The 54920-nt window shown below is 72.2% G+C and carries 53 protein-coding genes and 3 tRNA genes (2 of these 56 cut by a window edge); 21 read left to right on the top strand and 35 right to left on the bottom strand.

Annotated features, from left to right (window positions below):
* From BIV25_RS11815 to BIV25_RS11805, 3 genes are all read left to right on the top strand, one after another.
* Nucleotides 1-106: the 3' end of an SPFH domain-containing protein gene (locus BIV25_RS11815; protein WP_071372194.1), read on the top strand. 983 nt of this gene lie to the left of the window's left edge; 106 of the gene's 1089 nt are visible here — the last part of the coding sequence; its start codon lies beyond the left edge, outside the window; its stop codon occupies nucleotides 104-106.
* A 121-nt stretch (nucleotides 107-227) separates the two neighbouring features.
* Nucleotides 228-842: a lytic polysaccharide monooxygenase gene (locus BIV25_RS11810; RefSeq protein ID WP_071372193.1), complete on the top strand. Its 615-nt coding sequence runs from the start codon at nucleotides 228-230 to the stop codon at nucleotides 840-842.
* Between the two features lie 89 nt (nucleotides 843-931).
* Nucleotides 932-1393, top strand: coding sequence for a DUF3592 domain-containing protein (locus BIV25_RS11805; RefSeq protein ID WP_071372192.1), 462 nt, complete (start codon nucleotides 932-934; stop codon nucleotides 1391-1393).
* A 76-nt stretch (nucleotides 1394-1469) separates the two neighbouring features.
* Here the strand turns inward: BIV25_RS11805 and BIV25_RS11800 are convergent.
* The 6 genes from BIV25_RS11800 to ehuB form a co-directional block, all read right to left on the bottom strand.
* Nucleotides 1470-1543: transfer RNA gene (locus BIV25_RS11800), tRNA-Lys, on the bottom strand.
* A 98-nt stretch (nucleotides 1544-1641) separates the two neighbouring features.
* Nucleotides 1642-2400 (bottom strand): IclR family transcriptional regulator, encoded by a 759-nt coding sequence (locus BIV25_RS11795; RefSeq protein WP_071372191.1) that lies wholly within the window; start codon nucleotides 2398-2400, stop codon nucleotides 1642-1644.
* Nucleotides 2401-2577: 177 nt separating this feature from the next.
* Nucleotides 2578-3360, bottom strand: coding sequence for an ectoine/hydroxyectoine ABC transporter ATP-binding protein EhuA (ehuA, locus tag BIV25_RS11790; protein ID WP_071372190.1), 783 nt, complete (start codon nucleotides 3358-3360; stop codon nucleotides 2578-2580).
* Complete coding sequence (gene ehuD, locus BIV25_RS11785) at nucleotides 3350-4000, bottom strand: ectoine/hydroxyectoine ABC transporter permease subunit EhuD (RefSeq protein WP_071372189.1); 651 nt, start codon at nucleotides 3998-4000, stop codon at nucleotides 3350-3352. The genes ehuA and ehuD overlap by 11 nt, the downstream gene beginning before the upstream one ends.
* Nucleotides 3997-4716 (bottom strand): ectoine/hydroxyectoine ABC transporter permease subunit EhuC, encoded by a 720-nt coding sequence (gene ehuC, locus BIV25_RS11780; protein ID WP_071372188.1) that lies wholly within the window; start codon nucleotides 4714-4716, stop codon nucleotides 3997-3999. The genes ehuD and ehuC overlap by 4 nt, the downstream gene beginning before the upstream one ends.
* Nucleotides 4713-5639: an ectoine/hydroxyectoine ABC transporter substrate-binding protein EhuB gene (gene ehuB / locus BIV25_RS11775; protein WP_071372187.1), complete on the bottom strand. Its 927-nt coding sequence runs from the start codon at nucleotides 5637-5639 to the stop codon at nucleotides 4713-4715. Before ehuB ends, ehuC begins: the two co-directional genes overlap by 4 nt.
* 46 nt (nucleotides 5640-5685) lie before the next feature.
* Here ehuB and BIV25_RS11770 point away from each other — a divergent pair, with 46 nt between their 5' ends.
* Entirely contained in the window at nucleotides 5686-6180 is a 495-nt protein-coding gene (locus tag BIV25_RS11770; RefSeq protein ID WP_071372186.1) for a DUF3830 family protein, read from the top strand.
* A 123-nt stretch (nucleotides 6181-6303) separates the two neighbouring features.
* On the opposite strand, the gene BIV25_RS11765 is transcribed toward BIV25_RS11770, so the two are convergent.
* Complete coding sequence (locus BIV25_RS11765; protein WP_071372185.1) at nucleotides 6304-7710, bottom strand: amidase; 1407 nt, start codon at nucleotides 7708-7710, stop codon at nucleotides 6304-6306.
* A gap of 16 nt (nucleotides 7711-7726) precedes the next feature.
* A complete protein-coding gene (locus BIV25_RS11760; RefSeq protein WP_071372184.1) occupies nucleotides 7727-8686 on the bottom strand; it encodes a D-2-hydroxyacid dehydrogenase in 960 nt (319 codons plus the stop codon).
* A gap of 174 nt (nucleotides 8687-8860) precedes the next feature.
* On the opposite strand from BIV25_RS11760, the gene BIV25_RS11755 reads away from it, so the two are divergent.
* The 3 genes from BIV25_RS11755 (at nucleotide 8861) to BIV25_RS11745 (ending at nucleotide 11616) form a co-directional block, all read left to right on the top strand.
* Entirely contained in the window at nucleotides 8861-9655 is a 795-nt protein-coding gene (locus BIV25_RS11755; RefSeq protein WP_071372183.1) for an aspartate/glutamate racemase family protein, read from the top strand.
* Nucleotides 9656-9687: 32 nt separating this feature from the next.
* Nucleotides 9688-10419, top strand: coding sequence for an aspartate/glutamate racemase family protein (locus BIV25_RS11750; protein ID WP_071372182.1), 732 nt, complete (start codon nucleotides 9688-9690; stop codon nucleotides 10417-10419).
* 99 nt (nucleotides 10420-10518) lie between these two features.
* Entirely contained in the window at nucleotides 10519-11616 is a 1098-nt protein-coding gene (locus BIV25_RS11745; protein WP_071372181.1) for an LLM class flavin-dependent oxidoreductase, read from the top strand.
* Nucleotides 11617-11661: 45 nt separating this feature from the next.
* On the opposite strand, the gene BIV25_RS11740 is transcribed toward BIV25_RS11745, so the two are convergent.
* Entirely contained in the window at nucleotides 11662-13473 is a 1812-nt protein-coding gene (locus tag BIV25_RS11740) for a bifunctional diguanylate cyclase/phosphodiesterase (protein ID WP_071372180.1), read from the bottom strand.
* A 326-nt stretch (nucleotides 13474-13799) separates the two neighbouring features.
* Here BIV25_RS11740 and BIV25_RS11735 point away from each other — a divergent pair, with 326 nt between their 5' ends.
* Complete coding sequence (locus tag BIV25_RS11735) at nucleotides 13800-15059, top strand: M6 family metalloprotease domain-containing protein (RefSeq protein WP_071372179.1); 1260 nt, start codon at nucleotides 13800-13802, stop codon at nucleotides 15057-15059.
* A gap of 98 nt (nucleotides 15060-15157) precedes the next feature.
* On the opposite strand, the gene BIV25_RS11730 is transcribed toward BIV25_RS11735, so the two are convergent.
* The 7 genes from BIV25_RS11730 to BIV25_RS11700 form a co-directional block, all read right to left on the bottom strand.
* Nucleotides 15158-15231 (bottom strand) — tRNA-Lys (locus BIV25_RS11730).
* On the bottom strand, nucleotides 15222-15794 hold the full coding sequence (locus tag BIV25_RS11725; RefSeq protein WP_071372178.1) for a bifunctional DNA primase/polymerase: 573 nt from the start codon (nucleotides 15792-15794) through the stop codon (nucleotides 15222-15224). The genes BIV25_RS11730 and BIV25_RS11725 overlap by 10 nt, the downstream gene beginning before the upstream one ends.
* Nucleotides 15795-15962: 168 nt before the next feature.
* Nucleotides 15963-16331, bottom strand: coding sequence for a hypothetical protein (locus tag BIV25_RS11720; RefSeq protein WP_071372177.1), 369 nt, complete (start codon nucleotides 16329-16331; stop codon nucleotides 15963-15965).
* A gap of 438 nt (nucleotides 16332-16769) precedes the next feature.
* Nucleotides 16770-18125 carry an AAA domain-containing protein gene (locus tag BIV25_RS11715; RefSeq protein WP_071372176.1) on the bottom strand — a complete coding sequence of 452 codons (1356 nt, stop codon included), beginning with the start codon at nucleotides 18123-18125 and terminating at the stop codon, nucleotides 16770-16772.
* On the bottom strand, nucleotides 18122-19711 hold the full coding sequence (locus BIV25_RS11710; RefSeq protein WP_071372175.1) for a hypothetical protein: 1590 nt from the start codon (nucleotides 19709-19711) through the stop codon (nucleotides 18122-18124). The genes BIV25_RS11715 and BIV25_RS11710 overlap by 4 nt, the downstream gene beginning before the upstream one ends.
* Complete coding sequence (locus BIV25_RS11705; protein WP_371273014.1) at nucleotides 19702-20961, bottom strand: hypothetical protein; 1260 nt, start codon at nucleotides 20959-20961, stop codon at nucleotides 19702-19704. The genes BIV25_RS11710 and BIV25_RS11705 overlap by 10 nt, the downstream gene beginning before the upstream one ends.
* A complete protein-coding gene (locus tag BIV25_RS11700; RefSeq protein ID WP_071372173.1) occupies nucleotides 20858-21799 on the bottom strand; it encodes a phosphatase PAP2 family protein in 942 nt (313 codons plus the stop codon). The genes BIV25_RS11705 and BIV25_RS11700 overlap by 104 nt, the downstream gene beginning before the upstream one ends.
* A 246-nt stretch (nucleotides 21800-22045) precedes the next feature.
* Here BIV25_RS11700 and BIV25_RS11695 point away from each other — a divergent pair, with 246 nt between their 5' ends.
* Nucleotides 22046-22642 carry a histidine phosphatase family protein gene (locus BIV25_RS11695; RefSeq protein WP_071372172.1) on the top strand — a complete coding sequence of 199 codons (597 nt, stop codon included), beginning with the start codon at nucleotides 22046-22048 and terminating at the stop codon, nucleotides 22640-22642.
* Between the two features lie 16 nt (nucleotides 22643-22658).
* On the opposite strand, the gene BIV25_RS11690 is transcribed toward BIV25_RS11695, so the two are convergent.
* On the bottom strand, nucleotides 22659-24203 hold the full coding sequence (locus BIV25_RS11690) for a hypothetical protein (protein ID WP_107486070.1): 1545 nt from the start codon (nucleotides 24201-24203) through the stop codon (nucleotides 22659-22661).
* 209 nt (nucleotides 24204-24412) lie between these two features.
* Here BIV25_RS11690 and BIV25_RS11685 point away from each other — a divergent pair, with 209 nt between their 5' ends.
* Together BIV25_RS11685 and BIV25_RS11680 are read left to right on the top strand one after the other, a co-directional pair.
* Entirely contained in the window at nucleotides 24413-24817 is a 405-nt protein-coding gene (locus BIV25_RS11685; protein WP_071372171.1) for a hypothetical protein, read from the top strand.
* Between the two features lie 34 nt (nucleotides 24818-24851).
* Nucleotides 24852-25742, top strand: a complete 891-nt coding sequence (locus BIV25_RS11680) for a spermidine synthase (protein WP_071372170.1) — start codon at nucleotides 24852-24854, stop codon at nucleotides 25740-25742.
* Between the two features lie 154 nt (nucleotides 25743-25896).
* Here BIV25_RS11680 and BIV25_RS11675 read toward each other — a convergent pair whose 3' ends face one another.
* Nucleotides 25897-26406 (bottom strand): hypothetical protein, encoded by a 510-nt coding sequence (locus BIV25_RS11675; RefSeq protein ID WP_071372169.1) that lies wholly within the window; start codon nucleotides 26404-26406, stop codon nucleotides 25897-25899.
* Between the two features lie 100 nt (nucleotides 26407-26506).
* Between BIV25_RS11675 and BIV25_RS11670 the strand changes: the two genes are divergently transcribed.
* The 3 genes from BIV25_RS11670 (at nucleotide 26507) to BIV25_RS11660 (ending at nucleotide 30207) form a co-directional block, all read left to right on the top strand.
* Entirely contained in the window at nucleotides 26507-27226 is a 720-nt protein-coding gene (locus tag BIV25_RS11670; RefSeq protein ID WP_071372168.1) for a response regulator transcription factor, read from the top strand.
* The gene (locus BIV25_RS11665; protein WP_071372167.1) at nucleotides 27223-28608 is read left to right on the top strand and encodes a HAMP domain-containing sensor histidine kinase; all 1386 of its coding nucleotides are present in this window, start codon (nucleotides 27223-27225) and stop codon (nucleotides 28606-28608) included. Before BIV25_RS11670 ends, BIV25_RS11665 begins: the two co-directional genes overlap by 4 nt.
* A 132-nt stretch (nucleotides 28609-28740) precedes the next feature.
* The gene (locus BIV25_RS11660) at nucleotides 28741-30207 is read left to right on the top strand and encodes a cellulose binding domain-containing protein (RefSeq protein WP_071372305.1); all 1467 of its coding nucleotides are present in this window, start codon (nucleotides 28741-28743) and stop codon (nucleotides 30205-30207) included.
* Nucleotides 30208-30278: 71 nt separating this feature from the next.
* On the opposite strand, the gene BIV25_RS11655 is transcribed toward BIV25_RS11660, so the two are convergent.
* From BIV25_RS11655 to BIV25_RS11640, 4 genes are all read right to left on the bottom strand, one after another.
* Nucleotides 30279-31736, bottom strand: coding sequence for a GH1 family beta-glucosidase (locus BIV25_RS11655; protein WP_071372166.1), 1458 nt, complete (start codon nucleotides 31734-31736; stop codon nucleotides 30279-30281).
* A gap of 106 nt (nucleotides 31737-31842) precedes the next feature.
* On the bottom strand, nucleotides 31843-32739 hold the full coding sequence (locus tag BIV25_RS11650) for a carbohydrate ABC transporter permease (protein WP_071372165.1): 897 nt from the start codon (nucleotides 32737-32739) through the stop codon (nucleotides 31843-31845).
* 10 nt (nucleotides 32740-32749) lie between these two features.
* The gene (locus BIV25_RS11645; protein ID WP_071372304.1) at nucleotides 32750-33766 is read right to left on the bottom strand and encodes a carbohydrate ABC transporter permease; all 1017 of its coding nucleotides are present in this window, start codon (nucleotides 33764-33766) and stop codon (nucleotides 32750-32752) included.
* Between the two features lie 5 nt (nucleotides 33767-33771).
* The gene (locus tag BIV25_RS11640) at nucleotides 33772-35097 is read right to left on the bottom strand and encodes an extracellular solute-binding protein (protein WP_071372164.1); all 1326 of its coding nucleotides are present in this window, start codon (nucleotides 35095-35097) and stop codon (nucleotides 33772-33774) included.
* Between the two features lie 326 nt (nucleotides 35098-35423).
* On the opposite strand from BIV25_RS11640, the gene BIV25_RS11635 reads away from it, so the two are divergent.
* Complete coding sequence (locus tag BIV25_RS11635) at nucleotides 35424-36479, top strand: LacI family DNA-binding transcriptional regulator (protein WP_071372163.1); 1056 nt, start codon at nucleotides 35424-35426, stop codon at nucleotides 36477-36479.
* Between the two features lie 29 nt (nucleotides 36480-36508).
* On the opposite strand, the gene BIV25_RS11630 is transcribed toward BIV25_RS11635, so the two are convergent.
* Nucleotides 36509-36874 (bottom strand): DoxX family protein, encoded by a 366-nt coding sequence (locus tag BIV25_RS11630; protein ID WP_071372162.1) that lies wholly within the window; start codon nucleotides 36872-36874, stop codon nucleotides 36509-36511.
* Between the two features lie 89 nt (nucleotides 36875-36963).
* On the opposite strand from BIV25_RS11630, the gene sigJ reads away from it, so the two are divergent.
* Nucleotides 36964-37905, top strand: a complete 942-nt coding sequence (gene sigJ / locus BIV25_RS11625) for an RNA polymerase sigma factor SigJ (RefSeq protein WP_071372161.1) — start codon at nucleotides 36964-36966, stop codon at nucleotides 37903-37905.
* A 10-nt stretch (nucleotides 37906-37915) separates the two neighbouring features.
* On the opposite strand, the gene BIV25_RS11620 is transcribed toward sigJ, so the two are convergent.
* Together BIV25_RS11620 and BIV25_RS11615 are read right to left on the bottom strand one after the other, a co-directional pair.
* Complete coding sequence (locus BIV25_RS11620; RefSeq protein ID WP_071372160.1) at nucleotides 37916-38929, bottom strand: SDR family NAD(P)-dependent oxidoreductase; 1014 nt, start codon at nucleotides 38927-38929, stop codon at nucleotides 37916-37918.
* A gap of 22 nt (nucleotides 38930-38951) precedes the next feature.
* Complete coding sequence (locus tag BIV25_RS11615; protein WP_071372159.1) at nucleotides 38952-40118, bottom strand: glycosyltransferase; 1167 nt, start codon at nucleotides 40116-40118, stop codon at nucleotides 38952-38954.
* A 63-nt stretch (nucleotides 40119-40181) separates the two neighbouring features.
* Between BIV25_RS11615 and BIV25_RS11610 the strand changes: the two genes are divergently transcribed.
* Together BIV25_RS11610 and BIV25_RS11605 are read left to right on the top strand one after the other, a co-directional pair.
* Nucleotides 40182-40901 (top strand): response regulator transcription factor, encoded by a 720-nt coding sequence (locus BIV25_RS11610; protein WP_071372158.1) that lies wholly within the window; start codon nucleotides 40182-40184, stop codon nucleotides 40899-40901.
* Nucleotides 40898-42319, top strand: coding sequence for a HAMP domain-containing sensor histidine kinase (locus BIV25_RS11605; RefSeq protein ID WP_071372157.1), 1422 nt, complete (start codon nucleotides 40898-40900; stop codon nucleotides 42317-42319). Before BIV25_RS11610 ends, BIV25_RS11605 begins: the two co-directional genes overlap by 4 nt.
* A gap of 36 nt (nucleotides 42320-42355) precedes the next feature.
* Here BIV25_RS11605 and BIV25_RS11600 read toward each other — a convergent pair.
* The 4 genes from BIV25_RS11600 to BIV25_RS11585 all read right to left on the bottom strand — a co-directional run bounded on the left by BIV25_RS11600 (nucleotide 42356) and on the right by BIV25_RS11585 (nucleotide 45209).
* Nucleotides 42356-42428: transfer RNA gene (locus BIV25_RS11600), tRNA-His, on the bottom strand.
* 106 nt (nucleotides 42429-42534) lie between these two features.
* Nucleotides 42535-43137, bottom strand: a complete 603-nt coding sequence (gene orn / locus BIV25_RS11595; RefSeq protein ID WP_071372156.1) for an oligoribonuclease — start codon at nucleotides 43135-43137, stop codon at nucleotides 42535-42537.
* 127 nt (nucleotides 43138-43264) lie between these two features.
* Nucleotides 43265-44473 (bottom strand): helix-turn-helix domain-containing protein, encoded by a 1209-nt coding sequence (locus BIV25_RS11590; RefSeq protein WP_071372155.1) that lies wholly within the window; start codon nucleotides 44471-44473, stop codon nucleotides 43265-43267.
* 379 nt (nucleotides 44474-44852) lie between these two features.
* Entirely contained in the window at nucleotides 44853-45209 is a 357-nt protein-coding gene (locus tag BIV25_RS11585) for a hypothetical protein (RefSeq protein WP_071372154.1), read from the bottom strand.
* Between the two features lie 376 nt (nucleotides 45210-45585).
* Here BIV25_RS11585 and BIV25_RS11580 point away from each other — a divergent pair, with 376 nt between their 5' ends.
* Nucleotides 45586-46113, top strand: coding sequence for a universal stress protein (locus BIV25_RS11580; protein WP_071372153.1), 528 nt, complete (start codon nucleotides 45586-45588; stop codon nucleotides 46111-46113).
* Between the two features lie 115 nt (nucleotides 46114-46228).
* Complete coding sequence (locus BIV25_RS11575) at nucleotides 46229-46771, top strand: GPR1/FUN34/YaaH family transporter (RefSeq protein WP_218158457.1); 543 nt, start codon at nucleotides 46229-46231, stop codon at nucleotides 46769-46771.
* A 68-nt stretch (nucleotides 46772-46839) separates the two neighbouring features.
* On the opposite strand, the gene glmS is transcribed toward BIV25_RS11575, so the two are convergent.
* The 3 genes from glmS to BIV25_RS11560 form a co-directional block, all read right to left on the bottom strand.
* On the bottom strand, nucleotides 46840-48657 hold the full coding sequence (glmS, locus tag BIV25_RS11570) for a glutamine--fructose-6-phosphate transaminase (isomerizing) (protein WP_071372152.1): 1818 nt from the start codon (nucleotides 48655-48657) through the stop codon (nucleotides 46840-46842).
* A 12-nt stretch (nucleotides 48658-48669) separates the two neighbouring features.
* Nucleotides 48670-48927: a hypothetical protein gene (locus BIV25_RS11565; protein ID WP_071372151.1), complete on the bottom strand. Its 258-nt coding sequence runs from the start codon at nucleotides 48925-48927 to the stop codon at nucleotides 48670-48672.
* A gap of 109 nt (nucleotides 48928-49036) precedes the next feature.
* Nucleotides 49037-49915, bottom strand: a complete 879-nt coding sequence (locus BIV25_RS11560; RefSeq protein ID WP_071372150.1) for a DUF4429 domain-containing protein — start codon at nucleotides 49913-49915, stop codon at nucleotides 49037-49039.
* 63 nt (nucleotides 49916-49978) lie between these two features.
* Between BIV25_RS11560 and BIV25_RS11555 the strand changes: the two genes are divergently transcribed.
* Nucleotides 49979-51601, top strand: coding sequence for a beta-N-acetylhexosaminidase (locus tag BIV25_RS11555; protein WP_071372149.1), 1623 nt, complete (start codon nucleotides 49979-49981; stop codon nucleotides 51599-51601).
* 65 nt (nucleotides 51602-51666) lie between these two features.
* Here BIV25_RS11555 and BIV25_RS11550 read toward each other — a convergent pair whose 3' ends face one another.
* The 3 genes in view from BIV25_RS11550 to BIV25_RS11540 are tightly spaced (each overlapping or abutting the next) and all read right to left on the bottom strand, a layout consistent with a single transcriptional unit that may run on beyond the window.
* A complete protein-coding gene (locus BIV25_RS11550) occupies nucleotides 51667-53436 on the bottom strand; it encodes an IucA/IucC family siderophore biosynthesis protein (protein WP_071372148.1) in 1770 nt (589 codons plus the stop codon).
* The gene (locus tag BIV25_RS11545) at nucleotides 53433-53978 is read right to left on the bottom strand and encodes a GNAT family N-acetyltransferase (RefSeq protein ID WP_071372147.1); all 546 of its coding nucleotides are present in this window, start codon (nucleotides 53976-53978) and stop codon (nucleotides 53433-53435) included. The genes BIV25_RS11550 and BIV25_RS11545 overlap by 4 nt, the downstream gene beginning before the upstream one ends.
* Nucleotides 53975-54920: the 3' portion of a lysine N(6)-hydroxylase/L-ornithine N(5)-oxygenase family protein gene (locus BIV25_RS11540; RefSeq protein WP_071372146.1), read on the bottom strand. The gene runs 353 nt beyond the window's last position; the window shows 946 of its 1299 coding nt (coding positions 354-1299); the start codon falls outside the window, past its right edge — the gene reads right to left on this strand; it ends in the stop codon at nucleotides 53975-53977. Before BIV25_RS11540 ends, BIV25_RS11545 begins: the two co-directional genes overlap by 4 nt.

Here is a 54920-nt window from a genome sequence, read left to right as displayed (position 1 = left end):
CCGGCTGACCGGGCGCGGCCTGGTCGAACTCGACGACCACGAGCGCAAGGTGCTGGTGCGGGATCTGACGGTCGCCTTCTGTTCGGGGCGCGGAGAGCCGGCGTAGCGCACGCTGCGATTGGTATGGACATGTTCAAAGGGCGGCAATAACCTGACACTTGGTCTAGACCTAACCGCACCACCTGCACAGCTCACCCGAACTCCCCACGTTCTCGAGGAGCGGCAGCATGCGCACCAAGACCAAGTTCCCGGCGTTGTCCGCGGTCGTGCTCGGGGTGGTGACCGCCGTCGCGTTCGCGCTCTCCACCGGCGGCGCCAGCGGGCACGGCTACACCGACCTCCCCGTCAGCAGGCAGAAGCTCTGCGCCAACGGCACCGTGACGAACTGCGGCGACATCCAGTACGAGCCGCAGAGCGTCGAGGGCCCCAAGGGCTTCCCGGCCGCCGGGCCCGCCGACGGCCAGATCTGCAACGGCGGCCTCGACCGGTTCGCCCAGCTCAGCTCACCGACCACGCCCTCCGGCGGGGCCTGGCCCACCACCCGGGTGACGGGCGGCCAGACGTACACCTTCCGCTGGCAGTTCACCGCCATGCACGCCACGACCGACTTCACGTACTACGTCACCAAGCAGGGCTGGGACCAGAACCACGCCCTGTCCCGCTCGGACCTGGATCTCACCCCGTTCCTGACAGTGCCGTACAACGGCCAGCGCCCGCCGGCCACCCTCAGCCACAGCGGCACCCTGCCGAGCGGGCTGAGCGGGCACCACGTCATCCTCGCGGTGTGGACGATCGCCGACACGGGCAACGCGTTCTACGCCTGCTCGGACGTCACGTTCTGAGGTTCCCCTGAGCCCATGGCGCGGCCGGCGTGGGTAGGTTCCTGCCACGCCGGCCGACCGGGGCCGGTGCACACCGTGCGGGGGGACTCATGGAGGCGATGTTCTACGTCGCACCGGCGCTCATGATCGCCATGGCGGTCCGCGCCCTGGTCAGGCTGCTCGGCCGGGCCCGGGAGGTGCGCGCCGCCTGGATCGGCGGACTGACGGCCGAGGCGCGCTGCCTGCGGACGTACACGACGGCCAGCGGCGGCGGGGAGAGCTCCGTCAGCACGACGCTGCATCACGTGTACGAGTTCACCACCGGCGGGGGCCGCGCCGTCCGCTTCGAGGAGAGCAACGGGCCGGGGACGGTCGTCGAGGGCGACGTCGTCACCGTGCACTACACGGCCGAGCGCCCCGAGCGGGCGACCGCGCACGCCCCGGCGCCCGGCAGACTCGTGGCCGAGTCGGGCTGCCTGCTGGCGTTCCTCGGGGTCTTCATCGCGGGCTGCGTCGCCTTCATGGTCAGCGCCCACCTGATGTTCTCGGCCGCGGACGGCTTCTTTCCCTAGTCTCCCGAACTGACGCAGTGTCGACGTGGAAGACGCCGAAGGGCCCCTCGCTCTCGCGAGGGGCCCTTCATCCGTGTGCGCCGCCAGGGACTCGAACCCCGGACCCGCTGATTAAGAGTCAGCTGCTCTAACCAACTGAGCTAGCGGCGCATGACTCCCGCCCTCCGCCGGATTTTGTCTCCCGCGGCTGGCGACGAAGAAAATACTACCTGGTCCCGAGGGGTGCTCGTGACCAGCTCCGGGCCGCCCTAGAGCGTGAGCGACAGCAGCAGTGGCGCCGCGTTGCGGTTGAGCGCGTCCGCGGCCTGCTTCAGCCGGTGGGCGTGCTCCACCGGGAGGGACAGGGCGAGGCAGCCCACCGAGGAGCCCGCGGTGATCGGGACGGCCGCGCAGACCGTGCCGACCGCGTACTCCTGGAGGTCGAGCACCGGCACCGTCGGCGGCTGCGACTCCAGGCGGGAGAGCAGCAGCTTGTCGCTGGTGATGGTGCGCGAGGTGAGGCGGGCCATCCGGTGCCGGGAGAGATGGTCGCGCCGGCCGTTGTGGTCGAGCTGGGTCAGCAGGCTCTTGCCGACGGCGGTGGCGTGCGCGGAGTAACGGAAGTCCACCCATTCGTTCACCGCCGGGGTGGCCGGGCCGGCGGCGTACTGGGTGACCCTGACCTCGCCGTCGACGTACCGGCTCATGTAGACCGCCGCGCCGACCGAGTCGCGCAGCCGGTCCAGGGTGTGCTGGAGCTTCTCGCCCAGGGCCTGCTCATGGTCGTGCGCCGAGGTGAGGCGGCGCAGGGTGTCGCCCGTGACGTACGCCCCGTCGCCGATCTGCTCGACGTAGCCCTCGCGGCGCAGCATGCGCAGCAGCGCGGAGAGCCGCTCGGAGCCGAGGCCGGTGCCGCGGGCCAGCTCGGTGTCGGTGACCCCGGCGGAGTGGCGCGCCACGGTCTCCAGTACGCGCAGCGCGTCCTGGGCCGAATGGTACGGGGCGGTCGGCTCGTGCGTCAGTGCCACGGTGTTCCCCCCTGGCTCGCCTGTCTGGCCGCGAAATCCGGTCGGCGGATCGGTACCACGATATCGGGCAAAGGGTCCCTGGGGAGAGGGTGTTGGCGAGATTGTGGTGTTCACCGTCCTCGCCCCAGCCCTCTCCCAACTGCGGTACCAACCCCCTGGCATATGCCAAGGGCACCGTCATAGGACCGCGCTGAGGAATTCCCGGGTGCGCTCCTGCTCCGGGTCGCTGAAGATCCGCTCCGGCGGGCCCGACTCGATGACCCGGCCGCCGTCGAACATCAGGACCTGGTCGGAGATGTCCCGGGCGAAACCCATCTCGTGGGTCACGCAGAGCATCGTGATGTCGGTGGTGCGGGCGATGTCCCGGAGCAGGTCGAGGACGCCCGCGACCAGCTCCGGGTCGAGCGCGGAGGTCACCTCGTCGAGCAGCAGCACCCGCGGCCGCATCGCCAGTGCGCGGGCGATCGCCACCCGCTGCTGCTGCCCGCCGGACAGCCGGGTCGGCTTCGCGTCGCACTTGTCGGCGAGCCCCACCAGCTCCAGCAGCTCCCGGGCCCGCGCCTCGGCCTCGTCCGGGGACAGGCCGAGGACCTGCACCGGCGCCTCGGTGATGTTGCGCAGCACGCTCATGTTCGGGAAGAGGTTGAAGTGCTGGAAGACCATCCCGATCTTCTTGCGGACCTCGCGGATCTCCTTCTCCGGGGCCGGGAACAGCGGCTGTCCGTCGACGGTGATCGTGCCCTCGTCCGGCTTGGTGAGGGTCATCAGCAGCCGCAGGATCGTGGTCTTGCCGGAGCCGGAGGGGCCGATCAGCGTCACGTGCTTACCGGGCTGGACGGAGAAGTCCAGCTGGTCGAGGACGGTGTTCGAGCCGAAGCGCTTGGTGACCTTCTCCAGCCGGACCAGCTCGCCCGGCACGCCCTCGGCGACGGTGGACTTCGTACGGGGTTCAACGGACAAGGCGTCGCTCCAGAGCTCGCAGCAGCAGGGAGGCCGGGAAGGAGATGAGGATGAAGGCCACACCGATCACGGTGAGGGGCTCGGTGAACTGGAAGTGCTGCTGGGAGAAGAGCCGGGCCCGGCCGAGCATCTCCAGCACGGTGATCACCATCAGCATCGGGGTGTCCTTCAGCATGGCGATCACGTAGTTGCCGAGCGCGGGGATCACCCGGCGGATCGCCTGCGGCAGGATCACCGCGGTCCAGGTCCGCCGCCGGGGCAGGTTCAGCGCCGTCGCGGCCTCCCACTGGCCGACCGGCACGGCCTCGATGCCGGCCCGGTAGACCTGCATCGTGTACGTCGAGTAGTGCAGGCCGATCGCGAACACGCCGGTGGCCAGCGCCGAGAAGGTCAGGCCCCACTCGGGCAGTACGTAGAACAGGAAGAACAGCTGCACCAGCAGCGGGGTGTTGCGCACGAACTCCGTGACGATCCCGACCGGCCAGCGCACCCACCGGGTCGGCGTCCGCATCAGCAGCGTCCACACCAGGCCGAGCGTGAACGACAGCAGCGAGCCGAGGGCCAGGATCTGGAGGGTGACGAGCAGCCCGTGCCAGAACTCCGGCATGAAATCGCGTACGGCGTTCCAGTCCCACTTCATGCGACGCCACCCCCCACTCCGGTCGTCTGCGCCCGCTTGAGCGCACGCGCCGCCGGCTCGCTCCCCGCGTCCCTGCCGATCCCGGCCTTCAGCCTCTTCTCCAGCACCCGCATCAGCCGCGTCAGCACGAAGGCGATCGCGAAGTAGATCAGCAGCACGTACGTGTAGATCTCCGCGCTCTGCTGCAGCGCGAGCCGCACCAGGTTCGCGCTGAACGTCAGATCGCCCATGCCCATGACCGACACCAGCGCGGTGCCCTTGAGCAGCTCGATCAGCAGATTGCAGAAGGACGGGATCATCTCCGGCACCGCCTGCGGCAGCTCGATCAGCCGAAGGCGCTGCCAGGGCGTGAAGCTGAGGGCCACTCCGCCCTCCTTCTGCGCCGGGTCGACCGCGTTCAGCGCGCCGCGCACGATCTCCGAGCCGTACGCGCCGTACGTCATCCCTAGCGCCAGCGTGCCCGCCCACATCGGCACCAGCTGCCAGCCGAACGCGATGGGCAGCACGAAGAACACCCAGAAGATCATCACCAGCGCCGAGGTGCCGCGGAACACCTCGGTGTAGAAGCCGGCGACGAAGCGCACGAGCCGGCTGCGGTGCGTGCGCGCGACGCCGACGACGAAGGACACGGCGGTGGCCAGCAGGGCGCTGAACACCAGCAGCTGGATCGTGGTCCAGACGCCCTTCAGTACGAGTTCCCACAGTCCCGAGGTCATCCGCCGCACAGCTCCTTCGCGGTGAGGTCGGTCATCTCGGCCTCGGTGAAGCCGAAGGGTTTCAGGATCCGGAACAGCTCCCCGCTCGTCTTCAGCTTGTGCAGCTCGACGTTGAACGCGTCCCGCAGCGCCGTCTCGGCGGACCGGAACGCGAAGGCGCCGCCGTCGACGTGCGGCTTGCCCTTGACGAGCGGTGCGAACGGCGCGGTGGCCTCCGCCTTGCTCGACTTCTTCACGACCGCGCGGACGGTGAGCGCCGTACCGGCGAAGACGTCGACGCGGCCCGCCTCCACCGCGTTCAGCCCGGCGACCTGGTCCGGCACGATGAGGATGTCGCCCTGTTGGTACCCGGCCCCGACGGCGTACTCGATCTCGGCGTACCCGGTGCCGGTGGCGAACTTGGCCTTCTTCGCGACGACGTCCTTGTAGCTGTGCAGCCCGAGCGGGTTGCCCTTGCGCACGATGAAGGAGTCCAGCATCTGGTAGTCGGGGTCGGCGAAGATCACCTGCTGGCAGCGCTCCGGGTTGACGTACATCCCGGCCGCGACGACGTCGAACTGCTGGGAGTTGAGCCCCGGGATCAGCGAGCCGAACTCCGTCGGCACCGGCTGCACCCTGCCGACCCCGAGCCGCCTGAAGACGACCTTCGCCAACTCCGGTGCCTCGCCCGTGAGATGGCCGTTCTTGTCGATGTACCCGAAGGGGATCTCCCCGGCGATCCCGAGCCGGACGACCCCCTGCGCGCGGAGCCGTTCGAGCAGGTCACCTCCCGGCTTGTCCGACGCCGAGGCCACCCGCGTGCACCCGGCGGCCCCCAGCGCCCCGAGGGCGGCGAGCCCGCCGAGACCGCCGAGCACGGACCGCCGGCTGTGTCTGTGTACCGACCGGAATGTGTGTACGTCGTTCCCAAGTGGTGGAGCCATGGCGGCGCGGCTACCCAAGCGCACCCGGGCTATGCACCCTGGTTACATGGCCGATCGATTCGTCACCGTCTCACTCGACACGCGGGACGTGCACTGCACGGCCCGCCTCCTGACCGACCGCGCGCCCCTGACCTGCGAGGCCGTCTGGCAGGCCCTGCCCCTGTCCGGAGACGTCTACCACGCCAAGTACGCGCGCAACGAGATCTACGCCCTCTTCCCGCCGTTCGCCTCCACGGAACCCCCACTGGAGAACCCGACGGTCACCCCGATTCCCGGCGACCTCTGTTACTTCTCCTTCGCGGGCGCCGAGCTGGGCACCAAGGCCTACGGCTACGACCGCGAGGTCCGCCCCGGCAGCACCGTCGTCGACCTGGCCCTGTTCTACGAGCGCAACAACCTGCTGCTCAACGGGGACGTGGGCTGGGTGCCCGGGATCGTCTGGGGCCAGGTGACCGACGGCCTCGACCGGATGGCCGAGGCCTGCAACGACCTGTGGCGGACCGGCGCGGCGGGGGAGACGCTCAGCTTCCGGCGGGCGTGACGGTCGCGAGCCGGGCGATCCGCGCCTCGTACAGCGCGTGCGCGGCGCGTAGCACCAGGTCGTCGTGGTGTCGGGCCGTCACGGGTTGTATCCCCGCCGGGACGGTCGTGGTGGGGGAGATGTTCAGCTTTCGGCGGGTGTGATGGTCGTGGGCGAGGGGATCCCTGCCTCGTACAGTGCGTGTGCGGCGCGTAGCACCAGGTCGTCCCGGTGGCGGGCCGCGACGAGTTGCATCCCCACCGGCAGTCCGGCCCCGTCCGTGCCCACCGGGACGGTCGCGGCGGGCTGCTGGGTGAGGTTGAAGGGGTAGGTGAAGGGGGTCCAGCCGGTCCAGCGGCGGTGCGCCGACCCCTTCGGCACCTCCTCGCCCGCCTCGAACGCCGTGACCGGCAGCGTCGGCGTCACCAGCAGGTCGTACGTCTCGTGGAAGCGCCCCATGCGCCGCCCGAGGTCCATGCGGACGTCCACCGCGGCCAGGTAGTCCAGCGCGCTGTACCGGGCGCCCTGGACGCAGACCTCCCGCAGGCCGGGGTCCAGCAGCTGCCGCTTGTACGGCGAGAAGCGCTCGGTGAGCCGGGCCGCGCCGCTGAACCACAGGGTGTGGTACGCCTCCACCGGGTCGCTGAAGTCGGGGTCGGTCTCCTCGACGTACGCGCCGAGCTCGGCGAGCCGGGCCACCGCCCGCCGGACCGCCGCCGCGACCTGCGGATCCACCGCCACCTGGCCGCCCAGCGACGGCGAGTACGCCACTCGCAGGCCGTGCACCCCGCCCGCCAGGCCTTCCGTGAAGGAACCCGGTGCGGGCGGCAGGGCCGACCAGTCGCGCGGGTCGGGGACGCCGATCACGTCCAGCATCAGCGCCGCGTCCGCCGCGTCCCGGGTCATCGGGCCCACGTGCGACAGCGTGCCGTACGCGCTCGCCGGGTACAGCGGCACCCTGCCGTAGGTCGGCTTCAGGCCGAAGATCCCGCAGAACGCGGCCGGGATCCGGATGCTGCCGCCGCCGTCCGTGCCCAGCGACAGCGGGCCCGCGCCGAGCGCGACGGCGGCCGCGCTGCCACCGCTGGAGCCGCCGCTGGTCCGGGACGGGTCGTGCGGGTTGCGGGTGATCCCCGACAGCGGGGAGTCCGTCACGCCCTTCCAGCCGAACTCGGGGGTCGTGGTCTTGCCGAGGAACACCGCGCCGTGCTCGCGCAGCCGGGCCACCGAGGGGGCGTCCTCGGTCCAGCTCCCTTGATCAGAGACAGTCCTGGAGCCGCGCAGGGTCGGCCACCCGCGCGTCAGCAGGATGTCCTTCACCGTGACCGGCACCCCGTCGAGCAGCCCCGCCGGCGCACCGCGCCGCCAGCGCGCCTGCGCCTCCCGGGCCCGCGTGAGCGCGTCCTCCTCGGTGAGCCGGACGAACGCGTTCACCTCCGGCTGGATCCGCCGGGCCCGTTCCAGCGCCTGTTCGGTCGCCTCCACGGGACTGAACTCGCCCTTGCGGTATCCGTCGAGGAGCTGGACGGCGGTCAGGTCGGTGAGCTGCATGCACCCTCCTGGAGGTTCAGTGACCGGGGACGTAGCCGCGCTTCTTGTCGACCACGTTCACCAGTGATCTGCCCGCGGCCCACCGCTCGTACAACTCCACGAACTGCCGGCCCAGTTCATCGCGCCAGCCGACCGTGTCACCGCTCATGTGCGGCGAGACGATCAGCCCGGGCAGACCCCACAGCGGGCTGTCCCCGGGGAGGGGCTCGGTCGTGAACACGTCGAGGGCGGCGCCCGCGATCCAGCGCCGGGTCAGGGCCCGGGCGAGGGCGTCCTCGTCCACGAGCCCGCCGCGGCCGACGTTCACGAAGAACGCGGACGGCTGCATCACGCCGAAGCGGTGGGCGTCGAACATGTGGTGCGTCTGCTCGGTGAGCGGCGCGGCCGCGATCACCCAGTCCGCGCGCGAGACCAGCCGGTCCAGGTCGGCCGGGCCGTGGATGCCGGTCCGCGGGGTCCGCCCGACCAGCGCCGTCGTCACACCGAGCGCCTTCAGGGTCCGTACGATCGCCCGGCCGATCGGGCCCGAACCGACCACGCACGCGCGCGTGCCCGCCACCCGCCGGCTCTCCCGGTGCCGCCAGGCCCGCTCCCGCTGGTGCTCCAGCGTGCGCGGCAGATCCTTGGCCACGGCCAGCACCAGCGCCGCCACGTACTCGGCGATCGGCTGGTCGAAGATCCCGCGCGCGTTGGTCACGACCGTGTCGGACGCGGCCAGCTCCGGGCACATCAGATGCTCCACACCCGCGCTCGCCGTGTGCACCCAGCGCGGCCGGGGCCCGTCACCCGGCCAGGCCTCGCGCACCGCGTGCGAGGTGAAGTCCCAGACCAGCAGCACGTCCGCCTGCGGCAGCCGCTCGGCCAGCCGGTCCGCGCCGGTGTGCACGACACGGGCGCGACCGGTGAGGCTGCCGAGGCGCGGGAGGGGCTCGGCGTCCAGCACGAGCAGCGTGGGGCGCGTGGGAACGGTCGTCATACGGGGCGGCTCCGGGCGTCTGACGTGCACGGATTGTCCGCGCATTATGCGCGGATTGACCACGCTCGCACCCGAACCTACCTTCGTCAACACGGGCGTACTCGCGATCCGTTGCCCGCTCGCCCGCCGCTGTTCGCTTCCACTCGTCCACTCGTCGTGAGGCCGGTGCCTGCCATGGACGTTTCCTTTCTGGGCGGACCCTGTCCGCAGCGCGGTGTGGGGGTCGTCGCCCCTTTTGACTTCGCCCTCGACCGGGAGCTGTGGCGCTGGGTGCCCGACGAGGTGTCGCTGCATCTGACCCGCACGCCGTTCGTACCGGTCGAGGTGAGCCTGGATCTGGCCCGGCTGGTCAGCGAGCACGAGACCCTCGGCGACGCGGTCCGCGCGCTGACCGCCGTCGCCCCCGAGGTCGTCGCCTACGCCTGCACCTCGGGCAGCTTCGTCGGCGGGATCGCCGGGGAGCGGGCGATGTGCGCGGCGATGAGCCTCGCCGGCGCCCCGCCCTCGGTGACGACGTCCGGCGCGCTGCTGGAGGCGCTCGCCGAGCTGGGTGTGCGCCGGGTCGCGCTGGTCACGCCGTACACGGTCTCCGTCACCCGGGTGCTGGAGGAGTTCGTCGCCGAGGCCGGGGTGCGGGTCACCGGGTGCGCCTTCATGGGGCTGACCCGGGAGATCTGGCGGGTCCCTTACCGGGACGTGGTCGCCATGGCCCGCCAGGCGGTCGGCCCCGGCCGGGCCGACGCGCTGTTCATCTCCTGCACCAACCTGCCGACGTACGACGTGATCCCCCAGCTGGAGGCCGAGCTGCGCATCCCGGTGCTGTCTGCCAACCAGGTCACGATGTGGGCGGCGCTGCGCAGGCTGGGTACCCGAGCGGTGGGGCCCTATCAGGCGCTGCTCGACGAGTCGGCGCGGGTGTGGCCGCCGCCCGTGCCCCCGGTACTGCCGGAGGAGACGCAGGAATACTGAATCAGGAATCAGGAATACGGAAAAGGACGGACATGACCGCACTCGGATTCCTCTACCCCGGCCACTCCGGCGAGGACGACTACCCGCGCATCGAGCAGCTCCTCGGCAGCGACGTCCGGCTGGACCTGGTCCACACCGACATCGGCGAGGACGCGCACCGGGTGGACGCGCTGCGCGAGATGGGCTCGCAGGAGCGGCTCGCGGCGGGGATGGCCCAGCTGCGGCTGACGGGCGCGGAGACGGTGGTGTGGGCGTGCACCAGCGGCAGCTTCGTGCACGGCTGGGACGGCGCCCGCGACCAGGTGCGCGCCCTCGCGCAGGTGGCCGGGATGCCCGCCTCCTCGACCTCGTTCGCCTTCGTGCACGCGGCCCAGGAGATCGGGGTACGGCGGGTCGCCGTCGGCGCGACCTACCCGGAGGACGTGGCCGGGCTGTTCGCCGGCTTCCTGCGGGCCGGCGGTCTGGAGGTGACCGCGGTGCGCCCGTCCGGGATCGTCACGGCGGCCGAGGTCGGCACGTGGGGGGAGCAGGAGGTGCTGGCGCTGGCCCGCGCGGCGGACGGCTCCGGCGCGCAGGCGATCCTGCTCCCGGACACGGCCCTGCACACGGCCGCGTATCTGCCGCGGCTGGAGAGGGAGCTGGGCAAGCCGGTGCTCACGGCCAACCAGGTGACCGTGTGGGAGGGGCTGCGGCTGGCGGACCGGCGGGTGAACGCGCCGCGGCTCGGGACCCTGTTCACGCGCGAGCCGATCATCCAGGTCTGAGTCCGGGACAAGGGGCGGTACGCGAGGCCGGAATAACCGGAGAGTGCCTCCTGTTATGGGCGGACGCACAGCTCACGCCATTTCACAGGAGGCCACACCGTGTCGGCAGACGAGGCAGACGAGATCCGGGGCACGACGCACGGGAGCGCCCCCGTCCCCCTCTCCGTACTGGACCTGGTGACCGTCGGCGCGGGCAGTACCGCGAGCGACGCCCTGCGCACCAGCGTCGAGCTGTCCCGGTACGCGGAGGCCCGGGGCTTCACCCGGTACTGGGTCGCCGAGCACCACTCCATGCCCGGCGTCGCCTCCTCCTCGCCCGCGGTGATCCTCGCCCACCTCGCCGCCCACACCGAGCGCATCCGGCTCGGCTCGGGCGGCGTCATGCTGCCCAACCACGCGCCGCTCGTCATCGCCGAGCAGTTCGGCACGCTGGAGGCGATGGCCCCGGGCCGCGTCGACCTGGGCCTCGGCCGGGCGCCGGGCACGGACGGCGCCACCGCCGCGGCCCTGCGCCGCAGCGACACCCTGAGCGAGGGCGCCGACGACTTCCCGCAGCAGCTCGCCGAGCTGACCCGCTTCCTGGACGACGACTTCCCCGACGGGCATCCGTACGGCCGTATCCACGCCATCCCGGGCCCCGTCCAGGCCACCAGCCCCGGCGGTGTCCAGTCCCCGCACCGGCCGCCGATCTGGCTGCTCGGCTCCTCCGGCTTCAGCGCGCGCCTCGCCGCGATGCTGGGCCTGCCCTTCGCCTTCGCGCACCACTTCTCCGCGCAGAACACCGTCCCGGCCCTCGACCTGTACCGCGAGACCTTCCGGCCCTCCGCGGTCCTCGACGAGCCGTACGCCCTCATCGGCGTGTCCACGCTCGCCACGGACGACCCGCGCGAGGCCCGCCGCCAGACCCGGGCGATGGCCCTGAACATGCTCCGGCTGCGCACCGGCCGCCCCGGTCTCTTCCCCGACCCGGCCGAGGCCGAGAAGCACGAGTTCAGCCCGATGGAGGAGGAGTTCATCGGCTCCTGGACGGCCAACATCGTGCACGGCACCGCCGACGAGGTCCGCTCCGGCCTGGACGACCTGCACAAGTGCACCGGCGCCGACGAGCTGATGCTCGTCTCCCACGCCCACCGCGGCGAACTGCGGCTGCGCTCCTACGAGTTGATCGCCGACGCCTACGGACTGCCGAAGGCCTGACGCCACGGCCGCGAGGGCGCGGGACAGCCGGGACGGCCGCGCCGGTCAGGGCCGGGGGCAGACGTCGGTGCCGAGCAGCTCGGAGATACGATCCGGCGGCACCGGGCGGGAGTACAGCCAGCCCTGTCCGGTGTCGCAGCCGATCCGGCGCAGCCGGGTGGCCTGCGCGGAGGTCTCCACGCACTCGGCGGTGACCGTGATGCCGAGCCGGTGGGCCAGCTGGATCATCGCCTCGACGATGACCTCGTCCGCCGGGTTGGGCGCGATCGCCTTCTGGTCGCCCTCGTACTGGAAGCCGCGCACGAAGGAGCCGTCCAGCTTCAGCGTGGAGACCGGCAGCCGGCTGAGGTAGGCGAGGTTGGAGTAGCCGGTGCCGAAGTCGTCGATGGCGATGCGCACGCCCATGTCGCTGAGCGCCTGGAGGGCCTGCAGCGGGCGGCCCGCCGAGCCCATCACCGCCGACTCGGTCAGCTCCAGCTGGAGCAGATGCGGCGCGAGCCCGGTCTCGGCGAGCACCTGCGCCACGTCGGCGACCAGGTCGGAGTCCCACACCTGCCGTACGGCCACGTTGACGCTGACGAAGATGGGCGGCTCGCCGGGGTGGTCCAGCTGCCAGCGGCGGGCCTGCCGGCAGGCGGTGTTCAGCGCCCAGCGGCCCAGCTGGACAATCGAGCCGTCCTCCTCGGCCAGTCCGATGAACCGATTCGGCGTCAGCGTGCCGAACTGCGGGTGATGCCAGCGCACCAGCGCCTCGACCCCGGACAGCCGGCCGTCCTCCATGCCGACCAACGGCTGGTATTCCAGGGCGAATTCACCGCGCTCGATGGCGGGGCGCAGGGTCGAGGACAGGGCCTGCCGGGTCATCCGGTGCGCGTTGCGCTCGGGGTCGAACAGCGTCCAGCGGCCCTTGCCGTCGGCCTTCGCCCAGTACAGGGTCGTGTCCGCCGCCTGCATGAGACCGGTGGCCGACGTCCCCGCCGCGTGGCGCTCCACCACCCCGATCGACGCGGTCAGCGACAGCCGCTGTCCGGCCAGGTCGAAGGGGTCCTCCAGGGCCTTCAGCGCCGACTCGGCGAGATCGGCGAGCTGTTCGGTGCCGGTGGAGTCCTCGACCAGCAGCGCGAACTCGTCACCGCCGAGCCGGGCCACCAGGGGGGTCACGGCGCGGGCGTACCCCGCCTCGTCGGCGACCCGGGTCAGCCGCTCGGCGACGGCCGCGAGCAGCCGGTCGCCGACGCGGTGGCCGAGGGTGTCGTTGACGGCCTTGAAGCCGTCGAGGTCCAGATAGCACAGGCCGATCCGCCCGGTGCCGCTCTGCTCGTACGACTCCGCCTCCAGCGCGCCCGAGAGCCGCTCGAAGAAGAGCGTGCGGTTGGGCAGCCGGGTCACCGGGTCGTGCATCTGCAAGTGCCGCAGCCGCGCCTGGAGTTCACGGCGGGCGCTGATGTCCGCGACCGACAGCAGCACCCCGGGCTCCCCGACCGCTCCGTCGGTGAGCGGCGACACGGTGATCTGCACCCACACCGAGTGCCCCGCGGGGTGTTTGAGCCGGCGGGTGCAGCGCAGCCGGGCCTGCCGGCCGCGCAGGACCTCGCGGTAGGCGTGCCAACTGCGGGCGTCCGAGGCCAGGTCCACCAGATCGGCGGCGACCCGGCCGGTGAGGGGGGTGTCGGCGGACGTGCCGAGAAGCTCCCCGAAGGCCGCGTTGGCGCGGACGACGAGTCCCGCGCGGTCCACGACGGCCATGGCGAGCGGGGCCGCCGCGAAGACACGGTGATAGATGGCGTGGTCACTGTCTGTAACGGCTGACCGGTCGAGGTCTGCCGCGGGCGTCGGCCCTTCGGACGTTCCGCTCACCGCTCGCTCCCGCAGTGCACTCGATCTCTGTCCGTGCCGGAAAGTGTGCCGATCATAGAGGCTGGCCCCGGGCCCTTCCAGCCACTCTCCAGTGTCCCGGATCGAGCAAGGGTTCTGACAGATCGTTTCTGCCCGCACCTGGGCGGGTTCTTCAAGCCGCCGACCAGTTGTGACGTTCCGTGAGTGATGCGGGGTGTCGAGCGCCGGGGTGCGCCGGTGCGCGGCGGGGCGCGCTCACCCTTCCGGTGCAGGCAAACAGGGCATGGCGTAATAAACGGCATCAATCTGGAGGATGGGTCCCTGATTCGCGTCCGGAGGTCACGTCCGTGCCCAAGCTGCGCAGCACCGCCGCCGTGTGCACCACGCTGTCGGCGCTGGCCGCCACCTCGATCCTCGGCAGCCCCTCGGCCGCCGAGCCCTTCTCCACGACCCCCTGCACCCTGCACCGCACCGACGACCACCACTCGGAGGGCCTGGACTCCTGGAACCCGGACTACACCCGCCCGACCGGCGCCCTCGACGCCGTCCTCGTCTTCCTCTCCTTCCCGGACGCCACCCCCCGACTGAGCCCCGCCCAGCTGACGGCCGATCACTTCCCGGCCACCAGCCGCTACTACGAGCAGGCCTCCTACGGCCGTTTCACCCTGCGCCCCCACCCGGTGAGCCACTGGCTGCGCATGCCGAAGCCGTCCACGGCGTACGCCATGAAGCGCGACTGGAGCGCCGAGAACCGCGGCACCTACCTGCGGGACGCGTTCGCGGCGGCCGACAGGGACGTGGACTTCTCCCGCTATCAGGTCGTGTACCTGGTCGCCGACCCGGACGCGCCCGGCGTCGACTCGGACGCCACGAAGGTCGTGAACCTCGACACGCCGATCCACGTGGACGGCACGGACGTCCGACGGGTCGTCACGGTCTTCGAGAAGCACCCGCCGGACCGGCTGGTCCTCGCCCACGAGACCGGCCATGTCTTCGACCTGCCGGACCTCTATCACCGCCCGGTCGACGGCAAGGGCGACTGGGACACCTACGTCGGCGACTGGGACCTGATGGGCAGTCAGTTCGGCCTCTCGCCCGACCTGTTCGCGTGGCACAAGTGGAAACTGGGCTGGCTGGATCCGCGCCAGGTGGTGTGCGTGCGCGGCGCACGGCCGACCCGGCTGACCCTGGAGCCGCTGGAGGCCGGCCCCGGCGTCCCGGTGCAGGACGCGGCGGGCGCCCCGGCCTTCGGTCTCGGGCACGGGGTGAAGCTGGCGATCGTCCGCACCGGCGTCGACAGCGCCCTCGCCTTCGAGGTGCGCAGCGCGGCCGGCAACGACCGGGCCGCCTGCAGGCAGGGCGTCCTCGTGTACCGCGTCAGAAGCGGCGCGCAGTCCGGGGCCGGCCCGGTGGAGGTCGTCGACGCCCACCCGCACACCGAGGCCTGCTGGGAGAACTCGGTCCATCCGGCCCTCGCGGACGCCCCGGTCGCACTCGGCGAGAGCTTCACCGTGCCGGGGGACGACGTGAAGGTGGAGGCCGAGGGCCGGACGGCGTCGGGGGCGTGGACGGTGCGGATCACACCGGGGCTGAAGGACGAGGGCTGAGCGCCGGGCGCGTCGAGGGGTGTGTGCGTACGAGGCTTGTACATGAGAGAACGGCGGGCCTGATTCTTTCGAATCGGACCCGCCGTTCTTCACGCGCGTGCGCCGCCAGGGACTCGAACCCCGGACCCGCTGATTAAGAGTCAGCTGCTCTAACCAACTGAGCTAGCGGCGCCTGCTGACGTCGTAGACCTTAGCATCCTGGTCGGCGGGAGGAAAAATCGATATCCGCACCGCAGCGCGCGCGGCTCGTACGGCCGCCCAGAGCACCACCTCGGGCCCCGGCAGCCACGGGTGCCGCTGGTCCGGCGCCACCAGCCAGCGTGACTCGCTCACGGCGGGGGCGTCGCCGTACGGGGCGGGGACGGTCACCGCGTCGCCGGTGCCGTGGCACAGCAGCGGCGGCACCGCCTGCGTACGGTGCGAGCCCCACTCCTCCCAGGCCAGCAGCGAGGGCAGCCGCTGGGCCGTGCCCGGGGTGGAGAACAGCAGCATGCGGCCCCGGAACATCGCGACCGGGCCCGAGCCCGGCCCCTCGTCCCACAGCTGGTCCAGCATCCGGCGCCCGAAGACCGCGGGGGCGCTCACCACGTCGAAGGCGGTGCCGCAGGGCAGGACGACCGGGGCGTCGGGGTGCTCCTGCCAGTGGGCGAGCGTGCTCCGGGGATATGTCCCTGTCGAAGCGAGCCAGGCGACGCCGTCGGCGGTGACGCGGGTGACGTTCGGTGTGCTGCTCATACCCACCAGGTGTACCGGGGGTGAGCGGGCCGTTCTTCTGAGTTGCCGAAAACCGGGACAACGGGGGTGGGGGAGGAGTATCTTGCCCGCCTGGCATATGCCAGGCGGGTTGACGTATCGCGTTGACGTACCGGGTTGACGCCGCCGACGCTCACACGGGGTCGGCGATCAGACGGGGTCGGGGGTCGTCCGCCCCTCGCTGTCGCCCCGCAGCAGGTCCCGGCCGAACTCGACCATCCTCTTCGCGTAGTCCTCGGTCCACTCCGCGCGCTCGGCGATGTCGGCCGGGGTCAGCCGGTCGAAACGACGCGGGTCGGCGAGCTGGGCCGCCGCGATGGCCTGGAACTCCATCGCCCGGTCGGCGGCCGCGCGGAACGCCTGGGTCAGCTCCGTCGCCCGGGCCAGCAGCGCCCGCGGATCCTCGATCGACTCCAGGTCGAAGAAGTGCTCGGGATCGGCGACCGCTTCCACGGGCTCGAAGAGCAGGGGCGCGGGGCGTAGCCGCGGTTCGTCACGACGCGGCGTGGGCTCCGCCATGTCTTGTCTCCTCCTCGTACGGTTCGCTGGGCACCACCTTCGGTGGGCCACCGTCCATTGTCCCGCGCCCCCGCAAGAGCCCCTCACGGGTGACCTACGGCCGCCGGCTGACCCGGTGTTCCGTGAGGCGGGCCAGGACCGCGTGGTCCGCCTCCCAGCCGTCCGGGCTGTTCCCGATGGCCGCCTCCGGCGGCGTGCCGGGCTTCGTCCGGCCGGGTGGCGGCGATGAGCTGGGTGCTCGTCGGCCGGGTGCGGGGGCGCGGCGGTCAGGGACGCCAGACCACCCGGTGCTCGGACCAGTGGTCCCATGTGGACATCATTGCCTCCCAGCCGTCCGGGCTGTTCCCGATGGCCGCCTCCGGCGGCGTGCCGGGCTTCGTCCGGCCGGGTGGCGGCGATGAGCTGGGTGCTCGTCGGCCGGGTGCGGGGGCGCGGCGGTCAGGGACGCCAGACCACCCGGTGCTCGGACCAGTGGTCCCATGTGGACATCATTGCCTCCCAGCCGTCCGGAAACTTCACCAGTGTGCCCAGCTGGACCGGGTCCGTGGAGGGGTAGTCGTCGAGGAGGTCGGCCACACCGGCGCGGCACACCACGATGCACGCATGGCGGTGCCGGGAGGCGAGGACGCACAGGCGGCCGGTCTCCAGGTGGAACGCCGTGGCGTCGGGGCGGCCGGAGAGCGGGTGCAGGACGACCGTGACGTCGTACTCGCGGCCCTGGAGCCGGTTGGCCGTGTCGACCGTCACGTCCGCCGCGCCCAGCTCGGCGAGGGCCGCGCGGACCGCCGCCGCCTGGTCGCGGTGGGCCGTGCCGACGGCGACGCGGTCGGGGGTGAGGGGGGACGGGTCCTCGGAGCGCTCGGAGGTGGCCGCGCCGCCCCGGTCCAGCAGCCGGCGGACCACCGCCGCCACCGCGCGCACCGCCTCCGGATCCGTGCGCGGAGTGTGCCGGGCGGGCAGCTCCAGCAGGCCCCAGCCGGAGCGCGCCGCCTCGTCGATCACCCGGTCCGGGCCGGAGCCGTCGGACGGGACGGCGAAGGCCAGGCGCCGGTCGCCGTGGTCCGTGCCGCTGCGGAACGGGGTGTACGGGTAGAACGCGTCCGAGACCAGCGGGGCCGCCGAGGCCGGGAGCCGCCAGGACACCGGCAGGCGGTGCTGCGGCAGGGCCGGGTTGTGCGCCAGGAGCGTGCTGACGGCGGAGGCCGAGGGGTCGTACGACAGGCCCGCCCACTGCTCGCTGCCGACGATCGCGAACGGGTCCAGCTGGCCCGGGTCGCCCACGAACAGCGCCCGCTCGAACAGCCCGGCCACGGCCAGCAGCGAGTCCGAGCGCATCTGGTACGCCTCGTCCACGATCGCGTGCCGCCACGGCTCGTCCACCGTGACGTGCGCCCACTTCGCGGCCGTGGACAGCACGACGGGCAGCTCCTTCAGATCGGCGGCCTTCGCCGAGGTGCGGACCTGGGGCAGCTCGTCCAGCGCCGGGTCGTACGCGTCCGCGTCGCTGCTGTGCAGGCGGCCGACGGGCAGCTCCGGGTCCTTCTCGGCGAGCCGCAGGACCAGGTCGTCCACCTGGGCGTTCGTCTGGGCGACGACCATCAACGGGCGTCCGGCGTCGGCCAGTTCGAGGGCCGCGCGGACCACCAGCGTGGACTTGCCGGCGCCCGGCGGGGAGTCCACGACCACGCCCCGCTCGGTGCCGTGCAGGGTGTCGCGCAGGATCGCGTCGGTGGCGCGGGCGGCAGCGGCTCCGGGGTCGAAACCGACCGCCGACGCGGGATGCGCGGGACTCACAGGACGTCCTCCTCGGTCACGGCGTCGGGCGCCTCCGGCGCGGGCTCGCCCGGCGGGCCGCCGTGCGTCCACGGGGTCTCCTCCGGACCGGGCAGCTTCGCGCCGCCGCGCTGCTCGTGCTCGAACAGCGTGAAGCAGATCCGGTCGCCCTTCTCCGGCACCGAACCGGGCTCCGGCTCCTTGCCGCGGCCCATCTTGTCCAGCACCCGCAGGACCAGCACCCCGCCGGCCTCCTGCCCGACCACCTCCGCCGACTGCGGTCTGCCGCCCAGCGAGCGGTACACCTTCGCCCGCTCGGCCGCCTGCGGCCGGTCGTCCGTGCGGACCGTCACCAGCGGGCGCGGGCTCGGCCGCTTTCCCTCGCTGTACGCCATGACGACATCGATCACCTCGGCCGCGAACGCCTCCCCGGCCAGCCGCCGTCCCGCCATCACCAGCGGGTCGTCCAACGCCTCCTGCGCCTCCAGCCGGGCCTGCTCACGCTCGCGCGTGGCCAGCTTGTTCGCCGCCGTCACCGCGTCGTCCCGGCGCGGCTGCGGGGGCTCGCCGGCCAGCACCCGGTCCCGGTGGCCCGTGAACGACCAGCGGTCCCGGATCCAGCGCTCCTCGGCGTACGCGCCCTGCGGCAGTTCCCGCAGCAGGTCCAGGCCTCGCCACACCGCGTCCCAGGTCGGCCGGGTACGGCTTGCCACCAGGTCGCGGATCTCCCGCTCGGCCGCCGTGAGCGTGGCCAGCCGGTCGTCGGCGGCCACGGCGTCCTCGGCGGCGGCGAGCGCGGCACGCGCGCGGTCGTAGCGTTCGATCGCCGGGGCCAGCAGCTTGTTGTCGAACGCCGGGTCGGTGGCCGGACCGGCGGGCGGGCAGAGCAGCTGGCCGCCGGCGTCCCGGGCCAGCTCGGCCGTGCGCGCGGCCTCCGCGCCCGATGTGCCCTCGGGAGGGTCGATCCAGGCGAGCAGCGCGCCCAGGTGCTGGTCCTCCAGGCTGGACTGGCCGGTGGCCCAGTGCCGGGAGAGTACGTCTGTGAGGGCGAGCAGCAGCGCGGAGCCGGGGACGCGGGCCCGCTCGCCGTAGTGGGTCAGCCAGCGGCCCAGCAACGGGATGTGCGGCGGCGCCGGATGGGGCGCCTCCGGGTCCTGCTCGGCCGTACGGCGAAAGCGCGTCGAGCGGCCCAGTAGCCGGACGAGGTCCAGGCCCGCCCGGCTCGGCACGATCAGCTGGGGCGCGTCCGCGCACAGCTCGACCTCGACCTTGACCCGCTTGCCGGTCTCCGGGTCGGTCTCGGTGCGCTCGGCCGCCTCCACCGACTCCGCGTGGGAGTCGATGTACGGCAGCACGACGTCGGCCAGGTCGGCGAGGAAGCCGAAGCGCAGGTCGCGGTCGCGGGGCTGCGGCACGACCAGCAGGCGGGGCGCGTCCCGGTCGGTGCCGACCAGCGCGCCCAGCGGGGCGCCGGTCTCACCGGCGGTGGTGAGCGGCACGAACACCAGCGGGCGCGCGGACAGATGCCGGTGCCGGACAGTCGCGACGGGCTGGGCCCGGCCGCTGTCGACGGCCTCGAACCGGGCCAGAGTCGTGATCAGCGACACGCGGCCACCCCCTCCGGTCCTGCGGTGCGCATGGCTGGTGCGCTCGCCAGTGCCTCGGCGCGCAGGGCGGCGGCGCGGCGCAGGGCCGCGATCGCCGGGTCGGCCGGGTCGCCCGCCTCGCCCCGGGCCGCCGCGAGGACGTCCTCGACCGTGGCCAGACCGCCCAGTTCGGCGCGCAGCGGGCGGCCGAGACGGGTGACGGCGCCCGCCGCACGCGCGCGGTCCCGGCAGTGGAAGGCCAGCTCGCACGCGGACAGGCACTCCGGCGCGTACGTCGCCGGGACCGCCGCAACGGCCGCCGTCAGTTCTCCGGTACTGCGGTCGGGCGCGAAGCACGCGCCCTCGGGCAGGGACTCGGCGATCTCCTCGATCCGGGTGAGCCGGGCCAGCTGGCGCGCGGTGACGGCGCGCTGCTTGCGCACGTCCACGGCTGATCCGGCCGCCAGGTTGGAGAAGTCCTTCGGGCACACCAGCAGCACCCGGTGCCGCACGCGCGGGGCCGGAGCGCTGCCATGGGCACTGTGCATCCGGGGCGCTTCAGCCGGCTCCGCGCCGAGGCGCCCGGCCACCTCCTCCAGGGCCAGCACGTACACCGCCGCCTGGCGGGCCGCCGCGCCGACCTTCGCCGGATCCGCCGCGCCGTCCAGCATCGGGAAGGACTTGATCTCCACCACCGACCAGCTGCCGTCGGGGTGCACCACCACCGCGTCCGGCTCCAGGAAGGCGAGCGAACCCGCCACGTCCAGCGCCAGCATCGGATGGTCCAGCAGCGTCCAGCCGCCCGCCCGCGTGGCTTCCCGCAGCGCCAGCGCCGTACGCGCCGTACGCCCCTCGGGGCCGTGCGCGGTCAGGTCGGGCACGGCGGCCCCCTCGGGCGGCACGGCGCCCGGGTCGAGGCAGGCGTGCGCCAGGCGCAGCAACTCCGCGCCGCCGTCCGCCTTCACCCGCGCCTCGAACGCGTTGCCCCGCGTCAGCGCGAACTGCGACTGCCCGAAACCGGACGGCGCGCCCAGCGCGCTCGCCAGCCGTGCCTTGTCCACCCCGGCGCCGTCCAGGATCGCCCGCCTGCGGCACCCGGGGTTCGCGGCGAGCGCCGCGAGGGCGCGTGCGTCCAGCGCCTTGGCCGGTACGTCGGGACCGCGCAGCTCAGCGAGCCGTTGCCGCAGCCCCTTCGCCCTCGTCGCTGGGGGAGGTGTCGGGTTCGGCCCCGGCGTCGAGCCGAGACTCGCGCTGCCGTGGAATTCGCTCACCCGCGGAAGTCTGGCATCCGCCACTGACAATCGGGGAAACCGTGGCGTCGGCGACGGGTGTGAGACGCGGGAACAGACGGGCCCGGGCCCGGTCCAGGACCCGCATCACCCGCGGCGCCAGCAGGTGTCCGACGCCCATCACGGCGACGCCCGCGACCGCGTCCAGCAGATAGTGGTTGGCGGTACCCATGACCACCAGCGCGGTGCCCAGCGGGTAGGCGACACCGAGGATCTTCGCCGCGCGCGTGCCGCTGTGCCGCCAGAGCATCACCCCACACCACAGCGCCCAGCCGACGTGCAGGCTCGGCATCGCCGCGTACTGGTTGGTCATCCCGCCCAGCCCGCGCGGTGCGCTGGCGTCTCCGCCCCACCAGCCGTAGGAGCTGTAGTGCGCCATGGTGTCCACGAAACCGTGCCCGGCGGCGAGCAGCCGGGGCGGGCAGGTCGGCAGCAGCGTGAAGCCGATCAAGCCGATGAACGTGGACGTCATCAGCCAGGTGCGGGCCCGTCGGTAGTGCGCGGAGCGGGCCCGGAACAGCCAGATCAGGATCGCGGGTGTGATCAGGTAGTGCAGCGAGGCGTACCAGAAGTCCGCCGGTACGCCGAGCCAGGGCTCGCGCGTGAAGAGCCGGTTGAGCGGGTTCTCGGCGTTGATGTGCAGGGTGTTCTCGATGCGCAGGATCGCCAGGCCGTGGTCCACGGCGGAGGCGACGTCACCGCGCACGAGCAGGCGGCCCGCCGAGTAGCAGCCGTAGACCAGGAGGATCAGCGGCAGCTCGGTCCACCAGCGCAACCGGGTGGGCGGGACCGCCCCGGTGCTCGGTGTCTCGGTCGGCATCGTTCGCCCTCCCCCTTGTCGTGCTGTACGGCCTGCGCCCCGCAGGGCGACCGTGCCACTTTACGGTGTTCGTCCATCGCCGGTGCGGGCGCTCCCTCTCCGCTCGAGAGGTGCTCCAGCGTTCGCCCGGGCGACGTGCCCGCGCGGGCACTCAGACCTCGAAGACGCCGAGATCGCCCGCGGGGTTGCCCCGGTAGGGGGTGAGCGATGATGGAGGGGTTCCCTTCGCATCCGGAAAGGTCTCCCATGGCACCGCGCATCCTGCTGGCCCGGCACGGACAGACCGCATGGTCACTGTCCGGCAAACACACGGGCCGGACGGACGTACCGCTGCTGGAGGAGGGCCGGCGCGGCGCCAAGCTGCTCGGTGAGCGCCTGCACAGCGCCCCGCTGGACGGGCTGCCGGACGTGGAGGTGCGCACCAGCCCGCTGGTACGCGCGCGTGAGACGTGCGACCTGGCCGGCTTCGGCGACCGCGCCGCCGACTGGGACACGCTCATGGAGTGGGACTACGGCGCCTACGAGGGCCTGACCCCGGCCGAGATCCACGCCGGGCGGCCGGGCTGGCTGATCTGGCGGGACGGTGTGCCGCAGGGCGAGACCGTCGCGGAGGTCACCGCGCGCGCGGACGAGGTGGTCTCCTGGGCGCGCTCGGCCGACCGCGACGTCCTGATCTTCGCCCACGGCCACATCCTGCGCTCCATAGGCGCCCGCTGGCTGGGCCTTCCGCTGTCCTTCGGTGCCCGCCTCCGGCTGAGTCCGACGTCGCTGTCGGTCCTGGGCTGGGCGTACGGGGAGCCCGCCGTGCACAGCTGGAACGACGTGGGCCACCTGGCGCCCTGAGTCCGGCCGAGTCCGCTCAGACCCTTCCTGGCCTCGGTACGCAGGCGTGCCGGTCCAGGAACTCGGACACCCCGGACGCCCGCCGGTGCGGCAGCAGCACTCGTGCCGTACCCGCCAGCATGCTCTGGATCCGTGAGGACTGGACCTGGTCCAGCAGGGACAGCACCCGCATCCCGGCGGCGGCGGCCTCGTCCGGCCGTCCCTCACGCGCGAGATCGTCGGCCAGCTCGGCGGTGTAGAGCGCGATGTTCCGGCTGAAGTGAGGATCCTGCAACTCGGTCGCGCGGTACGCGTGCCGCGACGCGCGCCGCCAGTCGCCCAGCGTGGACCAGCACTGCGCCTCCAGCCCCTCCAGCTCGGCCTCGCCGTAGAAGCTCATCCACTCGGGGTCGCAGTCCGAGCGGCCGCGGATGAAGAGGGCCTGGGCCCGTACGAGGGCCTGTTCGCAGCCGGTGCGGTCGGCGAGCCCCGCCCAGCCGCCCGCCTCGCGCAGCGCCAGCAGGGACATCAGCCGGGCGGAGCCGAGCGGGCGGGCGGCTCGCTGGGCGGCCTGGGCCGCACGGACCGCCTCCCGGGGCCGGCCGGCGTCCCGTGCGAGGAACGCGGTGTTGCAGAAGGCGTGCGCCTCCAGCGCCGGATCTCCGGTCATCCGGGCCGTGGCCAAAGCCTCCGCGTAGTGCGAGCGGGCGTCCTCGAAGCGGCCCGAGTCATGGGCCAACCAGCCCACGGAGATGGCGAGTTCACCGGCGCCCGCGTGCAGTCGGTCGGCGGTCGTCTGCCGGGTCGCGCCGGCGTCCAGCAGTGCGTAGGCGGCGCGCAGCGGAGCCGCCGCGCGCCGGTAGAGGCCGTCCGCGCCGTGCCGGTCGTCGAGCAGCCGGATGCGGCGGACGGCCTCCTCCAGGGCGGTCGCCTCGGTCGTTCCGGCGCGCCCGGCGCGCCCGGCGCGCCCGGGGCGCCCGGGGCGCCTGACGGCGGCCGCGGCGTCCGGGGCGATTCCCAGCGGGGCCAGCGTGACGGCGGCCATCGTGGCGCCGCCGCCGGTCATGAATGCGCGACGCAGCACGTCGCTCTCCTCGTGGTTCAGGTGGTGGTTCTCGTGCGGCTCGCACGGGTCGTACAGCTCGTGCGGGTCGTACGGGTGGTGCGGGTCGTGCGGGTCGTGCCGGTCGTGCTGGTCCTGCGGGTCGTGCTCGTCGTGCGGGTCCTGTGTGTCATACGGCCCGGAGGCCGCCCCCGACTCACCGGGTCCGTCCGCGGCCGGGCGCGCCGCCCGCCCGCGCACGGACGAACGCGGCGCGAAGCCGAGGTCGGTGAGCGTGCGGCCGGGGAACATGTGCAGGAACACCCGCTCGTACGCGTAGTTCGGGCAGCGGATCTCACCCGCCTCGACCCTGCCGATGTACCGCGCGTCACAGCTCACCCGCTCACCGATCTCGCGCGCGGCGCGCCGTACGAGCGCCGCGAACTCGGCCGGTGAACGCCTGCCGCGCAACTGCCGGAAGGCGAGGTTGGGCCGTGGTGGCCGTTCGGACTGTGACGAGGTCACGGTTGACGACGCCATGGCCGGGTCCTCTCGTGCGAACCGTCGAACCGGGCATGAACGTACCTGCTGTGACGGACCCGCCACGCGGTGTTTGGCTACAAACCGGATATCTCATCCACGATCTGCCATGAAGTGCCATCCTTTGCGGCGCACTTGTGCCGTAGCCGTTGACGCCCTCGCGCGTTGGACGGGTTGGACCGCAACAGTGCTGTGTGGTGGAGGCCGGCATGGAGACCAGCCAGAGCAACGAACCGTGTACGCCGGCGCCGTCGGGCGCGGCCGGCGAGGCGGAGTGCGACCTCGTGACGGTGCCCGCCCGGCAGGGGCTGGAGGCGGTCGACATCCTGCGGCGCGGCTCCGGTGACGCGATGGGGCCCGTGCTCCACGACGGCGGCTGCGACACCCTCGGCTTCCTGGTCCCGGCCGGCACCGCGGCCGGCTGGGACGTGCCGGGCAGCACCTGCACCGGGACCGACGGGCGCGGCATGCGCCTGGCTCCCGAGCCGCCGGTGGAGGGCTCCGACTGGCTGCTGCCGCCCGGCGACGCCGACCTCGCCACCGACCCGGTGGTGCTGCGCGAGGCGCTCGGCGAGGCCGCCCGGCTGATCGAGGCGGCCGACAGCTGCCGGTGAGGCACCCGGCCCCGGCACCTGCGAAAATGGGCCGGTGGGCAGGTCGAGGAGTACGAGAGACACCGGGCACACCGGGCGGCGCAGACCGGCCGCCGCGCAGCCCGTGGTGGAGGCGGTCGACGGCGGGCTCGCCGAGCTGGTCCCGGACCCCGACCGCGGCCGGGCCTGGACGCTGCTGATCGACGGCGCCCCGCAGTCGCACGTCGACCTGGACGACCCGGCGTATCTCTCCTTCGAGTACCAGCGCCGCCTCGGCCATGTCATCGACCTCGTCGCCCCGCCCGGCAGGCCCGTGCAGGCGGTGCACCTCGGCGGCGGCGCGTTCACCCTCGCCCGGTACGTCGCCGCCACCCGGCCCCGCGCCACCCAGCAGGTCGTCGAGCGGGACGCGAGCCTGGTGCAACTGGTGCGCCGGGAACTGCCGCTGGACCAGGGCGCCCGGATCAGGGTCCGTTCGGCGGACGCGCGCGTGGGGCTCGGCAAAGTCCCCGACGGCTGGGCGGACTTGATCATCGCCGACGTGTTCAGCGGCGCCCGCACCCCCGCCCACCTCACCTCCACCGAGTTCCTGGACGAGGTCCGCCGGGCGCTCGGACCCACCGGGGTCTACGCCGCGAACCTCGCCGACGGCCCGCCGCTCGCGCATCTGCGCGGCCAGATCGCCACCGCCGCCGCGCGGTTCGCCGAAGTCGCGCTGATCGCCGACGCGGCCGTTCTGCGCGGCAAGCGCTTCGGCAACGCCGTCCTCGTGGCCTCCGACGCCCCGCTCCCGCTCGCCGAACTCACCCGGCGCGCCGCCTCCGACCCGCACCCCGGCCGCGTCGAACACGGCAAGCCGCTCACCGACTTCACCGGCGGGGCGGTACCCGTGACGGACGCGGCGGCCGTGGCCTCCCCGGCACCACCGCCGTCCGTCTTCCGCTGAGCGCCAAGCGCTCCGCCGGACGTGCCGCAGTGTGCCGTCGGCCATGTGCGGGTCCGTCGTGGCTGGTCGCGCCCACCCGGCGGAGCCGCGTGTCGATGGAGCCCCGCGCGCCTTCGGGGCGCCGCCGAACCGCACCGGACTTCGCCGGACCCGCTCAGTAGTTCCCGACCTCCACATGTGGCGGCCCGTCGTGCCAGGTGCAGAACACCGACACCCGGTCCGTGCCCCGGCTGAACTCCACCCGGATCCAGGTGTCCGTCTTCCACACCTGCATCGACCAGCCGGCCCCCGGCGTCGCCGAGACGAGCGTGGCGTCCGCCGCGCCCAGGTCGAACACCGCCCGGCCGCCGCCGGTGTCGTACGCCTTGACCTCGCCGGAGGCGGTCGCGGAGACGGCGGGGCCGGGGGTGCGGACCGGGGTCCGGGCAGGGGTCGGCGCCGGGCTCGGCGGGCGGGTACGCGTGGGGCCGGGGGAGGCGGACGGCGGCGGTGGGGGCGCGGGCGTCGGGGCCCGGTCCCGCGCGTCGGCCGCCGTGATCGGCAGGGCGCGCGGCGGGTCGTACGCCGTCCCCGCCATGACCGTGTGCACACCCCACCACGACAGCGTGGCCGCCGCTCCCGTCGCGAGCAGCCACGCCATCACCGGTACGAGTCCTTTGCGCATCGCGGGCCATACTGCCTCAGGACCCACACGGGTTGTCCACAGGGCTGGAGTTGTCCACAGGCCCGGACCGGGCCCCGCGGCATGGCGTACGGTGCGGCGCATGGCAAGTGTGCTCGTGGTCGAGGACGACCAGTTCGTACGCTCGGCGCTCATCCGGCATCTGACCGACGCCGCGCACACCGTGCGCAGTGTCGGTACGGCGCTGGAGGCGCTGCGCGAGGTCGCCCATCTCCGTTTCGACGTGGTCATCCTGGACCTCGGACTGCCGGACCTGGACGGCTCCGAGGCCCTGAAGATGCTGCGCGGCATCACGGACGTGCCGGTCATCATCGCCACCGCCCGGGACGACGAGACGGAGGTCGTCCGGCTGCTGAACGCCGGGGCGGACGACTATCTGACCAAGCCGTTCTCGGTCGACCACCTCTCCGCCCGGATCGCGGCCGTGCTGCGCCGCGCCCGCTCCGCCGGACCCGACGCCCCGCCCTCGCCGGTGCTCCGGGTCGGCGGGCTGAGCGTCGACCCGCTGCGCCGGCAGGCCGAGCTGGACGGCGTCCGTCTCGACCTCACCCGCCGGGAGTTCGACCTGCTCGCCTTCCTGGCCGGCCGGCCAGGAGTCGTCGTCCCGCGCAAGGAACTGCTCGCCGAGGTCTGGCAGCAGTCCTACGGCGACGACCAGACCATCGACGTCCATCTGTCCTGGTTGCGCCGGAAATTGGGGGAGACGGCCGCTCAACCCCGCTATCTGCACACCTTGCGGGGTGTCGGCGTGAAGATCGAACCGCCCGGCGCGGACGGGCCCGGCGGAGGGCCGGCGCGATGAGGTGGGCCCTGGTCAGGGTCTGCCTGGCGGTCACCACGATGGTCGTGGTCGCCTTCGCCGTCCCGCTCGGGCTGGTCGTCAGGGAGATGGCCCGCGACCGCGCGTTCTCGAACGCCGAGCGGGAGGCCGCCGCCGTCGCGCCCGCGCTGTCCATCACCACCGACCGGGACAAGCTGGAGCGAGTGGTGGCCTCGGCCGGCGCCGACTCCGGGATGGCCGTGCACCTGCCCGCCGCCGACGGCCGCTCCGCGCTCGACCTGGGCAGACAGCGTGCCGCCGACCGCGACATCGAGGCCGTCCGCCGCATGGGCCGGGCCTCGACCACGACCGTCTCCGGCGGCTCCACGCTGCTCCAGCCGGTGGCGCTCGGCTCCGGCACCATCGCGGTCGTCGAGGTCTACGTCCCCGAGTCCGAGGTGACCCACGGTGTCGGGACGGCCTGGGGGGTGCTCGCGGGCGTCGGCCTCGCGCTGATCGTCGGCTCGGTCGCCGTCGCCGACCGGCTCGGGGTGCGCATGGTGCGGCCCGCGCAGCGGCTGGTGCGCGGGGCGCACGAACTGGGCGAGGGCAGGCTGGGCTCCCGGGTGCCGGAGGACGGTCCGACCGAACTCAGACTCGCCGCCGTCGCGTTCAACTCCATGGCCGACCAGGTGGTCCAACTCCTCGCCAACGAGCGGGAACTGGCCGCCGACCTCTCCCACCGGCTGCGTACGCCCCTCACGGTGCTGCGGCTCAACGCGGCCTCCCTCGGTGCCGGTCCGGCCGCCGAGCAGACCCGGGCGGCCGTCGCCCAGCTGGAGCGCGAGGTCGACACCATCATCCGTACGGCCCGGGAAGCCAAGCCGCAGACGGCCATGGCCACGGCCGGGACCGGCGTCGGGTGCGACGCGGCCGCGGTGGTCCGTGAGCGGATGGAGTTCTGGTCCGCGCTCGCCGAGGACGAGGGGCGCACATGGCGGGTGGCCGGCGCCGACGCTCCGGTGCGCATACCCGTGGCCCGCGCCGACCTGGCCGCGGCGCTCGACGCCCTGCTCGGCAACGTCTTCCGGCACACCGCCGAGGGCACCGCCTTCGCGGTCGACGTGCACAACGCCGAGGACGCGGTGATCGTGCTGGTCTCGGACGCGGGCCCCGGCATATCCGACCCGGAGTCGGCCATGGCGCGGGGACGCGGCTCCGGGAGCGCCGGTTCGACCGGACTGGGCCTCGACATCGTGCGCCGGCTCGCCGAGTCCACGGGCGGGGACGTGCGCATCGGCTCCTCGGTGCTCGGCGGCACCGAGGTGCGGATCTGGTTCCAACTGGACGGACGGCGGCCGGCGCGGGGGCGGGTGCACCGGCGCCGCACACGCAAACCGGTCACGACTGGTCTCGACCATTAACCGTCGCCGATCCCTTCCTTAAGCGCACCATAAGGTCTTCAACCACCGTCCCGATCAAGCGGTTTGTCCGATTCCGGATCGCTAGCGTGCTGCCGCACCCCACCCCCGTGAACATCGAAGGCAGGCATGCGCATGAGCACGCACCGGCGCAGGATCAGTGGCAGGAACAAGGCGATCGGCGGCCTCGTCGCCGCGGCCGTCGTCGGCGGCGGCGCGGTCCTGCTCACCGGCACCGCGAACGCGGCGAGCGTGAACGCCGCGTACACGAAGACCAGCGACTGGTCGACCGGCTACACCGCCCAGTACGTCGTCACCAACAACAGCGGCGCGCAGGAGAAGACCTGGACGCTGGAGTTCGATCTCCCGGCGGGTGCCAGGCTCAGCTCGCTGTGGAACGGCGTGTCGAGCGTGAGCGGTTCGCACGTCACGGTGAAGCCGGCAAAGTGGGACACCGAGGGCCTCGCCCCGGGCAGGTCGGTGACCGTCGGCTTCGTGGTCGAGGGCGGCGGTGCCCCGACCGGCTGCCGTATCGACGACTCCCCGTGTTCGGCGGACAGCGGCCCCACCCCCGAACCCAGCGGCCGCCCCACCGGGACCCCGTCGCCGGCCCCGACCCCGACGGCCACCAGGACCTCCACCCCCACCCAGAGCGCGCCCTCGACCCCGACGCCGACCGCCTCCCGGACCACGGGCAGCGGCACCGCCGCCTCCGCCGGCTTCTCGCCGTACGTCGACACCTCCCTCTACCCGGCCTTCGACCTGGTCGGCGCGGCGAACGCTACCGGGGTGAAGAACTACAACCTGGCCTTCATCACCGACGGCGGCGGCTGCACCCCCAAGTGGGGCGGTGTGACCGACCTGACCAGCGACGCCGTCGCCCAGCAGATCGGCGCCCTGCGCGCCGAGGGCGGTGACGTCCGGGTCTCCTTCGGCGGTGCCTCCGGCTCAGAGCTGGCCACCACCTGTTCCTCCGCAGACGCGCTGGCGGCGGCGTACGGCAAGGCGATCGACGCCTTCAAGCTCACCAAGGTCGACTTCGACGTCGAGGGCGGCGCGCTGCCGAACACGGCGGCCAACACCCTGCGCGCCAAGGCGATAGCGAAGCTCCAGGCGCAGCACCCGGGCCTGGACGTCTCCTTCACTCTGCCGGTGATGCCCGAGGGCCTCACCCAGGACGGCGTGAACCTGCTGTCCAACGCCAAGTCCAACGGCGCGAGGATCAGCACCGTCAACATCATGGCGATGGACTACGGCGCCTCCTACAGCGGCGACATGGGCGACTACGCCCAGCAGGCCGCCACCGCCACCCAGGCCCAGATCAAGGGAGTCCTCGGACTGTCGGACGCCGCCGCCTGGAAGGCCGTCGCCGTCACCCCGATGATCGGCGTCAACGACGTCTCCGCCGAGACCTTCAAGGTCGACGACGCCACCCAGTTGGTGAACTTCGCCAAGTCCAAGGGCCTCGGCGGCCTGTCGATGTGGTCCGCGGCCCGCGACAAGCAGTGCCCCGGCGGCGCGAAGAACTCCGCCGACCCCACGTGCAGCTCGATCGTCCAGTCCCCGTTCGCCTTCTCGAAGGCCTTCGGCGCCCTCGGCTGACCCGCGACGACAGACGTCCGACACCAGGGGCGCGGCGAATCCGGGGGGATCGCCGCGCCCTTCCGGCTGCGTCAGGCCGCTGATCCCGCCGCCGGCAGCGCCCCCGTCCGTGCCACCTCGCCGTACCAGCGGGCGCTCGACTTCGGGGTGCGCTCCAGCGTCGCGTAGTCCACGTACACCGCGCCGAACCGCTTGCCGTAGCCGTACGCCCACTCGAAGTTGTCCATCAGGGACCACAGGTAGTAGCCGCGCACGTCGGCGCCGTCGGTGATCGCCCGGCGCACGGCCGACAGGTGGGCGTGGAGGTAGGCGATGCGCTCGGGGTCGTGGACGCGGCCCTCGGGGTCCGGCTTGTCGTCGTAGGCCGCGCCGTTCTCGGTGATGTAGAGCGGCAGGCCCGGGGCCTCGTGCGCATAGCGCGTGATCAGGTCGTACAGGCCCGTCGGGTCGATGGTCCAGCCCATCTCCGTGCGCTCGCCCGGCGTCTGGTGGAACAGCACGTCGTCGGCGCCCGGCCAGGGGGAGTGGTCGCTCGCGCCGTGGCCGTCCGCCCGCGGGCCCGTGAGCGCGCCGGACGTGGCCGAGACCAGCGCCGGGGTGTAGTAGTTCAGGCCCAGCGCGTCCAGTTTCGCGCCCGCCGTGCGCACATCGCCGTCGAGGACGTACGACCAGTCGGTGACCGACGCCGTCGCCGCGAACAGCGACTCGGGGTAGGCGCCGTGCAGCATCGGGCCGTGGAAGATCCCGTTGGCCAGGTCGTCGATCCGGCGGGCCGCCGCCAGGTCGGCCGGGTCCTGCGAACGCGGCCGGACCACCGAGGAGTTGAGGCTGACCGCGATCCGGTTGCGGGCCGGCATCACCGAGCGCAGCGCCGAAGCCGCCAGCCCGTGCGCCAGGTTGAGGTGATGGGCGGCGCGCAGCGAGGCCTCCGGGTCGGTACGGCCGGGCGCGTGCACCCCGGAGCCGTAGCCCAGGAAGGCGCTGCACCAGGGCTCGTTGAGGGTGGTCCACAGTTCCACCCGGTCGCCCAGCGCCTCGCCGACCAGCCGCGCGTACTCGGCGAAGCGCAGCGCGGTCTCCCGCTCCGGCCAGCCGCCCGCGTCCTCCAGCTCCTGCGGCAGGTCCCAGTGGTAGAGGGTGAGCGACGGCTTGATGCCGTGCGCCAGCAGCTCGTCCACCAGCCGGCGGTAGAAGTCGAGGCCCCGCTGCACCGCCGGGCCCCGGCCGGTCGGCTGCACCCGGGGCCAGGAGACCGAGAAGCGGTAGGCGGTCAGGCCCAGTTCCGCCATCAGCGCCACGTCGTCGCGGTAGCGGTGGTAGTGGTCGACCGCGATGTCACCGGTCTCGCCGCCGGCGGTCCGGCCCGGCGTATGGCTGAAGGTGTCCCAGATCGAGGGGGTACGGCCGTCCTCCCGCACCGCCCCCTCGATCTGGTACGCCGAGGTCGCCGCGCCCCACAGGAAGGCGGGCGGGAACGTCACGGAGGAGATGGAGGGGGCGGAGGGGACGGTGGAGACGGACTCAGACATGGAAGCGCTCCCATAAGAGGTCGTAGGAGACCGGAGAAGTAAGAAGTGGAAGGAGAGCCGGGGGCCGGGCGGCGGTGACCCGGCCCCCTTCGGCTGGTGGGCGCGCTCAGCCCTTGACCGCGCCCTGCATGATCCCGCCCACGATCTGCTTGCCGAAGACCGCGAACACCAGCAGCAGCGGCAGCGTGCCGAGCAGCGCGCCCGCCATGATCAGGGACTGGTCGGGGGTGTAGCCGCGGCCCAGCGCCGAGACCGCGACCTGCACGGTCGGATTGCCGTTCTGGGTGAGGACCAGGAACGGCCACAGGAAGTCGTTCCAGGCCTGGACGAACATCAGCATCCCCAGCACCGCCATCGCCGGCCGGGCCGCCGGGAACACGATGTGCCACACCACCCGCCAGCTGCTCGCGCCGTCCACCCGGGCGGCCTCGATCAGCTCGTCCGGCAGCGCCTGCATCAGGTACTGCCGCATGAAGAACACCCCGAACGCGCTCACCAACGACGGCAGGATCACGGCCTGCAGCTGGTCGGTCCAGTCGAGCTTGGCGACCATCATGTACAGCGGGATGATGCTCAGCTGGGGCGGCACCATCATCGTGCCGATCACGATCAGCATCAGGGCACCCCGGCCCTTGAACCGCAGCTTGGCGAAGGCGAATCCGGCGATCGTGGAGAGGAACACGATGGTCGCCGCCGAAACGCCCGCCACGAACGTGGTGTTGAGGAACGCCTTGCCCAGATCGGCGTCGTTCCAGGCGACGTTCAGGTTGTGGGCCAGGTTCGAGCCGAACCAGAACGGCGGCGGCGTCTGCGCCAGCCGGTTGTTGTCACGGGACGCGGCGATCGCCGTCCACACCAGCGGGAACAGCGAGCCGAGCGAGAACAGGATCAGCACCGCGTAGGCGAGCGGGCCCGCGTGCAGCGTCCCGCCGGCCCGCGCGGCCTTCGGTCGCGGAGAGCGCCCGGTCCGCCGGGGTTCCTTCGCGGTCAGGGTCGTCGTCACGGCCGTACTCCTAACTACTCTCGCGCAGGCGGCGCGAGATGACGTAGTTGACGATCCCGATCACGATGAGGATCAGGAACATCGTCCAGGCGATCGCGGAGGCGCGGCCCAGGTGCTGGTTCACCCAGCCCTGCTCGTACAGGTACAGGCCGAGCGTCTGGAACTGGTGCTCGCCGCCGCCGGAGGCGCCCTTGTTGGCGTCGAACATCAGCGGCTCGCCGAAGAGCTGGGAGGCCCCGATGGTCGACACGACACAGGTGAACAGGATCGTCGGGCGCAGCTGCGGCAAAGTCACATGGAAGAACTGCTGCCAGCGGTTCGCGCCGTCCAGTGCCGCCGACTCGTACAGGTCCTGCGGGACGGCCTGCATCGCCGCCAGGTAGATCAGCGCGTTGTAGCCGGTCCAGCGCCAGACGACGATCGAGGAGACCGCGATCTGCGAGGGCCACTTGTCGTTCTGCCAGTCGACGTGACCGACGCCGACGAAGTGCAGCGCCCAGTTGATCATGCCGTAGTCGCGGCCGAAGAGCAGCACGAAGACCAGCGAGGCGGCGGCGATCGACGTCGCGTACGGCGCCAGCATCACGACGCGGAAGAACGTCGACGCGCGCAGCCTGTAGTTGAGGATGTGGGCGAGCCCCATCGCCATCGCCAGCTGCGGGACGGTCGAGATGATCCCGATGGTCAGGGTGTTCTTCGCCGCGTTCCAGAAGAAGTCGTCGTCGAAGATCCGGGTGTAGTTGTGCAGCCCCGCCCACTGCATGTCGGTCGGCGCGGTCAGCTCCACCGTGTGCAGCGAGGCCCAGCCCGTGTAGATCAGCGGGAAGAGGCCGAACGCCACGAAGAGGAGGAAGAAGGGGGAGACGAAGGCGTACGGGCTCCAGCGGATGTCGCGCTGCCAGCGCCGGGACAGCCGCGCCCGCCGCCGCTCGTCCGTGCCGAGGGCGCCGGAGGGCGCACCAGAGCGGGCCGGGGCCGCGCCCCCCTCCTTCGCGGGGGGCGCGGCGGTGTCGTGCCGGGTGGCCATGCCGGTCACTTCTCCAGGTTGTTGTCGATGGTCTTGACGGCCGTGTTCCACGCGTCCGCGGCGGACTTGCCCTGCGTGACCAGGAAGACGCCGTTGTCCGTCAGGCCCTGCTGGATGATCTGGTCCTTCGGGCCGATCGGCTGGTTCGGGATGGACTTGGCGGCCTGCGCGAAGATCGCGCCGATCGGGGCGTCCCCGGTCATCTGGTTCTTCGCGCCGGTGACCTGGGACATGGTGTACGCGGGCGGCGCGCTCGGGAAGCTGCCCTGGACGGCGAAGAGCTTGGCCTGCTGGGCGGGCGCGGTCAGCCAGGCGACGAACTTCTCGGCCTCGGTGACGTGCTTGCCGGACTTGGGCACGGCCAGGAAGGTGCCGCCCCAGTTGCCGGCCTGCGGCGCCTGGGCCACGTCCCACTGTCCGGCGGTGTCCGCCTTCGACTTGCCCTTGATGTAGCCGAGCATCCACGGCGGGCAGGCCACGGAGGCGAACCTGCTGTTGGAGATCAGCTGGTCCCAGCCCGGCTGGAACTGCGTCTGCGACTGCAGCAGTCCGTCCTTGGCGGCCTTGGCCGTCAGGTCGAAGGCGCTCTTGACGGCCGGGTTCGTCTTGTAGACGACCTTGCCGGAGGAGTCGTAGAACTTCTGGCTCGCGCTGCTGAGGATCGCGTTGAGCAGACCGCCGGGGGAGTCCATGAAGGTGGTGCCCTTGGGGGCCTTCTTCTGGTACTGCTCGCCGGTGGAGACGAGCTTGCTCCAGTCGCCGGCCCACAGCTTGGACACCTGGTCGCGGTCGGTGGGCAGGCCGGCCGCCTTGAACATGTCCTTGCGGTAGCAGATCGCCATCGGGCCGATGTCGGTGCCGAGGCCGACCGTCCCGCCGTCCTTGGTGGTGGCCTGCTGCCACTTCCAGTCCAGCCAGTTGCTCTTGGCCACGCCCGCGACCTTGGACAGGTCCTCCAGCTTGGCCGCCTGGGTCTGTACGACCTCGGCGATGTTGCCGACTTCGACGGCCTGGACGTCCTGCAGGCCGCTGTCGGTGGTGAGGTGGTTGACCAGGGCCGGGTAGTAGTTCTCGTTCTTCTCGATCACGTTCTCCTGGATCGAGATGCCGGGGTGGAGCTTCTCGTACTCGGTGTAGAGCCCGGCCTCCTTGAAGCCCATGGTGCCGAACAGGCCCAGGGTGATCGTGGTCCTGCCCTTGCCGCCGCCACCGCCCGAGGTGTCCGACGAACCGCCGCTGTCCTTGGCGCAGCCGGCCAGCAGTCCCGTGGTCAGCGCGGCCACGGCCGCGAGGGCCCCCAGCCTGCGGGACCGGCGGATGCTCGTGCGCATTGCGTCCTCCTGTTGCCTGACGTGCCGACCCCCCGGCCAACTGCACTGTTGGGCCCGTCTGTTGCTCGCTGCGGCTCGGGCGGGGAACGTGCGGGACGTGTATGTGTCAGGTGGTGTGGGAGCGCTCCCACACGTGATGGGTTGAAGAGTCGTCGCTCGGGAGCGGGGTGTCAAGGGAGCGGACACGCGGGAGTGCCTTCGGTTATCGGAGCGTTAGGGGGTGTCGTTCGGATCATGCTGACGGCAGCTCCCAGGGGTGGCTGCCGCGGTGAAGGGTGCCTGTTACATTCGGCCAGCACAGACGATGCTGCGGAAAGGCGGAGCCCATGGCAAGCCACGGAGCGCGGGGCCGGAGCGGTGGGCGGCCCACGCTCGAGGAGGTCGCCGCGCGGGCCGGGGTCGGCCGGGGCACGGTCTCGCGGGTGATCAACGGCTCGCCCCGGGTCAGCGACGCCACCCGCGCCGCTGTCGAGGCGGCCGTCGCCGAACTGGGTTACGTCCCCAACACCGCGGCCCGCGCCCTCGCGGCCAACCGCACCGACGCGATCGCCCTCGTCGTCCCCGAGCCCGAGACCCGCTTCTTCGCCGAGCCCTACTTCTCGGACATGCTGCGCGGTGTCGGCGCCGAACTCGCCGACAGCGAGATGCAGTTGCTGCTGACCTTCGCGGGCAACGACCGGGGGCGCCAGCGCCTCGCCCAGTACCTCGCGGCGCACCGCGTGGACGGCGTCCTGCTGGTCTCGGTGCACGCCGACGACCCGCTGCCCGACCTGCTGGCCCAGTTGGAGATCCCGGCCGTGATCAGCGGCCCGCGCTCGGCCGCCGAGGCGCTCACCTCGGTGGACTCCGACAACTACGGCGGTGCCCGCTCGGCCGTCGAGCACCTGCTGGCGCGGGGGCGCACCGAGATCGCCCACATCACCGGCCGCCTCGACGTCTACGGCGCCCAGCGCCGCGTCGACGGCTACCGCGACGCCCTGGGCGACGCGGGCCGCAGGCCGGACGAACTCCTCGTCGAGCCGGGGGACTTCACGGAGGAGGGCGGGCGGCGGGCCATGTCCGCCCTGCTGGCGCGGTGCCCCGGTCTGGACGCGGTCTTCGCCGGCTCGGACGTGACGGCGGCGGGCGCCCGCCAGGTGCTGCGCGAGGCGGGCCGCCGTATCCCGGACGACGTGGCGCTGATCGGCTACGACGACTCCGCCATCGCCCGCCACATGGACCCGCCGCTGACCAGTGTCCGCCAGCCCATCGAGGAGATGGGCCGCGCCATGATCGACCTGCTGCTCGCCGAGATCGCCGACCGACGCCCGGCCGCCTCCCGGGGGCTGGAGCGGCGGCACGCGGTGCTGCCGACGGAGCTGGTGGTGCGGGCGTCGTCGTAGCGTGCCCCCGTGCCCCCGTGCCCCCGTGCTCAGAAGCGGCCCCAGGCCACGAACGCGGCCAGGGCGACGTAGACCAGGTCCACCGCCACCAGGGGGTACTCGTGCCGTCGGACGCGGGTGAGCGCGGCACCGGTCATCAGCAGCACCAGCCCGAGGGCGGCCAGCGGTACCAGCACCGGCGCGATGCCGAGCGCGGCGGGCAGGACCAGGCCCACCGCGGCCAGGACCTCCAGGACCCCGATGGCCTTCACACTGCCGGCGCCGAAGTCCTCGACCCAGCGGCCGGCGGCCCCGGCGGCGGAGATCCTCTCCTTCGGGGTGATCACCTTGTAGCCGCCGCCCGCCAGGTAGGCGGCGGCCAGCAGTCCGGCGACGATCCACAGGGCGACGTTCATGGTTCTCTCCTCGCGGGGTGGTTGCGTGTGCTGTGCTGTCGCCCCTCTGAGACAGGACACCCGGGCACGCTGTGAAGGAGAGAGATGTGATGTGCGTCTCCGCGGAGGCGTCCGCAGGCACGGACGCGTACGGATACCGGCCGCTGCTGTTCTCCGTCGCCTACGGCATGACCGGCTCCGTGGGCGACGCCGAGGACCTCGTGCAGGACGCCTTCCTCGGGCTGACCCGGGCACGCCGGGCGGGCACCGTGATCACCGACCTGAAGGCGTACCTGACCACGGCGGTGACCCGGCTCGCCATCAACCATCTGAAATCGGCGCGGGTACGACGCGAGACCTACGTCGGCGACTGGCTGCCCGAGCCGGTCGTGGTCGCCGCCGACGGCTCCGGCCCGGCCGAGCACGCCGAGCTGTGCGACGCGCTGTCGATGGCGTTCCTCGTGCTGCTGGAGGTCCTCTCGCCGGTGGAGCGCGCGGTGTTCGTGCTGCGCGAGGTCTTCGGGCACGGCTACCCGGAGGTGGCGCGGATCACCGGCAAGTCCGAGGCGAACTGCCGGCAGATCCTCGCCCGCGCCAGGAAGCGCGTCGCCCCCGGGACGCGGCCGGCCGGCCCCGCGCCGCTCCCGGTGCGGCGGGCGGAGGGCGCGCGGCTGGCCGAGCGATTCTTCGCGGCCGCCGCGGGCGGCGACCTGGGCGCCCTGCTCGGCATGCTCGCTCCTGACGCGGTGTTCCAGGGCGACGGCGGCGGCAAGGCGCAGGCGCTCGCGGCGTCGGTGACCGGGCCGCGGCGGATCGGCCGGCTGCTCGTCGGCGGCTTCCGCCGGGTCCGGGCACTCGGCGCCATCCTCGAACCGGCCTGGGTCAACGGCCGTCCGGGAGGGGTTACGTACGACGCCGAGGGCCGCGTGGCCAGTGTGGTCGTGCTCGACATCGCCGACGGCGCGGTCCGGGCGGTCCACGCCGTGTCCAACCCCGACAAGCTCGCTCACCTCGGACCGGTGTCCGGCATCGGACTGCTGCCGGGACGGTGACCCGCCGGGTTCAGACCGCGTAGCGGCCGGGTGCGAAGAGGCGGAGGTTGCCGCGGATCCAGTCCGAGGTGCGGCGCAGGCCCTCGTCGAGGGAGACCTCCGGCTTCCACGAAGCCCAGGTGCGGGCCCGGGAGTTGTCCGACAGCAGGCGGTGCACCTCGCTGCCGGCCGGGCGCAGCCGCGCCTCGTCCACGACGATCTCCGCGTCCCGCCCGGAGACGGCGATCAGCTTGCGCGCCAGGTCACCGATGGCGATCTCCTCGCCGGTGCCGAGGTTGACGACGTCACCGAGCGCCCGGTCGCTCTGCGCGACGGCGAGGAAGCCGCGCGCGGTGTCGGTGACGTAGGTGAAGTCACGGGTCGGGGTCAGCGAGCCGAGGCGTATCTCCCGTGCCCCGGCGTGCAGTTGGGCGAGGATGGTGGGGATCACGGCGCGGGCGGACTGGCGCGGGCCGTAGGTGTTGAAGGGCCGTACGACGGTCACGGGCAGGTCGAAGGCGTGGTGGTGGGAGAGGACCATCATGTCGGCGCCGATCTTCGAGGCCGAGTACGGCGACTGCGGCTGGAGCGGGTGGTCCTCGCCGATCGGGACGGTCAGCGCGGTGCCGTAGACCTCGCTGGTGGAGGTGTGCACCAGGCGGCGCACCCCGTGGCGGCGGCAGGCCTCGGCGATGTTCTCGGTGCCGGTGACGTTGACCGCGACGTAGGCGCCCGGGGAGTCGTAGCTGTAGGGGATGCCGATGAGGGCGGCCAGGTGGAAGACGGTGTCGCAGCCGGCCACGGCGTCCATCACCCGGCCCGGATCGCGCACGTCCCCCGCGATCAGCTCCACCTGCGGGTGGTCCTGCAGCCGGGCGAGGTTGCCCTTCTCGGCGTACGGCTTGTAGTGGACGAGGGCGCGGACGGTGGCGCCCTGCCGGACGAGCAGGTCGACCAGCGTGGAGCCGATGAAGCCCTCGGCTCCGGTGACGAGGACGGTACGGCCGTGGAAGAAGTCGGTCGTGGGGTGGGCGGTCGCGTTCATGGCGGTCCTTTCTCGGAGTACGTCAGAGCGTGGGGGAGACGGGGGCGGGCAGCGGGCGACCCGCGAGCCGGAGCACCTTGCGGGCCAGCCGGTCGGCCGCGTCCCGGTGCAGTGCGCCGACGCCGGCCGCGGCCGAGGCGCGGGACATGGCGTCCAGCCGGCGCGGGTCGTCGAGCAGGGGGCCGGCGAGGGCGTCGAGGGAGGCGGCCGTGGTCGCCTCGTCCCGCAGCAGTACCCCCGCGCCGATCCCGGTGAGGGTGCGGGCGTTGTGCGTCTGGTGGTCACCGGGGGCGTGCGGGTACGGCACGAGGACGGCGGGCAGGCCGATGGTGGCCAGCTCGGCGACGGTCGCCGAGCCCGCCCGGCACACCAGCAGGTCGGCGGCGGCGTACGTGCGGTCGATGCGGTCCAGATAGGCCACGGCCTCGGCGACCCGGTCGGCCCCGGTGGCGTGCAGCCGGGCGCGGGCCTCCTCCAGGGCCGCGGGCCCGGTCTTGATCAGCAGCCGTACGTCGGTGCGCTCCCGCCAGCGCTCGGCGAGCCCGAGGGCCGCCTCGGTGAGCCGGGCCGCGCCCAGGCTGCCGCCGTTGACGAGGAGCAGCCGGGTCCGCCCGCCGATGCCCAGTTCCCGGCGGGCGCCCTCGCGCGCGCCGGCCCGGTCGAGGGCGGCCAGCGGACCGGACAGCGGCATGCCGACCAGCTCGGGCCGGCCGGACGCGGGCAGCCGGTCGGCGCCGGCCTCGAAGGCGAGCGCGATGTGCGGGGTGAGCCGGGCGGCGAAGGCGTTGGCCCGGCCGGGCACCGCGTTGGACTCGTGGATGACGCTCGGCAGCGAGGCGAGGCGGGCGCCGAGGACGACCGGGGCGCTCGGGTAGCCGCCCATGCCGACGGCGACCTGCGCGCCCTGCTCCCGCAGGATGGCCCGGCACTGCCCGGCCGACTTCAGCAGCGCGGCGGGCAGGGTGAAGCGCTTCGCGCCGAGGGAGCGGTCGAAGGGGATCATGTCGACCGTGTGCAGCCGGTACCCGGCCTCCGGGATGAGCCGGGTCTCCAGGCCGCGCTCGGTGCCGACGAAGGAGATCACCGCGTCGGGCGCCCGGCGGCGCAGCGCGTCGGCCAGTGCGAGCCCGGGATAGATGTGGCCGCCGGTGCCCCCGGCACCGATCACGACGGAGAGCGGAGTGTCCATGCCCGGCACGCTCGCGAGCTGTTCTAAGAGGCTCTTAAGAGAGCGGTTTGGCAGGCTGGGGCCATGAACGACGCAGCGTACGCCCCGTCCCCCGGCGCCTTCGGGCGGGTCCTGGTGGTGGACGACGACCCGGAGGTCCGGGCCGCCCTGGAGGACGGACTGACGCTGGAGGGCTTCACCGTGCGGGGCGCGGCGGACGGCCACGCGGCGCTCGCGGCGGCGGTGGACTGGGAGCCGGACGCCCTGGTGCTGGACGTGATGATGCCGGTGGTGGACGGGCTGGCGGTGTGCCGGCAGCTGCGGGCGCTGGGCGACCGTACCCCGATCCTGGTGCTGACCGCGCTGGACGCGGTCAGCGACCGGGTGGACGGTCTGGACGCGGGCGCGGACGACTACCTGGTCAAGCCGTTCGCGCTGGACGAGCTGGCGGCCCGGCTGCGTGCCCTGCTGCGCCGCGCCGGCCCCGGCGAGCTGCCGCAGCCGGACGCGCCGCGCTTCGCCGACCTGGTCCTGGACCCCGAGAGCCGCTCGGCGGTGCGCGCGGGCCGGCGGCTGGAGTTCACCCGCACCGAGTGGGCCCTGCTGGACCTGCTGCTGCGCCATCCGGGCCAGGTCCTGGAGCGGGAGACGATCATGCGCTGGGTGTGGGGCCGCGACCTCGGCCCCGACTCCAACTCGCTTGCCGTGTACGTCGGTTATCTGCGCCGCAAGCTGGAGGCGGGCGGTGCCTCGCGGCTTGTCCACACCGTGTACGGCGTCGGCTACGTCCTGGACGAGCGATGACCGGCCCCCGCCGCCGGCCCCGTCGGCATCGTCGCCCGCCGCTGCGCCGTCGGCTGGCGCTCACTGCCTCCGCCGCCGTCGCCGGTGTGGCGCTGGCGGTGTGCGCGGGCGCGTACGCGGTCACCGTCTACACCCTGAACCGGCAGTTCGACCTCCAGCTCACCCAGGCGGCGACGCTGGCGATCCAGCAGCACCAGCAGAACGGCCCCGGCGTGCAGGCAGGAGAGTGCCGCTATCTGGCCGCGCCCGCGTGCGCCCAGCTCGTGCCCGCCTCGGCCGCCGACGACCCGAAGGAGAGGTATCTGCTGCCCGTCACAGGCGCCGTGCGCCAGGTGGCGGGCCGGGACCGGGCGCCGTACTTCAGCGCCGCCTCGGTGGCCGGGCACCCGGTGCGGGTGCTGACCACGCCCGCCGGCAAGGGCCTGGCCATGCAGGTGGCGCTGCGCTCCGACGGGGTACGGCGGGCCGAGCGGCAGGTCGCCGGGCTGCTGGCGGTGATCGGCGGGGCCGGGGTGCCGGTGGCCGCGCTGCTCGGCTACTGGGTGTCCCGTTCGGGCCTGGCCCCGGTGGCCCGGCTGACCTCGACGGCGGAGCGGATCACCGCCACGCGTGACGCCGGACACCGCATCGAGCTGCCGCCCGGGCCGCCCGGTCCGCGTGGCCGGGAGGACGAGATCACCCGGCTCGCGGTGAGCTTCAACACCATGCTCGACGCCCTGGAGGAGTCCCTGGCCGCCCAGCGGCGCCTGGTCGCCGACGCCTCGCACGAACTGCGCACCCCGCTGACCGCGCTGCGCGCCAACGCGGAGATCCTGCTCCGGGCGGACCGGCTGACCCCGCGCCAGCGGGAGCGCGCGACGGGCGCGCTCGGCCGCCAGCTGCGGGAGGTCACCAATCTGGTCAACGACCTGATCGACCTGGCCCGCGACGAGGAGCCGCAGCTGGCGCTGGAGGTGGTGGCGCCGACGGCGCTGCTGGAGCATGCCGTGGCCGCGGCCCGGGACCACTGGCCGCACATCGGGTTCGTGCTGGAGACGACCCCCTCGGCCGCCGCCGCCCTGACCGCTGCCGTTCCCAGTCGTCTGACCAGGCTGTTCTCCAACCTCCTGGACAACGCGGCGAAGTTCTCCCCGGTGGGCGGCCGCGTCGAGGCGGCCGCGCTGCGCGCACCGCAGGACGGCCGGCTGGAGATCACCGTCCGCGACCACGGCCCCGGCATCGACCCCGCCGACCTGCCCCATGTCTTCGACCGCTTCTACCGCTCCCGCACCGCCCGCGCCCTGCCCGGCTCCGGGCTGGGCCTGGCCATGGCCCGGCAGATCGCCCACACCCACGGCGCCGAACTGACGGCCCATCAGGCTCCGGGGGGCGGCGCTCTGTTCCGGCTGCGCCTGCCGGCAGACGAGAACAGCCGGTGACTCGTCTCGCGACGGAATCACCGGCTGCTCGGTGAGGGTGAGTGACGGGACTCGAACCCGCGGCATCCTGGACCACAACCAGGTGCTCTACCAGCTGAGCTACACCCACCATGACCGGTGGTGGAACTTGTCGTTTCCCCGACCGGCCGAGAAGAAGTCTACAGGGTCCACAGGGGTGCTCGCGCACATGTTTTCGCGAGCACCGTTCCCGGGGGCTACTGCGCGGGCAGGACGTACTTGGCGGCGATCGACTTCGCCGTGTCGGAGTCCGGGCCGGGCTGCGGGACGAAGACGGCCTCGCGGTAGTAGCGCAGCTCGGCGATCGACTCGCGGATGTCGGCGAGGGCCCGGTGGTTGCCGTTCTTCTCGGGGCTGTTGAAGTACGCCCTCGGGTACCAGCGGCGGGCCAGCTCCTTGATGGAGGAGACGTCCACGATCCGGTAGTGCAGGTAGTCCTCCAGGGTCGGCATGTCGCGCAGCAGGAAGCCACGGTCGGTGCCGACGGAGTTGCCGCACAGCGGGGCCTTGCCGGGCTCCTTCACGTGCTCCCGCACATACGCGAGGACCTGCTTCTCGGCGTCCTGCAGCGTCGTGCCGTTCGGGAGCTCGTCGAGCAGCCCGGACGCGGTGTGCATCTGACGCACCACCTCCGGCATCGTCTCCAGCGCCCGCTCCGGCGGGCGGATGACGATGTCCACTCCCTCGCCGAGTACGTTCAGCTCGGAGTCGGTGACGAGGGCGGCCACCTCGATGAGAGCGTCGTCGGACAGCGAGAGGCCGGTCATCTCGCAGTCGATCCACACCATGCGATCGTTCATGCGACCACCCTAAAGCGGGCCGGTGTCTTTCGGTCCCCTCGTGCCGGTGCGGTCCTGCGGGGCGCCGGGTACCGGTGGGGCACAAGAGACGGAGGGGGCGGGTGTGACCCGCCCCCTCCGGTGGTGCTCAGCTGCCGTGCCGGGGCCCCGGCAGCAGACCGACCGCGCCCGCCGCCTGCCGGCGGCTCTGCATCGGGACACCGCTCTCCGGATGCAGGAGGGCGGGGACCGGGCCGGTCACCGGTCCCGGTCCGGGCAGGCCGGCCGGGGCGCCCGGCTGGGGCAGCGCGGGTTCCGGCTCACCCGGCCGGTCGCCCTGCGGCCGACGGGCGCGGTAGGCGGCCCGGTAGGCGGCGGGGGACGAGCCGAGCTGGCGGCGGAAGTGCCCGCGCAGCGCGACGGGGGAGCGGAAGCCGCAGCGGCCCGCCACCTCGTCCACGCTGTAGTCCGACGTCTCCAGCAGCCGCTGCGCCTGGAGCACCCGCTGCGTGATCAGCCACTGCAGCGGCGCGCTCCCGGTCAGCGAGCGGAACCGGCGGTCGAACGTACGGCGGCTCATGTAGGCGCGTGCCGCCAGTGTCTCCACGTCGAACTGCTCGTGGAGGTGTTCCAGCGCCCAGGCGACGACCTCGGCCAGCGGGTCGGCGCCGATCTCCTCTGGTAAAGAGCGGTCCAGGTAGCGCTCCTGGCCTCCTGTCCGGCGCGGTGGGACGACCAGGCGGCGGGCGAGCGCGCCGGCCGCCTCGTTGCCGTGGTCGGTCCGCACGATGTGGAGACAGAGATCGATTCCGGCCGCCGTCCCCGCCGACGTGAGCACGTCGCCGTCGTCCACGAAGAGCTCTCGCGGATCGACGTGCACCGACGGATAGCGCTTGGCCAGCGTCGGCGCGTACATCCAGTGCGTCGTCGCGGGACGGCCGTCCAGCAGGCCGGCCGCAGCGAGGACGAAGGCGCCGGTGCACAACCCGACGATGCGGGCGCCCTCCTCGTGTGCCCGGCGCAGGGCGTCCAGTGCCTCCTCCGGTGGCGGCGAGGTGATCGAACGCCAGGCCGGTACGACGACCGTCCCGGCGCGTGAGATCGCCTCCAGGCCATGCGGTGCGGTGAGTTCCAGGCCCCCTGTGGTCCGCAGCGGACCTTCCTCGCCGGCACAGACCAGCAGTCGGTAGCGCGGCACGCCGGCGTCCTGGCGGTCGATCCCGAACACCGACAGCGGAATGGAACTCTCGAAGATGGGGCCGCCGCTGAACAGCAGCACCGCGACGATCTCCTTGCGGCGGCGCCCGGAGAGTTTCCGGGCCGCGGCTTCCGGCGCGGCAGTGGAGTCGTGGCTCATACTGCTAAGCCCCCCTCGGTGGTCGCGGCTCCTCGGTTGTGTCGCTCCTGCACGTTTCCCCTCGGTCCTGCACGAGTCCCCCGCCATAAAGACAGTCAAGATCGAATCTAGTGGCTACCGCGGTCTCACGGTGGCCGGTTCGACACGCCGGACATTGTCGACATGACAACTTGGCGTGAAGCATTCGATCACGAAGCGTTGCACTCACGGGGGGTGGAGGGAAGTGCGCCTTGTCGCCGTGGCCGAACCGCGTAGGGTGCGACGCCGCCCATGGACCCTTTCCGTGCAGGTCAAACGGGGGTTGGGGGGTGGCTGCGGCCCCCCTGGGTCGACATTGAGAAGTTGGCTGAAAAGAGACCTTCGGGGGTACGGAAACAGGTCAGTTGACCGGTGTCCGCCCCCGGGTGTGGCGTCTGCCGCTTTGCGGGCCGGAACGGTTCGCGTACGGCTCGGCGGACCGCGCGGAGCGCCGTGCGGCACTCCGCGCGCCGGTGCGTGCGGCGCCGCGCGCGGCGCTCCGGGCGGCGCACCGTTCCGATCGGCGCAGCAGCACCCGGCACACGGCCGTGACGGCGGCCAGCCCCAGCGCGGCCCCCGCGGCGCCGGCCGGCGAGGTGCCGTACCAGACCAGGACGACGGGGACGAGGACGCAGCTGAAGGCGGCCCAGCGGATCACCTCGCCCGCGCCGTCCGGCGGCGCCGGACGTGGCCGTGCGGCGGATCGCGGTCCGGGCATCTCGTACTCCCCTTCGTACTCCCCGGGTGTACTCCTTGGGGGTACGTCCGAGGTGGTGGCTCACCCCGTTCAACGCCCGTTCGACCACTCGGTCACCGGCCGATCACCGGTCGCGTGTCAGTTAACGGTGTGCAAACCGCCTGTACGGGGCAGCAACCATTGCGTTACGGGCGCGGCTCGTGCATGCTCCGGTGAACCCACTCCCCGACGTCGGGGGACCGCTTACGGAGCGTGTGCGAGATCTGGGCTCGGGAGGCGTGCCGCCGTACCCTTGGGGGTATGGGGTTGGGAAGATGTTTCCCGGACACAGCTCCGTGCCTGCTCCGACGCACAACTGTCGTCCCCACCCGTAAAGGATCAAGACGCCGAGACAGCCATGGCCGGTCACGAATTCTTCGAACCAGCGGACCGCAAGCGGCCCGTCGCCGATCACACGGCGTCCGAGCCCCTGGCGGCGGAAGAGCCACGCCCCTCCTGCGACCCAGCCTTCCGGCACGGAGTCGTCGTCGGTTTCGACGGCTCCACCTCCAGCGAGCGTGCCCTCGCCTACGCGATCGGCATGGCCCACCGCTCCCACTCCGGCCTGATCATCGTGCACGTCGCCAACCGGCTGCCGACCACCGTGTGGGCCGGCTGCGAACCGCCGGTCTTCGTCGACGTGCCGGACCACCGCACCGAGGTCCTCGGACTCGAACTGGCCTGTGCGGACTATCTGGCCGAGGTGCCGTGGATCCTGGTCGAGCGGGGCGGGGACATCTGCCACGAACTGGAAGAGGTCGGGCGGGAGTACGAGGCGGACGCGATCGTCGTCGGCTCCACGCACGGCATCGTCGGCCGCATCTTCGGCTCGGTCGCCGGGCGGCTCGCCAAGCGGGCGCAGCGGCCCGTGATCGTCATTCCCTGAGTACTCCGACTCCCTTTGTGCAGCGCGAAACTACTCGCGCGTAGAGGTGGTTTGTGCCCTTGTGAAGGGCATATATCGGTCACCCCGCATCAGCGCAGCACGAAGGGAGCCCGCCGTGGACAACGGAAGTACTACGGTGGTCGGCCGACTCGCCCTGGGAATCACCCTGTTGGCGTTCGGTCTCGGTACGACAGGCGTGATCCACGGCGTGGTCGCGTCCGACGCCGTGTCAGTGGCCCACTATGTGGGCGGAGTTGCTCTGTTCCTGGTCGGCCTGCTGGCCTTCCGTGGTGGTGACGGCGTTTCCGGTACGGGCTTTGCGGCCCTCGGCGCGCTGTGGTTCACCTGGGCGGTCGGCGGTCACTCCTCCGCCAACGCGGCCGGGCTCTTCCTGCTTCTGTTCGCCCTCGTGGCGCTCACCCTGACCCTCGCGGGCGGGGACAGCCTCGGACAGGTCATGCACGGGCTGCTGTTCCTGGCGATGCTGGTGCTGGCCGTCGCCGCCTTCGCCGGCAGTTCCTCTCTGACCAAGGCCGGGGGCTGGGTCGCCGCGGTCTCGGGTGCGGTGGCCTGGTACGCGGCGACGGCCGCGCTGGCGCACTGGCCGACGGCGCTTCCCGGTCGTGCTGCGGGCCGGGGGGTGACGGCCGCCGGCTGATTCCAGCAGCACTGAACGGACCCCCACGTGATGGTGGCCACGTGGGGGTCCGTTCTGTTGTGGTGGAACTACTCGACCGTCACCGACTTCGCCAGGTTCCTCGGCTTGTCGATGTCACGGCCGAGCGCCTTGGCCGTGTGGTAAGCGAGGAGCTGGAGGGGGATGCCCATCAGGATCGGGTCCAGCTCGTCCTCGTTCTTCGGGACGACGATCGTCTGGTCCGCCTTCTCCTGGTGCTGGTGGGCCACGGCGAGGATCTTGCCGCTGCGGGCCTTGATCTCCTCCAGGGCGGCGCGGTTCTTCTCCAGCAGGTCGTCGTCGGGGACGATCGCGACCGTCGGCAGGGCCGGCTCGATCAGGGCCAGCGGGCCGTGCTTCAGCTCGGAGGCGGGGTAGGCCTCGGCGTGGATGTAGGAGACCTCCTTGAGCTTGAGGGAGGCCTCGCGGGCGACCGGGTAGCCCCGGACGCGGCCGATGAAGAGCATCGAGCGGGCGTCGGCGTACAGCTCGGCCAGCTCCTTGATCTTCTCCTCCTGCTTGAGGATCTCGGTGATCTGGTCCGGCAGCCTGCGCAGGCCCTCGATGATCCGCTTGCCGTCGCGGACCGACAGATCACGGGTGCGGCCGAGGTGCAGGGCGAGCAGGGCGAAGGCCACGGTCATGTTCGTGAAGCACTTCGTCGAGACCACGCAGACCTCGGGCCCGGCGTGGACGTAGATCCCGGCGTCGGCCTCGCGCGCGATCGCCGAGCCGACGACGTTGACGACGCCGAAGACCCGGGCGCCCTTGCGCTTGAGCTCCTGGACGGCGGCGAGGACGTCGTACGTCTCACCGGACTGGGAGACCGCGACGTACAGCGTGTCGGGGTCCACGACCGCGTTGCGGTAGCGGAACTCGGAGGCCGGCTCGGCGTCGGCGGGGATGCGGGCCAGCTCCTCGATCATCTGGGCGCCGATCATGCCCGCGTGGTACGAGGTGCCGCAGCCGAGGATCTTCACGCGGCGGATCTGCCGGGCCTCGCGGGCGTCCAGGTTGAGGCCGCCGAGGTGCACGGTGGAGAAGCGGTCGTCGATGCGGCCGCGCAGCACGCGGTCCACGGCGTCGGCCTGCTCGAAGATCTCCTTGTGCATGTAGGTGTCGTGGCCGCCCATGTCGTACGACTCGGCCTCCCACTCCACCGTGGTCGGCTCGGACGTGGTCCGGGTGCCCTCGGTGGTGTAGGTGCGGAAGTCGTCGGCCTTCAGGGTGGCCATCTCGCCGTCGTCGAGGGTCACTATCTGGCGGGTGTGCATGACCAGGGCGGCGATGTCGGAGGCGACGAACATCTCCTTCTCGCCGATGCCGAGGACGACCGGGGAGCCGTTGCGGGCCACCACGACGCGGTCGGGGAAGTCGGCGTGCAGGACGGCGATGCCGTACGTGCCCTCGATGACCCGGACCGCCTGGCGGACCTTGTCCTCCAGCTTGTCGGCGGTGGCGCGGGCGATGAGGTGGGTGAGGACCTCGGTGTCCGTCTCGGAGAGGAACTCGACGCCGTCCGCCTCCAGCTTGCGGCGCAGGTCGGCGGCGTTGTCGATGATGCCGTTGTGCACGACGGCGACCTTGCCGTCGGCCGACATGTGCGGGTGGGCGTTGACGTCGGAGGGGGCGCCGTGGGTGGCCCAGCGGGTGTGGGCGATGCCGGTGGTGCCCTTGAAGCGCGCCGGGACCTTGGCCTCCAGGTCGCGCACCCGGCCCTTGGCCTTGACCATCTTCAGACCGGGCGTCTTCGGGGAGCTGACGACGATGCCCGCGGAGTCGTAGCCGCGGTACTCCAGCCGCTGCAGCCCTTCGAGCAGCAGCGGGGCGACGTCACGCTTTCCGATGTATCCGACAATTCCGCACATGTATGGGTATTCCTAGCCGTAGACGATGCGGCGCAACTGCCTGAGCGTCAGCTCGGGCGGTGCCACCGCTCGATACCTGAGGTCCGCCGCGATCCGTTCGAAGATCTCCGCGTTCACCAGGCCTTGCGCCTGCAGCTCGCGGTGGCGGCGACGGACGTAGTCCTCCGTCGACTCGTCGAAGTAGGCGAGCACGTCCTGGACCACCCGCAGCGCCTCGCCCCGGTTCAGGGTCGTCGAGCGCGTCAGATGATCAACAAGTTCGTCGTGCACCCGGTAGATCCTGGGGTACGAGGCGCGGTTTCGCAAGAATCGTGCCCGATATCGGGCAGCGGCGGCATGGAGCCGTCTGTGTCACATGGCCTGCGCCACATGGCCTGCGTCACATGCGCTTGAGGACCGCCTGCTTGGCCAGGGCGAACTCCTCGTCCGTCAGCACCCCGTCCCGGCGCAGCTCGCCGAGCTCGCGCAGCCGCCGCAGCAGCGCGTCGTGGTCCTCGCCCCCGACCGGCTCCTCGGCGGGCGCCGGCCGCTGCTGCGGTACGGCGGCCGGGGCGGGGGCCGCGGGATGCGGCAGCCGGGCCTGCACGGCGGCGGCCACCAGTGCCATCAGCGGGTCCTTCTTGAAGCCCCACAACTCGACCGCGTTCGGGTCGTACTTGGGCGGGGCCGTGATCGGCGCGCCGCGCACCAGGAACCGCAGATACCCGTTCTCCAGCCCGGCCGCCGGCTGCCACTCCACGCCGGTGATCTCCGCCACGGCAAGCGCCCGGGGCCCGGCGGCGGCCTTGGCGTCCTCCGTCTTCCAGTTCCACTCCAGCCGCACCTGGTCCCCGTCGAAGCTCGCCGTGCCGTCCCCGGCGGAGGCGGACACCGGCAGCGCCGGGCCCGGCAGCAGGTACCCGTCGGCCGGCTCCGGCGAGACCTGCTCCAGCAGCAGCGCGCTGCGCACCTCGTCCGCGACGTACTCGGCGACGCCGTACCGGTCGCTCTGCACCGCCAGCTGATACGGGTCGTCCGCCTCGGCGAGCCGTCCGCAGGTCGCCTGCGTCAACGGGTCGGCGCCGTCGCGCAGCCGCAGCCTCAACCGCCCCGACCTGCGCCCCTGCTCGAAGGAGACACCGGCCAACGCCACGATCGGTACGACGAGTTCGCCCAGCTCACGGCGGAGCAGGCTCACGTTCTTGTCCCGGCCCGGAGTGAGGCGCAGGGCATCGCCGTCGAAGGCCCAGGTGCCGTCCTTCTGGATGATTTCCGCCATGGAGGGATTGTTTCACCGGATCTGCGGGAGAGTGGTCTCGACCATCTCTGGAAGGGAGCGCATGTGAGACGCAACCACAGCTCGACTCCCCGAACCCCCCGACTGCCCAGGTCCTCCCGTGTGTTCGGGTCTCTGCTCCTCGTGGCGGCGGCCGGTGTCTTCACCCTTGGCGCCGCGCCCTCCGCACGGGCGGCGGTGCCCCCCACCCCGCTCGACCGGGTGATCCCGGCCCCCGCCTCCGTCCAGCCGGGCGGCACCCCGTACCGCCTCGCCCGCGGTGCCTCCGTCCGGGTCGACGCCACCCCCGGGGTCCGCCGCATCGGCGCCTACCTCGCCGGCATCCTGCGGCCCTCCACCGGCTACCGGCTGCCGCTCACCGAGTCCGCCGCCGCGGGCATCCGGCTCCACCTGGCGAAGGGCGACTACGGCGCGGAGGGCTACCGGCTGCACAGCGGCGCCGACGGCGTCACCATCACCGCGAGCGCCCCCGCCGGGCTCTTCCACGGCGTGCAGACGCTGCGTCAGCTGCTGCCCGCCGCCGTGGAGAAGCGGACCGTCCAGCCCGGCCCCTGGCAGATCGCCGGCGGCACCGTCACCGACCGCCCCCGCTACGCCTACCGCGGCGCCATGCTCGACGTCTCCCGGCACTTCTTCACCGTGTCCCAGGTCGAGCGCTACATCGACGAAGTCGCCCTCTACAAGGTCAACGAGCTGCATCTGCACCTCAGCGACGACCAGGGCTGGCGCATCGCCATGGATTCCTGGCCGCGCCTCGCGACCTACGGCGGCTCCACCGAGGTCGGCGGCGGCAAGGGCGGCTACTACACCAAGGCCGAGTACCGCGAGATCGTCCGCTACGCCGCCTCCCGCTATCTGGAGGTCGTCCCCGAGATCGACATGCCCGGCCACACCAACGCGGCCCTCGCCTCATACGCCCCGCTCAACTGCAACGGCGAGGCGCCCCCGCTCTACACCGGCACCAAGGTCGGCTTCAGCTCGCTGTGCGCGGCCAAGCAGGTGACGTACGACTTCGCGAACGACGTCCTGCGCGAACTGGCCGCGCTCACCCCCGGCCGCTACCTCCACATCGGCGGCGACGAGGCGCACTCCACCAGCCACGCCGACTACGTGACCATCATGGACCGGGTGCAGCCCCTGGTCGGAAAGTACGGCAAGACGGTCATCGGCTGGCACCAGCTCACCGGCGCCCACCCGGTCAAGGGCGCCATCGCCCAGTACTGGGGCCTGGACACCACCAGCGCCGCCGACAAGGACCAGGTCGTCCAGGCCGCCAAGAACGGCACCGGACTGATCCTGTCCCCGGCCGACCGGGTCTACCTCGACATGAAGTACACCAAGGACACCAAGCTGGGCCTCGACTGGGCGGGCCTGGTGGAGGTGCAGCGGTCGTACGACTGGGACCCGGGCACCTACCTCGCCGGTGCGCCGGGTTCGGCGGTCAAGGGCGTGGAGGCACCCCTGTGGTCCGAGACGCTGAAGACGTCCGCCGACATCGACTACATGGCGTTCCCGCGGCTTCCGGGCGCGGCCGAGCTGGGCTGGTCCCCGGCGGCCACGCACGACTGGAACACCTACAAGGTGCGCCTCGCCGCCCAGGCCCCGCGCTGGGACGCCCTCGGGATCGGCTACTACCGCTCGCCGCAGGTCCCCTGGCCCGCCGCGTAGGCTGAACGGGCACCCCGGAGGACCGTACTCCGGGGTGCCCGCGTCCGTCGGCCGGGCCTTCGCCCTCAGAGCCCCGCGATGGGGTTCTCCAGGGTCCCGACGAGCTGGAGCGCGCCGGACGGGTCGGCGAGGTCCACCATCTGCCGGTTGTCGCGCAGCTGGAGCCGGTTCAGGCAGGAGCGCGCGAACTCGGGGGCGAACATGTCGTACTGCCGGAACCTGTCGGCCAGTTCGGGGTTCGCGTGCTGGTACTCGCGGGTGACCTCGGCGACCGTGTGCCAGAAGCCGTCCTCCGTCAGGATCCCCTCGGCGGCCAGGTGTGCGGCGAGGAAGCGGAAGAAGCAGTCGAAGACGTCGGTGAAGATCGACAGCAGCTTCTTGTCCTCGGGAACCTCGACCGCGATCCGCCGCACCTCCGGCGGCAGTACGGCGTCCGGGTCCATCACCGCGATCTCCTCGGCGATGTCCTTGTAGACCGCCCGCCGTACGACGCCGTCCTCCAGCACCAGGATCACGTTCTCGCCGTGCGGCATGAAGACGAGGTCGTAGGCGTAGAAGCTGTGCAGCAGCGGGGTGTAGTACGCCCGCAGATACCGCCGCAGCCACTCGGCGGGCGCGAGGCCGGAGCGCTCGATCAGCGCGCCCGCGAAGGAGGCGCCGGCGTGGTCGACGTGCAGCAGCGAGGCCATGGTCGCGAGGGACTCGCCGTCCCCGAGGGAGGGCACCGGGCTCTCCCGCCACAGCGCGGCCAGCATCTTGCGGTACGGCGAGTAGCGGTCGGTGGCCCGCTCGTACTCCTGGTGCCGGTAGCCGACGGCCGCCCGCTCCCGGATGATGCTCAGGCCCGTCGCCTTCAGCACCGGGTCGTTCTCGATCAGCTGGGCCAGCCAGTCGTTGATCGCCGGGGTGGCCTCCATGTAGGCGGCCGAAAGACCGCGCATGAAGCCCATGTTGATGACCGACAGGGCCGTCTTCACATAGTGCTTGTGCGGGGCGCTGCTGTTGAAGAACGTCCGGATGGACTGCTGGGCCAGATACTCGTCGTCGCCCTCCCCGAGGCAGACCAGGTGCCGCCGGGCCACCTCGGCGGCGAAGGTGACGGACAGCTTGTTCCACCACTGCCAGGGGTGGACCGGGATGAGGAGGTAGTCGGCGGGGTCGAGCCCCTGCTCGGTGAGCGTGACGCGGAATCCGTCCAGCGTCTTCTCGCCCAGCTCCCCGCGCAGGAAGGTCTCGTACTCGATGCCGGCGCCCGCCGTGAACGCGGCCCGCGAGCGGTGCGCGGCCAGCCACACCAGCCGGACCGGGCTCGCGGTCTCCGGGGCGTACGACAGGTACTCGTGGATGCCGAACCCGAGCCGCCCGTTGTTCGCGACGAAGCACGGGTGTCCCTCGGCCATCCCGGTCTCGATCGCCTGGAACCCGCCCGTGACCAGCTCCGCGGAGGTGACGCGGGGCTTGGTCAGCTTGTAGCAGGTGCCGGAGAGAGTGGAGGAGATCTCCTCCAGGTAGACCGGCAGGATCTCGTCGCTGAGACCGAGCGAGCCCCGCATCTCGATGAAGAAGTCCAGGGCAGCGAGCGGAAGTTGCTCCCCGTCACGGTGCCGGGTGATCGACTCGGGGGCGACCTGCCAGTGGTCGAGGGCGCGGCGGACGGCGCGGAAGCGGTAGGCGGTGAGCCCGTCGTCGCTGCGGACGACGTACTCCTCACCGTCGGCCTCGGGGGTGATCAGACACTCGTGCGCGAACTCGGCGAGCGCCTTGCGGATCAGCTGTCGGTTGGCGGTGGCCCAGCGCTCGGGGGAGAGATGGGCCACGGCGTCGGCGAGGCTCATGCGGCCACCTCCGTCGCCGTCGTCGCCGCGAGGAACCGCTCACGCGTGCAGAAGCTCAACAACGCCACTTTCTCCGGCTTCCGTATCGTCCGTTCGGGCACGAACCCGACGGCCTCGTTCAGTGCGTGCACGGCCGTGTTGGCCACATCCGGCTCGACGACGACCCGGGCCACGGCCGGATCCTCGAAGAGCCGGGCCATGACGGCGGTGATGACGGCCCGGGTGAACCCGTGCACGGGCGTGTCGGTCGCCGGCGTGAGGAAGTGCATCCCGACGTCCCCGGGCAACGGCTCGTACAGACCGACCAGTTCACGCCGCGCCGGGTCGTAGTACTCCATGAGAAAGGCGGGCTCGCCGTCGCGCAGCCCGAGCAGCGCGTGGTGGTGCTCGTCGGCGGCGATCTCCATGTACGCCCGCTCGACGTCGACGAGCGTCGCGTCCTGCATCATCCAGAAGGCGGCCTTGGGGTGGGTGACCCAGGGGTGCAGGAGCTCGGCGTCCTTGAGGGGGTCGACGGTACGGAAGTCGAAGTCGGGCGTCATGCGGCGAACTCCTGGAAGGCGATGGACTTCTCGACCGGGTAGTACTCGGCGCCGAGCAGCTCGCGGATGATGCAGCTGTTGCGGTACGCGCCCATGCCCAGGTCGGGGCTGGTGATGCTGTGGGTGTGGACGCCGGCGTTCTGGAGGAAGACGCCGCGGCCGGTGGTGTCGACGGCGTAGTTGCGGGCGACGTCGAAGCGGCCGTGGCCGTCGAAGCGGAGCCGGTCGCGCACGGGGGCGAGGAAGGCGGGCGGCGTGTAGTGGTAGCCGGTGGCCAGCACCAGGCCCTCGGAGCGGATCTCGAAGTCCTTGCCCTGCTCGTCCTGGCGGAAGCCGAGGGTGTACCCGCCGTCCTCGTGACGGGCGCTGTTCAGCGAGGAGTTGGTGAGCAGCCGGGTCGGAACCGGGCGGTCGCCGCTCGCCACGTTCTTCTGGTAGAGCAGATCGAAGATCGAGTCGATCAGGTCCGAGTTGATGCCCTTGAACAGCCCCTTCTGCTGCTTCTCCAGCCGGTAGCGGGTCTCCTCGGGCAGTGCGCGGAAGTAGTCGATGTAGTCCGGAGACGTCATCTCCAGGGTCAGTTTGGTGTACTCCAGCGGGAAGAAGCGCGGGGAGCGGGTGACCCAGTTCAGCTCGTAGCCGTGTACGTCGATCTCGGCGAGCAGCTCGTGGTAGATCTCGGCGGCGCTCTGGCCGCTGCCGACGATGGTGATGGACTTCTTCTTCTGCAGCTCCGCCTTGCGGTGCATGTACCGCGCGTTGTGCAGGAAGTCACCGCCGAGGCCCCGGCAGGCCTCGGGGAGGTACGGGGTGGTCCCGGTGCCGAGGACGAGGTGCCGGGCGTGGAACGTCTCGCCGCCCTCGGTGTGGACGACGTAGACCCCGTCCTTGCCGTCTCCCTCCTCGTACGTCACCTCGGTGACCGTCGTGCCGAACCGGACG

It is taken from the genome of Streptomyces sp. MUSC 14 (assembly GCF_001866675.1).
Taxonomy (GTDB): Bacteria; Actinomycetota; Actinomycetes; order Streptomycetales; family Streptomycetaceae; genus Streptomyces.
This window is presented reverse-complemented; position numbering and strand designations above follow the sequence as displayed.

What these genes read in the sequence shown, in the direction of transcription:
- BIV25_RS11810 (WP_071372193.1), top strand. Translation starts at nt 228, where the DNA reads ATGCGCACCAAGACCAAGTTCCCGGCGTTGTCCGCGGTCGTGCTCGGG.
- BIV25_RS11805 (WP_071372192.1), top strand. Translation starts at nt 932, where the DNA reads ATGGAGGCGATGTTCTACGTCGCACCGGCGCTCATGATCGCCATGGCG.
- ehuD (WP_071372189.1), bottom strand. Translation starts at nt 4,000, where the DNA reads ATGAAGTGGGACTGGAACGCCGTACGCGATTTCATGCCGGAGTTCTGG.
- ehuC (WP_071372188.1), bottom strand. Translation starts at nt 4,716, where the DNA reads ATGACCTCGGGACTGTGGGAACTCGTACTGAAGGGCGTCTGGACCACG.
- ehuB (WP_071372187.1), bottom strand. Translation starts at nt 5,639, where the DNA reads ATGGCTCCACCACTTGGGAACGACGTACACACATTCCGGTCGGTACAC.
- BIV25_RS11770 (WP_071372186.1), top strand. Translation starts at nt 5,686, where the DNA reads ATGGCCGATCGATTCGTCACCGTCTCACTCGACACGCGGGACGTGCAC.
- BIV25_RS11765 (WP_071372185.1), bottom strand. Translation starts at nt 7,710, where the DNA reads ATGCAGCTCACCGACCTGACCGCCGTCCAGCTCCTCGACGGATACCGC.
- BIV25_RS11760 (WP_071372184.1), bottom strand. Translation starts at nt 8,686, where the DNA reads ATGACGACCGTTCCCACGCGCCCCACGCTGCTCGTGCTGGACGCCGAG.
- BIV25_RS11755 (WP_071372183.1), top strand. Translation starts at nt 8,861, where the DNA reads ATGGACGTTTCCTTTCTGGGCGGACCCTGTCCGCAGCGCGGTGTGGGG.
- BIV25_RS11750 (WP_071372182.1), top strand. Translation starts at nt 9,688, where the DNA reads ATGACCGCACTCGGATTCCTCTACCCCGGCCACTCCGGCGAGGACGAC.
- BIV25_RS11725 (WP_071372178.1), bottom strand. Translation starts at nt 15,794, where the DNA reads ATGAGCAGCACACCGAACGTCACCCGCGTCACCGCCGACGGCGTCGCC.
- BIV25_RS11720 (WP_071372177.1), bottom strand. Translation starts at nt 16,331, where the DNA reads ATGGCGGAGCCCACGCCGCGTCGTGACGAACCGCGGCTACGCCCCGCG.
- BIV25_RS11700 (WP_071372173.1), bottom strand. Translation starts at nt 21,799, where the DNA reads ATGCCGACCGAGACACCGAGCACCGGGGCGGTCCCGCCCACCCGGTTG.
- BIV25_RS11695 (WP_071372172.1), top strand. Translation starts at nt 22,046, where the DNA reads ATGGCACCGCGCATCCTGCTGGCCCGGCACGGACAGACCGCATGGTCA.
- BIV25_RS11690 (WP_107486070.1), bottom strand. Translation starts at nt 24,203, where the DNA reads ATGGCGTCGTCAACCGTGACCTCGTCACAGTCCGAACGGCCACCACGG.
- BIV25_RS11685 (WP_071372171.1), top strand. Translation starts at nt 24,413, where the DNA reads ATGGAGACCAGCCAGAGCAACGAACCGTGTACGCCGGCGCCGTCGGGC.
- BIV25_RS11675 (WP_071372169.1), bottom strand. Translation starts at nt 26,406, where the DNA reads ATGCGCAAAGGACTCGTACCGGTGATGGCGTGGCTGCTCGCGACGGGA.
- BIV25_RS11670 (WP_071372168.1), top strand. Translation starts at nt 26,507, where the DNA reads ATGGCAAGTGTGCTCGTGGTCGAGGACGACCAGTTCGTACGCTCGGCG.
- BIV25_RS11665 (WP_071372167.1), top strand. Translation starts at nt 27,223, where the DNA reads ATGAGGTGGGCCCTGGTCAGGGTCTGCCTGGCGGTCACCACGATGGTC.
- BIV25_RS11660 (WP_071372305.1), top strand. Translation starts at nt 28,741, where the DNA reads ATGAGCACGCACCGGCGCAGGATCAGTGGCAGGAACAAGGCGATCGGC.
- BIV25_RS11655 (WP_071372166.1), bottom strand. Translation starts at nt 31,736, where the DNA reads ATGTCTGAGTCCGTCTCCACCGTCCCCTCCGCCCCCTCCATCTCCTCC.
- BIV25_RS11645 (WP_071372304.1), bottom strand. Translation starts at nt 33,766, where the DNA reads ATGGCCACCCGGCACGACACCGCCGCGCCCCCCGCGAAGGAGGGGGGC.
- BIV25_RS11640 (WP_071372164.1), bottom strand. Translation starts at nt 35,097, where the DNA reads ATGCGCACGAGCATCCGCCGGTCCCGCAGGCTGGGGGCCCTCGCGGCC.
- BIV25_RS11635 (WP_071372163.1), top strand. Translation starts at nt 35,424, where the DNA reads ATGGCAAGCCACGGAGCGCGGGGCCGGAGCGGTGGGCGGCCCACGCTC.
- BIV25_RS11630 (WP_071372162.1), bottom strand. Translation starts at nt 36,874, where the DNA reads ATGAACGTCGCCCTGTGGATCGTCGCCGGACTGCTGGCCGCCGCCTAC.
- sigJ (WP_071372161.1), top strand. Translation starts at nt 36,964, where the DNA reads ATGTGCGTCTCCGCGGAGGCGTCCGCAGGCACGGACGCGTACGGATAC.
- BIV25_RS11620 (WP_071372160.1), bottom strand. Translation starts at nt 38,929, where the DNA reads ATGAACGCGACCGCCCACCCCACGACCGACTTCTTCCACGGCCGTACC.
- BIV25_RS11615 (WP_071372159.1), bottom strand. Translation starts at nt 40,118, where the DNA reads ATGGACACTCCGCTCTCCGTCGTGATCGGTGCCGGGGGCACCGGCGGC.
- BIV25_RS11610 (WP_071372158.1), top strand. Translation starts at nt 40,182, where the DNA reads ATGAACGACGCAGCGTACGCCCCGTCCCCCGGCGCCTTCGGGCGGGTC.
- BIV25_RS11605 (WP_071372157.1), top strand. Translation starts at nt 40,898, where the DNA reads ATGACCGGCCCCCGCCGCCGGCCCCGTCGGCATCGTCGCCCGCCGCTG.
- orn (WP_071372156.1), bottom strand. Translation starts at nt 43,137, where the DNA reads ATGAACGATCGCATGGTGTGGATCGACTGCGAGATGACCGGCCTCTCG.
- BIV25_RS11590 (WP_071372155.1), bottom strand. Translation starts at nt 44,473, where the DNA reads ATGAGCCACGACTCCACTGCCGCGCCGGAAGCCGCGGCCCGGAAACTC.
- BIV25_RS11585 (WP_071372154.1), bottom strand. Translation starts at nt 45,209, where the DNA reads ATGCCCGGACCGCGATCCGCCGCACGGCCACGTCCGGCGCCGCCGGAC.
- BIV25_RS11580 (WP_071372153.1), top strand. Translation starts at nt 45,586, where the DNA reads ATGGCCGGTCACGAATTCTTCGAACCAGCGGACCGCAAGCGGCCCGTC.
- glmS (WP_071372152.1), bottom strand. Translation starts at nt 48,657, where the DNA reads ATGTGCGGAATTGTCGGATACATCGGAAAGCGTGACGTCGCCCCGCTG.
- BIV25_RS11560 (WP_071372150.1), bottom strand. Translation starts at nt 49,915, where the DNA reads ATGGCGGAAATCATCCAGAAGGACGGCACCTGGGCCTTCGACGGCGAT.
- BIV25_RS11550 (WP_071372148.1), bottom strand. Translation starts at nt 53,436, where the DNA reads ATGAGCCTCGCCGACGCCGTGGCCCATCTCTCCCCCGAGCGCTGGGCC.
- BIV25_RS11545 (WP_071372147.1), bottom strand. Translation starts at nt 53,978, where the DNA reads ATGACGCCCGACTTCGACTTCCGTACCGTCGACCCCCTCAAGGACGCC.